The 51,190-nt window shown below is 68.7% G+C and carries 36 protein-coding genes (1 of these 36 only partly in view); 17 read left to right on the plus strand and 19 right to left on the minus strand.

Annotated features, from left to right (window positions below; all coding sequences use genetic code 11):
- From LCL61_RS29000 to LCL61_RS29055, 12 genes are all read right to left on the minus strand, one after another.
- A protein-coding gene (locus LCL61_RS29000; protein ID WP_340682684.1) for an acetyl-CoA carboxylase biotin carboxyl carrier protein crosses the window boundary here: on the minus strand, positions 1-272 show its 5' portion. The gene continues 253 nt to the left of window position 1, outside the view; the window shows 272 of its 525 coding nt (coding positions 1-272); it begins with the start codon at positions 270-272; the stop codon falls past the left edge of the window.
- Positions 269-1,984 (minus strand): acetyl-CoA carboxylase, carboxyltransferase subunit beta, encoded by a 1,716-nt coding sequence (gene accD / locus LCL61_RS29005; RefSeq protein ID WP_340682685.1) that lies wholly within the window; start codon positions 1,982-1,984, stop codon positions 269-271. The genes LCL61_RS29000 and accD overlap by 4 nt, the downstream gene beginning before the upstream one ends.
- A gap of 199 nt (positions 1,985-2,183) precedes the next feature.
- Positions 2,184-2,486 carry an antibiotic biosynthesis monooxygenase family protein gene (locus LCL61_RS29010; RefSeq protein WP_340682686.1) on the minus strand — a complete coding sequence of 101 codons (303 nt, stop codon included), beginning with the start codon at positions 2,484-2,486 and terminating at the stop codon, positions 2,184-2,186.
- Positions 2,483-2,830: an antibiotic biosynthesis monooxygenase family protein gene (locus tag LCL61_RS29015; protein WP_340682687.1), complete on the minus strand. Its 348-nt coding sequence runs from the start codon at positions 2,828-2,830 to the stop codon at positions 2,483-2,485. The genes LCL61_RS29010 and LCL61_RS29015 overlap by 4 nt, the downstream gene beginning before the upstream one ends.
- The gene (locus LCL61_RS29020; RefSeq protein ID WP_340682688.1) at positions 2,827-3,579 is read right to left on the minus strand and encodes an SDR family NAD(P)-dependent oxidoreductase; all 753 of its coding nucleotides are present in this window, start codon (positions 3,577-3,579) and stop codon (positions 2,827-2,829) included. The genes LCL61_RS29015 and LCL61_RS29020 overlap by 4 nt, the downstream gene beginning before the upstream one ends.
- 35 nt (positions 3,580-3,614) lie before the next feature.
- Entirely contained in the window at positions 3,615-4,076 is a 462-nt protein-coding gene (locus LCL61_RS29025) for a DUF1772 domain-containing protein (protein WP_340682689.1), read from the minus strand.
- A gap of 27 nt (positions 4,077-4,103) precedes the next feature.
- Positions 4,104-4,637: an SRPBCC family protein gene (locus tag LCL61_RS29030; RefSeq protein ID WP_340682690.1), complete on the minus strand. Its 534-nt coding sequence runs from the start codon at positions 4,635-4,637 to the stop codon at positions 4,104-4,106.
- 1 nt (position 4,638) lies between these two features.
- Entirely contained in the window at positions 4,639-4,902 is a 264-nt protein-coding gene (locus tag LCL61_RS29035; protein ID WP_340682691.1) for an acyl carrier protein, read from the minus strand.
- 20 nt (positions 4,903-4,922) lie between these two features.
- A complete protein-coding gene (locus LCL61_RS29040) occupies positions 4,923-6,173 on the minus strand; it encodes a ketosynthase chain-length factor (RefSeq protein ID WP_340682692.1) in 1,251 nt (416 codons plus the stop codon).
- A gap of 111 nt (positions 6,174-6,284) precedes the next feature.
- Positions 6,285-6,662 carry a SchA/CurD-like domain-containing protein gene (locus LCL61_RS29045; protein ID WP_340682693.1) on the minus strand — a complete coding sequence of 126 codons (378 nt, stop codon included), beginning with the start codon at positions 6,660-6,662 and terminating at the stop codon, positions 6,285-6,287.
- On the minus strand, positions 6,662-7,405 hold the full coding sequence (locus tag LCL61_RS29050; RefSeq protein ID WP_340682694.1) for an SDR family NAD(P)-dependent oxidoreductase: 744 nt from the start codon (positions 7,403-7,405) through the stop codon (positions 6,662-6,664). The genes LCL61_RS29045 and LCL61_RS29050 overlap by 1 nt, the downstream gene beginning before the upstream one ends.
- 50 nt (positions 7,406-7,455) lie before the next feature.
- Complete coding sequence (locus LCL61_RS29055) at positions 7,456-8,946, minus strand: oligopeptide:H+ symporter (protein ID WP_340682695.1); 1,491 nt, start codon at positions 8,944-8,946, stop codon at positions 7,456-7,458.
- A gap of 168 nt (positions 8,947-9,114) precedes the next feature.
- On the opposite strand from LCL61_RS29055, the gene LCL61_RS29060 reads away from it, so the two are divergent.
- From LCL61_RS29060 to LCL61_RS29095, 8 genes are all read left to right on the plus strand, one after another.
- The gene (locus tag LCL61_RS29060; protein WP_340682696.1) at positions 9,115-9,768 is read left to right on the plus strand and encodes an SDR family NAD(P)-dependent oxidoreductase; all 654 of its coding nucleotides are present in this window, start codon (positions 9,115-9,117) and stop codon (positions 9,766-9,768) included.
- 90 nt (positions 9,769-9,858) lie between these two features.
- Positions 9,859-10,194 carry a TcmI family type II polyketide cyclase gene (locus tag LCL61_RS29065; RefSeq protein ID WP_340682697.1) on the plus strand — a complete coding sequence of 112 codons (336 nt, stop codon included), beginning with the start codon at positions 9,859-9,861 and terminating at the stop codon, positions 10,192-10,194.
- Positions 10,191-10,619, plus strand: coding sequence for a cupin domain-containing protein (locus tag LCL61_RS29070; protein WP_340682698.1), 429 nt, complete (start codon positions 10,191-10,193; stop codon positions 10,617-10,619). The genes LCL61_RS29065 and LCL61_RS29070 overlap by 4 nt, the downstream gene beginning before the upstream one ends.
- The gene (locus LCL61_RS29075; protein ID WP_340682699.1) at positions 10,616-11,869 is read left to right on the plus strand and encodes a beta-ketoacyl-[acyl-carrier-protein] synthase family protein; all 1,254 of its coding nucleotides are present in this window, start codon (positions 10,616-10,618) and stop codon (positions 11,867-11,869) included. Before LCL61_RS29070 ends, LCL61_RS29075 begins: the two co-directional genes overlap by 4 nt.
- Before the next feature lie 604 nt (positions 11,870-12,473).
- Complete coding sequence (locus LCL61_RS29080; protein WP_340682700.1) at positions 12,474-14,447, plus strand: phosphopantetheine-binding protein; 1,974 nt, start codon at positions 12,474-12,476, stop codon at positions 14,445-14,447.
- Positions 14,444-15,517, plus strand: a complete 1,074-nt coding sequence (locus tag LCL61_RS29085) for a saccharopine dehydrogenase NADP-binding domain-containing protein (protein WP_340682701.1) — start codon at positions 14,444-14,446, stop codon at positions 15,515-15,517. Before LCL61_RS29080 ends, LCL61_RS29085 begins: the two co-directional genes overlap by 4 nt.
- The gene (locus LCL61_RS29090; protein ID WP_340682702.1) at positions 15,514-16,260 is read left to right on the plus strand and encodes a class I SAM-dependent methyltransferase; all 747 of its coding nucleotides are present in this window, start codon (positions 15,514-15,516) and stop codon (positions 16,258-16,260) included. Before LCL61_RS29085 ends, LCL61_RS29090 begins: the two co-directional genes overlap by 4 nt.
- Positions 16,260-17,189, plus strand: coding sequence for an NAD(P)/FAD-dependent oxidoreductase (locus LCL61_RS29095; RefSeq protein WP_340682703.1), 930 nt, complete (start codon positions 16,260-16,262; stop codon positions 17,187-17,189). The genes LCL61_RS29090 and LCL61_RS29095 overlap by 1 nt, the downstream gene beginning before the upstream one ends.
- Before the next feature lie 17 nt (positions 17,190-17,206).
- Here LCL61_RS29095 and LCL61_RS29100 read toward each other — a convergent pair whose 3' ends face one another.
- The 4 genes from LCL61_RS29100 to LCL61_RS29115 form a co-directional block, all read right to left on the minus strand.
- Complete coding sequence (locus LCL61_RS29100; protein ID WP_340682704.1) at positions 17,207-19,618, minus strand: class I SAM-dependent methyltransferase; 2,412 nt, start codon at positions 19,616-19,618, stop codon at positions 17,207-17,209.
- A 23-nt stretch (positions 19,619-19,641) separates the two neighbouring features.
- A complete protein-coding gene (locus LCL61_RS29105; RefSeq protein WP_340682705.1) occupies positions 19,642-25,953 on the minus strand; it encodes an SDR family NAD(P)-dependent oxidoreductase in 6,312 nt (2,103 codons plus the stop codon).
- Positions 25,950-29,759 (minus strand): amino acid adenylation domain-containing protein, encoded by a 3,810-nt coding sequence (locus LCL61_RS29110; protein ID WP_340682706.1) that lies wholly within the window; start codon positions 29,757-29,759, stop codon positions 25,950-25,952. The genes LCL61_RS29105 and LCL61_RS29110 overlap by 4 nt, the downstream gene beginning before the upstream one ends.
- A gap of 89 nt (positions 29,760-29,848) precedes the next feature.
- Positions 29,849-30,781 (minus strand): hypothetical protein, encoded by a 933-nt coding sequence (locus LCL61_RS29115; protein ID WP_340682707.1) that lies wholly within the window; start codon positions 30,779-30,781, stop codon positions 29,849-29,851.
- Between the two features lie 819 nt (positions 30,782-31,600).
- Between LCL61_RS29115 and LCL61_RS29120 the strand changes: the two genes are divergently transcribed.
- The 6 genes from LCL61_RS29120 (at position 31,601) to LCL61_RS29145 (ending at position 36,971) form a co-directional block, all read left to right on the plus strand.
- The gene (locus LCL61_RS29120) at positions 31,601-32,017 is read left to right on the plus strand and encodes an NUDIX domain-containing protein (protein ID WP_340682708.1); all 417 of its coding nucleotides are present in this window, start codon (positions 31,601-31,603) and stop codon (positions 32,015-32,017) included.
- The gene (locus tag LCL61_RS29125) at positions 32,017-33,039 is read left to right on the plus strand and encodes an NAD-dependent epimerase/dehydratase family protein (protein ID WP_340682709.1); all 1,023 of its coding nucleotides are present in this window, start codon (positions 32,017-32,019) and stop codon (positions 33,037-33,039) included. Before LCL61_RS29120 ends, LCL61_RS29125 begins: the two co-directional genes overlap by 1 nt.
- 29 nt (positions 33,040-33,068) lie before the next feature.
- A complete protein-coding gene (locus LCL61_RS29130; protein WP_340682710.1) occupies positions 33,069-34,379 on the plus strand; it encodes a D-arabinono-1,4-lactone oxidase in 1,311 nt (436 codons plus the stop codon).
- Complete coding sequence (locus tag LCL61_RS29135) at positions 34,376-35,800, plus strand: MFS transporter (protein WP_340682711.1); 1,425 nt, start codon at positions 34,376-34,378, stop codon at positions 35,798-35,800. The genes LCL61_RS29130 and LCL61_RS29135 overlap by 4 nt, the downstream gene beginning before the upstream one ends.
- Entirely contained in the window at positions 35,797-36,675 is an 879-nt protein-coding gene (locus LCL61_RS29140; RefSeq protein ID WP_340682712.1) for a sugar phosphate isomerase/epimerase family protein, read from the plus strand. The genes LCL61_RS29135 and LCL61_RS29140 overlap by 4 nt, the downstream gene beginning before the upstream one ends.
- Positions 36,676-36,779: 104 nt before the next feature.
- Positions 36,780-36,971, plus strand: coding sequence for a hypothetical protein (locus tag LCL61_RS29145; protein ID WP_340682713.1), 192 nt, complete (start codon positions 36,780-36,782; stop codon positions 36,969-36,971).
- Positions 36,972-36,984: 13 nt separating this feature from the next.
- On the opposite strand, the gene LCL61_RS29150 is transcribed toward LCL61_RS29145, so the two are convergent.
- The 3 genes from LCL61_RS29150 to LCL61_RS29160 are packed head-to-tail and all read right to left on the minus strand — an operon-like array spanning position 36,985 to position 41,100.
- The gene (locus LCL61_RS29150) at positions 36,985-38,634 is read right to left on the minus strand and encodes a methyltransferase (RefSeq protein ID WP_340682714.1); all 1,650 of its coding nucleotides are present in this window, start codon (positions 38,632-38,634) and stop codon (positions 36,985-36,987) included.
- A gap of 31 nt (positions 38,635-38,665) precedes the next feature.
- Positions 38,666-40,039 (minus strand): aldehyde dehydrogenase family protein, encoded by a 1,374-nt coding sequence (locus LCL61_RS29155; protein WP_340682715.1) that lies wholly within the window; start codon positions 40,037-40,039, stop codon positions 38,666-38,668.
- A complete protein-coding gene (locus LCL61_RS29160; RefSeq protein ID WP_321183882.1) occupies positions 40,039-41,100 on the minus strand; it encodes an AMP-binding protein in 1,062 nt (353 codons plus the stop codon). Before LCL61_RS29160 ends, LCL61_RS29155 begins: the two co-directional genes overlap by 1 nt.
- Before the next feature lie 711 nt (positions 41,101-41,811).
- Here LCL61_RS29160 and LCL61_RS29165 point away from each other — a divergent pair.
- From LCL61_RS29165 to LCL61_RS29175, 3 genes are read left to right on the plus strand one after another with little or no spacing between them, the layout of a single operon-like run.
- Positions 41,812-42,993 carry an acyltransferase domain-containing protein gene (locus LCL61_RS29165; RefSeq protein WP_340682716.1) on the plus strand — a complete coding sequence of 394 codons (1,182 nt, stop codon included), beginning with the start codon at positions 41,812-41,814 and terminating at the stop codon, positions 42,991-42,993.
- The gene (locus tag LCL61_RS29170; protein WP_340682717.1) at positions 42,990-46,019 is read left to right on the plus strand and encodes an SDR family oxidoreductase; all 3,030 of its coding nucleotides are present in this window, start codon (positions 42,990-42,992) and stop codon (positions 46,017-46,019) included. The genes LCL61_RS29165 and LCL61_RS29170 overlap by 4 nt, the downstream gene beginning before the upstream one ends.
- A gap of 22 nt (positions 46,020-46,041) precedes the next feature.
- A complete protein-coding gene (locus LCL61_RS29175; protein WP_340682718.1) occupies positions 46,042-50,985 on the plus strand; it encodes a KR domain-containing protein in 4,944 nt (1,647 codons plus the stop codon).
- Positions 50,986-51,190 lie beyond the last annotated feature (205 nt).

Genomic DNA, 51,190 nt, shown 5'->3' on the forward strand with positions numbered 1-51,190 from the left:
GTCGCAGGTGACGCCGCGGAGGGCTTCGCCGGCTCCACGTCGGAAGGTGGTCGCCCGCCTTCGACGACCGGCCATTCCACATCGATGGTCGCGCTGCCCAGCCGCACCCTCGCGCGCTTCGGCACCCGCTCGGTCGAGGTGACGACCTCGGCCAGGCTGCGGCAGAGGATCTCCATCGCGTCCTCGGCGCCGAGCTTGAGCATTTCGGTCTCGAACCCCAGCACATCCGACAGATCCCGGCTCGCAGTGAACTCGGGATGCCTTTCGATCATTTCACCGTCTCCCTGGTCTTCGGGCGGACCTCGGCCGAGCCGAATCGCCGGAACCTCGCACGCCTCGCCGCCACCAGAGCGTCGCTGTCCCGCCCGTGCAGTTCACGCAGCGCGCAGACCACTGCGTCACGTACGAGCGCGCTGGCCGCCGCCGGATCCCGGTGCGCGCCACCCTGCGGCTCGGGCACCACTCCGTCCACCACCCCCAGGGACAGCAGCGACTTCGCCCCCACCTGCAGCGCCTCGGCGGCGGCTGACACGGCAGGCGGAGCAGAGCTGCGCCAGAGGATGGCGGCACACCCCTCTGGACTGATGACCGAGTACGTGGCGTTCTCGCACAACAGGACGCGGTCCGCGACGGCCAGCGCCAGCGCGCCGCCGCTGCCGCCCTCCCCGGTGATCACGGTGACCACCGGCACCGGGAGCCCGCCCATGACCCGCAGGCATTCGGCGATCGCGTTCGACTGCCCGGTCCGCTCTGCCTCCGGCCCCGGATGTGCGCCAGGGGTGTCGACCAGGGTGACCACCGGTATCCCCAGTTTGGCGGCCAGCCGCATCAAGCGGATCGCCTTGCGGTAGCCGGCCGGGGACGGCATCCCGAAATCTCGCCGCACGAGTTCTTCGGTGGTACGGCCTTTCTGGTGGCCGATCACCATCACCGGCAGGCCGTTGAGCTCGGCCGGCCCGCCCACGATCGCCGGGCTGTCGTGCCCGGCGCGATCCCCGTGCAGTTCGACGAAACCGTCGGTCCAGTTCGCGAGATGCTCGAGAGTGGTCGGTCTGCCGAGGACGCGGGCACGCCGGACCACCTCGTCGATGGCCGGAGAAGACAGGGTTTCCGGGTCTCGCAGCACAGGGTCCGGTACACCGTCACTCCAGCCGTCCGCGGGCGGCGCCGCCGCGCCCACCAGGACCGCCAACAGCTGCGGCAGTTCCTTCCGAGGAGAGACGCCGTCGATCAGACCATGCTCGAACAGGAACTCGGCGGTCTGGAACGACTCGGGCAGGCTCTCCCGGATGGTCTGCTCGATGACCCTGCGCCCGGCGAACCCCATCCTCGCGCCTGGTTCGGCGACGATCACGTCCGACAAGGTCGCGAACGACGCCGCCACCCCGCCGAAGGTCGGGTCGGTGACAAGGGTGAGGGTCAACAGGCCCGCTTCGTCGAGGGCGGCCATGGCGTTGCTGGTTCTCGCCATCTGCATCAGGGAGAGAGCCCCCTCCTGCATTCGTGCCCCGCCTGACGCGGTGATCACGAGCAGCGGCATCCTGCCTGCCAGCGCGGCTTCCGCGGCGGTCACGATCGCCTCTCCCGCGGCCGAGCCGAGACTGCCGCCGAGGAACCGGAAGTCCATCGCCGCCACGACGAGCGGGCGACCGCTCAACGTCGCCGACACCACCTGGACCGCGTCCTCCAGACCGGTTTCCCGCCGGGCACGGTCCAGCCGCTCGGTGTAGGGCACCAGGTCTGTGAAAGCCAGGGGATCGTGAACCGCCGCCGCAGGTTTCAACGGCCTCGCCGATCCTGGATCCAGTAACGAATCGAGCCGATCACGCACGGTCAGCCTGCTGTGCCAGCCGCAGCCGGGACAGACCTTGGCCGACCGCGCGAAGCGCTTGCCGTACAACAGCATCCGGCACCGTGCGCAGGACACCCACTCGGGTTCCGGCTCCCGCTGTACGCTGTCGGCGGCATCCATGGTGGCCGTCATGAGGTCCTTCCCTCCCTTGAGACCCGGGCCGATGACGGTTGATCGCGGTCATCGGACGGGAGTACGAGTCCGCCCATGCAGCCGCCAAGGGTCCCCAGCGACCACACCAACATCCCGCCTGCCCTGCTCCACGCCCGACGGGATCGTTGTTCCCGCTCGCGGCGCTCGGGTACGGGTGACCGCATGACGGCTCTCCTGCTCAGTAGGTGGCTCGCACCTGGTAGATGTCGAACGGCCTGGACAACCGCGTGTCCCGGAACGGACGCAACGGTGCGGTCTGGGCCCGGTGCTCCGGTCCACGCTCCCACTCCTCGAAGGCGGTGACATCGCTCCACGAACTGACCACCACGAACCCGCTCGGGTCCGAAGTGGACCGCAGCAGCTCGTTGCCGAGCAGTCCGGGGACGCCGGCCAGCCGGACACTGGCCTCGTGGTAGGCGGCCTCGATCCGGTCCGGATCCTCGGTCGCGTGGTACAACAGGACCCGCACTCCGCCGCTCACCGCGCTCGTTCCCAGTCGTGATGGGACTCGGTGCTCGCCGTGCCCGGCAGGTACGCCACCACGCGCATGGTGGTCATCGAGCCGCCGGAGCGGAACGGGTGCAGTTTCCGCCGATGCTCCAGATGGCGGTCGCTGGTCTCGAACTCACGGAACAGCGCCTCGCTCACCCAATCGCTGACGATGTAGTAGACGCCTTCGTCCTCGGACCGGGACAACCACTGTCCGAGGTTGGCGGGGTGGGAGGTCACAGAATCGCCTATCTCCAGCCAAACCCGCTCGAAGTCGCCTTCGGCGCCGGGGTTGATCTGCATCCGCAGCATCACGCGGAAAGCGTCGCCCGTCACGAGATCCCTCCGTCCACCGGGATGACCCCACCGGTTACGTACCTGGCCAGATCGCTGGCCAGGAACCGCACCACGTCGCTGACCTCTTCCGGAGAACCGAGCCTGCCGAGCGAAGTCTTATCCGAGTAGCGCGTGACCATCGCGTCGCGTTGCTCGGCAGGCAGAGCCTCCAAGGCTTCCGTGTGGATCATGCCCAGCGACAGGACGTTGAACCGGATTCCCTGCGGACCGAACTCCCGCGCCAGTGTGCGGTTCAGGCCGTGCAACGCCGCCTTGGTGGCGGTGTAGTGCGCCCGTAACGGAATGCCGACCTCGATGGACTTCGAGCTGATCCCGATCACCGAGCCGCCGGCGGTGAGTAGTGGCAACGCCTGCTGGACAACCAGGTGTACCGCGGTCAAGTTGGTGTCGACGATGCGCTGCCATTCGGCGACGTCCAATTCCAGGTACGGGACGTGGCTGATCGCGGCGGCGTTGTTGACCACGATGTCCAGTCTGCCCAACCGCGACTTGCATTCGCCGAGCAGATCGGTGACCTGCGCGGGATCAGCGAGGTCCGCGGGCAACACGTGGTGCGCACCGCCGATCTCCTCGAGTGCCCGTTCGAGCGAGGCGGCCGCTTCCTTGTCCTGGCGGAAGCACGTGACGACGTCGACGCCGTCCCTCGCGAGAGCCAGCACGATGCCACGGCCCACTCCCCGGGTTCCCCCGGTGACGAGCGCCTTCTTGCCTTTCAAACCGAGATCCATCTTCCCCTCCGCGTCCTGAACGGATCGATGATCTTTCACAACAGCAGCCCCACCGCGGCGCAGTTGGCCAGCAGCGCCAACGTCGCCGACACGGTCCGGGCGCGGTTCCAGCCACCCCAATGCCGCCGCGGATCCCTTTCCGCGAAGTCGTCCGGCAGGTTCTCGGGGTCCAACGTGCGAATCCACTTGTTGACAGGGACGTTCTTCACCAGGGAGATGACGACCGTGCCCGCTGCCAGCAGGCCTGCCGCGCCGAACAGCACCTGGGCGCCTGCCCGATTCGCCGCCAGTGCGAGCACCCCATCACCGAGCACCGTGCCGAGGAAGCAGAGGGGCATGAACGGGTCATAGCGTGTCGAGAAGAACCCGTGCGCTTGCACATAGCGCGCGGCGGGCAAGGTATCGAGCAAGGGCCAGCCACCGAGCTGGGTGCCGACCAGCACTCCTGCCGCCAACCCGTTCGCGAGCAGAACCACCGGGATCACGATCTCGAGCACCGCGCACCTCCAGCCGACGTGGTCGGGTCAGCCGACGGCGGCACTGTCGCGTGCGGCCGCTTCGACCTTGTCCTTGATCAACCGCATCTGCACCGGCGTGTTGCCATCCAGTCGCTCACGCATCGCCTCGTCACCGACCGGTGCCTGCGGCTTCATCTCGAAGTCCTGCACCCAGCGCATGCGGACACCCCGCTCGGTCTGGAGGTACTCCCAGAAGATCCACATGTACTTGAATGGACCGGTTTCCACCCGCTGAGAACGCACCGTCCTGGTCGCCGCGTCCGGTGTTCTCGCCGAAACCCAGCTCCACACCTTTCCGCTCTCGTCCGGATGCAACGAAAGCCGGAAGATGACGGTCTCGCCATGTCGTTCCAGGATGGTCGCCTCCGAGTACTCACTGAAGAGCCGCGTCCANATGACGGTCTCGCCATGTCGTTCCAGGATGGTCGCCTCCGAGTACTCACTGAAGAGCCGCGTCCATGATCCGATGTCATTGGTCATTTCCCAGACGAGGTCCATGGGTGCGTCGATGACGATCTCGTTCTCGGTGTGCCCTGCCATTTCAGATCCTCGCCTCCACGAACTGGGCATTGATGAATTCGACGGCCTTCGCCGGCGTGGGCATCTCCGCGATCGCGGAGTCCGGAATCGAAAAGCCGTAGCGGCGCTCCACCTGCCTGGCGAACTCCAGTACGGCGAGCGAGTCGTAGCCGAGTTCACCGAACTCGACATCGGCGATATCACCATTCAGATCGACTTCTTCGTCGACTCCCCCGCTCGCGCGCAGGATCTCTTTCAATTCCTCGAAGGTGAACCTGTCCGTCATCTTCTCGTCCCTTTCACTGTTCACAGCGCCTTGGCCCTGGGGAGATCCGTGAGTACGAGTGCCGCGTTGAAGCCACCGTGACCGCGCGCGAGGACCAACGCGGTACGCACCCTCCCGTCCCGGGGCTGGTTGGTCACCAGATCGAGTTCGCAGCCGGGTGCCAGCCGGGCCGAGCCGACCGTGTGCGGGATGACGCCGTCCCTGATCGCGAGCAGCGCCGTGGCCACGTCCAACGATGCGCCTCCGCCGTACAGCCGTCCGGTCAGCGTCTTCGGTGCCGTCACCGGCACCCCACGCGAACCGAAGACCGCGCTGATGGCCTGGGCTTCGGAAAGATCATCTGCCCGCACGCCCGCGGCATCGGCGAAAACGACGTCCACCTCCTCCGGATTGACGCGCGCGTCCGCGAGTGCCCGCTCGATCGTGCGCCGTAGTGCCGGCGGCCGTGCCGACCCCGGAGGGGGGTCGAAACCGGCGGCGTGGCCCGCAATCGCACCGTAACCGGATCCCTTGTCACGGTCCTGAGCACTTCGCGCGCTTTCCACGATCAGGATGGCGCCGCCTTCGCCCGGCAAATAGCCGCTCGCTTCGGCATCGAATGGCAGGTAGGCGCGATTTTGATCATCCACAGTGGAGAGCTTCCCGTTCGAAAGCTGAGCGACCAGGCCGTAGGGGCAAAGAGAAGCGTCGGTGCCACCACTGAGCACCAGACGAGAACCACCGTGAACGAGTCTGCGGGCCTGGTTCAACGCGTCCAGACCACCCGCCTGTTCACAGCACAGCACGCCGCTGGGACCACGCATGCCGAAACGGATCGAGATCTGTCCCGTGGTCGCCGCGTAAAACCAGGCGATCGACTGATAGGCCCCGACACCCGACGGACCGTCGAGGTACAGGCGCTCCATCTCGTGCTGGCCGAATTCGGTGCCGCCGGACGAGCTCGCGGTGACGACGGCCATCTCGTAGTCAGGAAGCTCCGCGGGTCGCACGTCGGCGTCGGCCAGAGCCGCTTCGGCCGCGGCGAGCCCCAGATGTGTCCAGCGGTCCGTCTGCGGGATCAGCCTGCCGGGTACCCGCTCTTCGGCGAGGAAGTTCGGCAGCTGCCCGGCAAATCGGACCGGGTAGTTCGAAGGGTCGAACCGGGTGATCCTGGTGACGCCGGATTTGCCTGCCAGAACCGATTGCCAATGTTCCGCAATGCCGATACCCGTCGGCGCCACCACACCGATACCCGTTATAACCGGGCTGGTGGCCGCACCAGATGCGTTCATCGAAAGACCTTTCCGAATATCGGTCCCGCGTGTTTTCCATCGCTTCTCAAGACTGGTCGACCTGCCTGGAAACTCCCTCCAAGCCCGCTGAACGGCCGAAATCGCGAGGTCTCATCCCGCCGCGGGGTGCGACTCCACGGAGAACTGGGAGATGACCTGCATGGTGGCGTCACGGAAGTAGGCGCCGAAGGCAGCCGGGGTACTCGTGTCCCGTGGCGTCTCGAGATAGGGAGCCAGTTTCTCTTCGATCAGGTGGACACCACGCTGACCCGCCATATGCTCGGCGATCGCGGAGAAGTCACCTTCATAGTGGATCACCCGGACCATCACGTCGTCCTTGATGAACACGGCGGTCCCGAGCAGTCGCCCGGCCCGCCTGTCGTCCGCGTCCCGGAATCGGGGGTCGTCCACTCGCTGGAACGCGGCGAAGATCTCGGCGATTTCTGTCTCATGGCCCGGTTTGACCCGATAAGTGATTGCGGCGTACATCAGATCCCTCCATCCACGTTCAAAGTCGCCCCGCTGATGTAGCGGGACGTGTCTCCGCTGAGGAAGAGCACAGCGCCGGCGACGTCCTCAGGACCGCACAGCCTGCCGAGCGCGGTCATCCCGGTGATGCGGTCCATGACGGGCGCGGGCAGGCCCGCACCCGGTTCGGTCTCGGTCAGCCCCGGTGCGACCAGGTTCACGCGAATACCTTGTGGGCCAAGGTCTTTCGCGAGGGCCCTGGTGAATCCCGTCAACGCGGACTTGGAGGCGGAATAATGCACTCCGTTGATTCGGCCGCGCTGTGCCACCGAAGATCCGATGTTCACCACCGCGGCACCGGCCCCCAGCAGGCCCAGCACGGCTTGGGTGACCAGGTAGGCGGCGGTGACATTGTGCTCGAAGACACGGTGCCATTCCTGTTCCGGGAGCTCTTCGAAAGGCGCAGATCCGTCCACACCGACGTTGTTCACCAGAACGTCGAGTCCGCCGAGCGTATCCGCCGCGGCTGTTGCCAGGGCGGCCGCTCCCGCACGCGTAGTGACGTCGGCCTGGACCACTCGATGCCCGGCTCCACGCTCCTTGAGTTCCCGGGCCAGGCTCTGCGCGTCTTCGTCTTCCGTACGGTGGCCCGCGACGACCGTCGCACCGACGTCGGCGAACGCCAGCACGGTGGCCCGTCCGATTCCTTTGCTGCCTCCGGTCAGCAGCACCCGTTTTCCGGACAATCCCTGATCCACCATCATCTCCTTGACTTGGAGGAACCCAGAGGTTCACGAATTCGCGGTGAGTCGCGTCAGGACAAACCGCGTGTCAGTGCGCGGCGCCCCAACCAGAAGGCGACCCCGCAAAGGATCGCGGCCGAGCCGAGAAGCGAGTAGTAGAGCGGTTCCGGCATGACCGTGCTGAGCCGGACCACGCCACTGCCGATGCCGCCGCCCAGACCGGCGAACAGCCACAGCATGCCCAGTGTTCGCCCCAGAAATCCCGCGGGCAGTACGTCCGCCGCGGCGGAGATCGTCACCGCGGCGATGATCACTTCCCCGCACGCGTGCGTCAGATAGACGAGCACCATCCACCAGGGCGAGATCTTGGTGCCGTCGGCGCTCACCAGCGAAGTGGCCACCGACATGACCAGGAAGCCCGCGCCCACAAGAAGCAGGCCGACACTGAACTTGGTGCCGACATTGTGCCGTCCTCCCCAACGTGGCAACGCCGAGGCGATCACCGGCGCCAACAGGAGAATGAACAACGGGGTCGCCGCCTGCAACCAGCTCGCGGGCATGACGAACCCGAGCACCTCGAGGTCGACGTGATCCCTAGCGAACAAGTTCAGGAGTGACGCGGCATGGGCGACGATCATCCAGAACAGCGCGGAACCCAAGTACACGAACAGAAAGAAGGTCAGTCGCCTGCGGTCGTCCGATTCCAGCGCTGGATCGGCTCGTAGCCGGACATAGCAGATGATCGGTGTCACCACGCTGAGCAGGCCGATCAATCCGATCGCCACGACGGCGCTGAGCAGACCAGCGATCGCGAGCCCAGCCAGTACCACCACGATCGCCGGGCACAACAGGGCCAGCCGCCGTATCAGCGTTCGACGCTCCGGCGCGTCGAGCGGCCGGATCGCCGTGGCACCGACGCCGTGGAACTGGGCGGAGGTCACCCGGAGCTGAACCGTGGTGGCCAGGAGCACCAAGGCGATAGCCAAAAAGGCGAGATGCCAGCTGACCCGCTCGCCGAGGTAGCCGGCGATCAACGGTGCGAGCAGCGCCGACACCTGGGAAGCGACGTACATCAGCGAGATGCCGGCCTCCCTGCTCCGGCTGCCACCGAACATCATGTTGATCATCGCCTGGTGGTTCGGCTTGTAGACGGCGCCCCCGATCGCCAGCATGGGCAGCGCCGCGGCGGCCGTCCATCCGGCTGGAATGGACAGGAGGAGGTAGCCGACGACGTTCACCGCACAGCCCGCGAGCAGCGCGGTCCGGTTGCCGAGCCAGCGGTCACCCACCCAGCCGCCGGCAAGCGACAACATGAACATCAATCCGATCCATGCCCCGAACAAGGCCGCCGCGTCCGCCATGGCGAGGCCGAGGCCCCCACGCTCCGCCGGCGCCGACGCATACAGCACGAGAATCGCCTGCAGACCATAGAAACCGAACCGCTCCATCGCATCGCTCGTGAACAGAGTCACGTACCAGCGAGGCATTCTCCTCACGCCGACCGATCGGTCATCCCGCGTCCCGCGCTCGGCCCGTGTGGTGGGCACCGCCGCGTCGTCCACACCCTGTCCCTCCGCCGGAAGCCATGCGAAGAAAGGGATACCGACGAGGCCTGGGGAATCCCTGGGTTCCTGATCCGCCCCGGTGCCCGGCTCCACCACGGCACCAGCCGCGTCTCACACTTCCAGGCCATGGTGTTCCGGACATTCAGTCAGGTAGTGAGGAGCACCATGGCCGAACAACGCACCGCCTTGGTCACCGGAGCCAACCGAGGGCTGGGGCAAGCCGTCGCCGCCGAACTCTCCCGGCGGGGGCTGAGGGTCGTGCCCACCGCACGACAGGCCGGAGGGACGAACGGGGCCCAGGTGCTGGACGTCACCGACGCCGAGAGCGTACGAAGGGCTGCGGAGCAGGTCGGCGCGGTCGATGTACTGATCTGCAACGCGGGTGTCCTGCTCGACGGCGGCACCGATCCGCTGTCCGTGTCGCTGGATCTCGTCGAACGCACCCTGGCGGTGAACCTGCTGGGCGGCTGGCGGGTGGCTCAGATTTTCGTCCCGGGGATGATCAGCAGAGGATGGGGCCGAGTGGTCTTCGTCTCGAGCGGGACCGGAACCTTCGACGGAGGGCTCTTTACCGGCGCACCCGGCTATTCGGTGTCGAAGACAGCGGTCAACGGGCTGACCACGATGCTGGCAGCGCACACGAAGGACACCGGGGTGCTCGTGAACGCGGTGAACCCAGGGCCGACGCGGACCAGGATGATGCCGTCGGCGCGGCGATCCGTGAGGGAGTCCGCGGACGACATCGTCCATGCCGCAACGCTTTCCGACGACGGACCTTCCGGGACACTCCTCCGGAACAGACGGCCCGCCCCCTGGTAGCACCCCGCGTGTCGAGCGCGACTACAGATGTTCCCCACCGCCTCTGGGAATCATCGGCTGGTCCGCGAAATCCGATCAGAAGGGACGACCGTGCACCGCACCTTGATCGTGGCGAAGCTGCGGACCGACAATCCACAGCAGATCGCCGACGCCTTCGCCGAATCCGACGCGACCGAACTGCCACACATGATCGGTGTGTCACGACGAACGCTGTTCACCTTCCACGACCTGTACTTCCATCTCGTCGAAGCCGACAAGGACATCTCGCCCAGCCTGTACCAAGCCCGCAAACACCCGCTGTACCAGAAACTCAACACCACGCTCGCCGAACTGGTCTCGCCGTACGACCCAGGCTGGCAGGAGCCGAAGGACGCGATGGCCGACCCGATCTACGTATGGACCACCGAGAAGGGGCAGACCACGTGACGACGATCCAGCCGACGAAGGTGCGCGCCGAGGATGTCGCGTCCAATCGCAAACGCGGTGGTGACATCCGGGTCACCCTGAGTCCGAAAACCGTGGGATCCACCTCGGGTTTCGGCGGCTTGTTGTGGCTGGCCGCCGGAGAGGTGGTGACCGAGCACTACCACCCCTACTCCGAGGAGTTCCTGCACGTCATCGCCGGAGACCTCGAGATGAAGCTGGACGGCGAGGCGGTACGGCTCGCCGCGGGGGAATCACTTCTCGTGCCGATCGGCGTGCGTCATCGGCTGGTCAACCTGGGCGAGACCCCCGCAGAGGTGGTGTTCCACTTGTCACCACTGGCGCCCAGACCCGACCTCGGCCACGTGGACACCGAAGCGCCGGCACATCCGGATCAGGCGGGCCCTGACGTCGGAGCGGCCCGATGAAGAGGACGCCCGTCATCACCGGTATCGGCGTCGTGGCGCCGGGCGCGTTGGGCAGCATCGCGTACTGGGATCTCCTGTCCGGAGGACGGACCGCCACGCGCCCGATCTCCCTGTTCGACGCCGGTGGATTTCGTTCCCGGATCGCCGCGGAGGCGGACTTCGACCCGGCCGCGGCCGGACTGTCCGCCCAGGAGATCCGGAGGATGGACCGCGCCGCCCAGTTCGCGGTCGTGTCGGCCAGGGAGGCGGTGGAAGACAGCGGGTTGTCCTTGGCCGCGATCGAACCGGAACGGGTGGCTGTCGCCATCGGCAGTGCGGTCGGCTGCACGATGGGCTTGGAGGAGGAGTACGCCGTGCTGGCCGACGACGGCAGGCGGTGGCTGGTCGATCACACCTATGGCGTTCCTCATCTCTACGGCTACATGGTTCCGAGCACGCTCGCCGTCGAGGTCGCACAGGACGTGGCCGCCGAGGGACCTGTGGCACTGATCTCGACGGGGTGCACCTCGGGTCTCGACGCCGTCGGGCACGGAGCGGCGTTGATCCGGGAAGGCTCGGCGGACGTGGTGCTCGCGGGTGCCACCGACGCTCCGCTGTCACCGATCACGTCCGCTTGTTTCGACGCGATTCGTGCCACGTCGGCGAACAACGACGACCCTGCTCACGCCTCGCGCCCCTTCGACGCGCATCGGGACGGCTTCGTGCTCGGCGAGGGAGCAGCTGTACTGGTTCTTGAGGACAAGACCGAGGCCCGCCGCCGTGGAGCGCGAATCTATGCCGAGGTATCGGGTTTCGCCAGCCGCAGCAACGCTTTCCACATGACCGGGCTGAAACCCGACGGTGCCGAGATGGCTGAGGCGATCACTCATGCGCTCCGGCAGGCCGAAATCGACCCCACCGACGTCGGATATGTCAACGCGCACGGATCCGGCACGAAACAGAATGACCGCCACGAGACCGCCGCGTTCAAACGCAGTCTCGGCGCCCACGCGTATCGAGTCCCGGTGAGCTCTATCAAGTCGATGATCGGACATTCCCTCGGGGCCATCGGCTCTCTCGAATTGGCGGCATGCGCGCTGGCTTTGGACCATCAGGTCGTTCCTCCGACCGCGAACCTGCACAACGCCGACCCCGAATGCGACCTCGACTACGTGCCGAACACGGCGCGGGAGCACAAGATGGACGTGGTGCTGAGCGTGGGCAGCGGATTCGGAGGCTTCCAGAGCGCCGCCGTCCTGACCAAGGTGTGAAGGCCTCCCCTGAACGAGAACAAGTCGACACCGCGCTGCCACCGCACGGTGACTGCATCGCGGAGTGCGGCGACACTCGACTCGGTGACCGGACGCGGGCCGCGTCGACCACCACAACAGCCTTGCAGAACACCCCAATCGAAGTATCCGCGCCGCGCCATACATTGCTGCGTGAGGCTGGCTTGCCACCGCTCCCACTTTGGCAGGGCCGGCGAACATCGGCGATTAAGCCTGGATTCCAAGCCAGGCGCCTTATCGACACCAGTGTGGCGGACACGGCACACATAGCGGTCGCCCTGGGCACGCTCACGTTGAGCGACATTTTTCCAAGACCGGATGGTCACGGATCTACGCGAACCTGTGGCTCCAGCTCACCAGCGACGACACCACCGCAGGGAAAGGCAGACCGCATGGTGGCGGCGGTGCACGTCGCCTGTGGCGGTCCAGCGGAACAAGGCACATCTCACAATATCGATAACGATAGTCGTTTTCGTGTAGGTTCCGGGGTGGCCCGTCCGCCCCAGGATCCTGCCGAGCAAACTCGTGTACGCGCTCCTCGCGGGCTGGCCGCTCTCACCGACCGACCCGCGAGGAGCCGCAGACCGTGACCACGCCCACAGACGCTTCGATCGACGACGTACCGCCCGTCCTGACCCGCATCTGGGCCGAGCTTCTCGATCTCGGCGACCGGACGATCGACCCGGACACGACCTTCTTGCGGCTGGGTGGCGATTCGGTGCTCGCGGTGCGCATGGCGGCGCTCGTCCGCAAACAGCTCGGCGTGGTCCTGGCGCTGCAGGACATCGGGGTCGAGACGACGCTGAACGAGCTGGCGGAGCTGGTGCGCCGCCGGTCGGGAACCGGCGGAGCGACCCGCGCGCTGCCCGTCGAACTCCGCAAACGCGCGGATCCGCACGCCTCGTTCCCCCTGCGCCCGCTGCAACAGGGCTACTTCGTCGGTCAACAGGACGGCTGGGAGCTTTCGTACGAGTCGGCGCACTTCTACGTGGACGTCAGGCTGACCGACGTCGACGGTGACGAAGCCGAGGATTCGCTCGCCGACGCGCTACGCAGGCTGGCGGCGCACCAGTCGATGCTGCGCGCTCGTGTCACCGCGGAGGGCGAGCAGCACGTGTTGCCGCAGGAAGTTCCCGGCGCCGTGCCCGCCCCGACGGTGTACGACCTGCGCGAATCGGATCCCGGTACCGTCGAGTCCACATTGGACAAGGTGCGGGCGGAGATGCGGGCCACCGGTCCCGATCCCTTGCGTGGTCCCGGAATCGACGTCAGGCTCAGCCTGCTGCCGGACGGGGACGCGCGGTTGCACACGAGCATGAGCCTGCTCGTGTTCGACGGCTGGTCGTCCACGCTCCTCTTCCGGGAACTGGTGGCGCTGGCGGCGGACTGGAACGCCGTGCTGCCCCCGCTGGGCATGGACTTCGGCGATTACGTGGACTCCGTCGCGAACCTGCCCGACAGTGACGAGTGGAAAGCCGACCGTTCGTGGTGGTGGTCGCGACTCGACACGATGCCCGAGCCGCCCGCGCTGCCGCTGATCCGGGACCCGCGTGAAGTGCGGGCGAGCACCATGGGCACCCGGGAGGCCCATCTGCCGTCGAGCCGGTGGGTGGCGTTGCGTGATCGGTGCGCGGCACGGGACGTGACGCCGTCCACCGCCCTTTCCACCGCGTTCGCGGTGGTACTGGCCCGGTGGGCCGGACACCGGCGGATGTTGCTCAATTCCCTGCAGCTCAACCGCTTGCCGCTGCATCCCGACGTGCACCGCGTGGTGGGCGCGTTCTCCGCCACCATGCTTCTGCCCACCGAGCTCACCGCGGGAGCGACGTTCGCCGAACTCGCCTCGGCCGCGCAGAAACGGTTCGGCGAGTACTCGGCGCACAACCTCATCACCGGTGTCGAGGTGTCGCGGGAACTGGGCCGCAGGCGCGGCACCCACCGCCCCGTCGCGCCGGTGGTGTTCCAGAGCACTTTGAGCATGGACGCGGCGGTGGGCGAGGCCCACCCCGAGTCCGCGGGACCGCTCGGCGCGCTCGACTTCGGCGATTTCCACCACCAGCTGCGGACGCCTCAGGTGGCCTTGGAAGCCCGTGTCTACGAGCTTCGCTCGGAATTGGCGATCGTGTTCTCGCTCGTCGAGGAGTTGTTCGAGACCGAGCAGGTGGACGCGGCGTTCACCGAACTGGTCGAACTGGTCGGCACCTTGGCCGACGGCGACGGGTGGGACCGGGAGATGGACCTGCCTTCCCCCGCGGAGGCCACCGGTTCGGGGCTGCTGCTCGGCCGTTACGACGACACGGATCGCACTGTGGCCGAAGGACCGCTGTCGACGACGCTGGAAGAGGCCGTCGCCGAATTGTGGGAGGAGTTGCTGGGAGTGCCGGTGCTGGACCGCTCGGCCCGGTTCTTCGCACTGGGCGGGGACTCACTCCTGGCGGTGCGGGCGCTGGGACGGCTGGCCAAGAGTCTCGGGATCCCCGTGCCGGTACGGGAGTTCCTCGATGACCCGACGGTCGCCGGGCTGGCGGCGGCGCTGGCCGCGCACGGTGCGACGGCGTGAGCGGCGTGATCGGTGTCCTCGGCGGCGCGGGCACGGTGGGCCGGGTGGTCGTGGACCGGCTCTCGGCGGCCGGTCACACGGTGCGGGTCGGTGGCCGTGATCCGGACCGGGCGCGGGCCGTCCCCGGCGCCTCCGAGGCGGTCGCGGTCGATCTCGGCGAACCGGACGCCCTGACGGCCTTCAGCTCCGGGTGTTCGGTCGTCGTCAACTGCGCGGGTCCCTCGTATCGGGTGCTCGACGTCGTGGCGCGAGCGGCGCTGCGCGCGGGCGCCGGCTACGTGGACGCGGCCGGGGACGCGGTGGCTCTGGACGCGCTGATCACCGACGCGCCGCCGGAGCTTCAGGCTCTGCCCGCGGTCTTCTCGGCGGGCTTGATGCCCGGCCTGTCCGGGCTGCTGCCGAGAGTGCTGGCCGGGGCCGGACCGATCGGACGGCTGGACGTCTACGTCGGCGGTTCGGTCGAGATCAGCAGGCTTTCGGCGGTGGACACGCTGATGACCAGGGGTCCCCGGTTCGGGCAGGCGCTGGCTGTGTGGCGGGACGGAGCTGTCGTGGAGCACGCGCTGGCCCCGCTGCGGTCGGTGTCCCTGCCCGGCTTTCCAGGCCGGGTGCACGCCTGGCCGTTCCTGTCCACCGAGGCGGCCTCGCTGGCGGCCGCGCTGGACGTGGCCGAACTGCGTAACTACACCGTCTACGCGACGCAAAACCTGCCAGAGGTCCTGGCCGAGGCCTGGGCCGCGGAAGGGCCCGTGGAAGCGCAAGTGGACGCTGTCGTCGACGCGGGCCGGCGTGACGTGGCCGAATGCGGACGGCACTACGCCGTGCTGGCCCACGCGCGCCCACCGGCGGGCTCCGGCGGGATCAGCCGACGAGTGTTGTTGCGGACGACCGATTCCTACGAGCTCAGCGGTGTGGTCGCGGCATCGGCCGCCGTGGACTTGCTCGCGGGGCGGGTGCTCCCGGGCGCGCACCACGCCGCCGAAGTGCTCGACCCCCATCGAACGGCCGCCGTGCTGGCGGCCGACCCCCTGGTGACGACGCTGGAAATTCCCGAGGTGACCACCCGATGAGCCCTGAACCGATCATCACCGACGCCACCGGCGCCGAAGGGTATGCGGTCAACGCCCAGTACTACGACTTGATCTTCCCCACCGCGCAACGCGACGCCCTTCGTTCGGCCTTGACGACACTGCTCGTGGGCGTACGCCGCGTAGTGGAAATCGGCTCCGGAACGGGCCAGTTCACCGAAACCCTGCTGACGAACCTGCCCGAAGACGGCGAGGTCTACGCCGTCGAGCCGGCGGCGGTGATGCGCGCGGCCCTGACCACCAGGCTGGCGTCCCTGGACGCGCCACCGGTGACGGTGCTCCCCGAAGACGCGCTGCGAGCCGACGTCGATGGGAAAGTGGACGCGCTAATACTGCTGAACGTTCTGACGCACTTCTCCCCCTCGGATCGCCGGGCCCTGTGGGCTCGCTGGATTCCCCGGCTCTCCCCTGGTGGTCTCGTCGTGGTGGACGTGCCGATGCCGCAGGCCGCGGTGGCCGTACCCGCGAGCACGATCCCGGGCGGTGTGCTGGGGCGCCGCCGGTACGACACGGTGGCCGAAGCGACCGTGGACGGCGACGGTCTGTTGTGGACGATGACCTATCGGGTACACGAGGGTGACCGGCTGGTGTCGGAGGACGCTGTGTCGTTCCCCTCGTTCGTGGTGTCCGAAGAAATGCTGAACACCGAACTTCTCGGTGCGGGTTGCGAACCGGTGGACGGTCCGCCCGCGGGAGTACTGGCCTGGCGAAAAGGAGAACACTGATGTACGACGTGGTCGTGGTCGGTGGCGGACCGGCCGGACTCAGCGCGGCGCTGGTCTTCGGCAGGCAACGGCGCTCGGTCCTGGTGGTGGACGGCGGAAAGCCCCGCAACGAGCGGGCTTCCGAAATGCACATGTACCTCAGCCGGGACGGGTTCTCGCCTCAGCAGCTACTGGCATCGGGCCGCGAGGAACTCGCCGCCTACCCTGGCGTGGAGGTGCGGACCGACCTCGTGGTCGCCGCCCGTGGCACCAAAGAGGACTTCGAACTGGAGCTGGCCGGCCGGGGAACGGTGCGGGCCAGGCGGATCGTCCTGGCCACCGGGCAGGTCGACGAGCCCTTCGACATCCCCGGTCTCGCCGAACGGTTCGGGCGCAGCGTGTTCCACTGCCCGTTCTGCCACGGCTGGGAAGCAGGTGACAAATCACTGGCGGTGGTGGCCCACGAGCCCGCGCAGGCGATGCTCGCGCTCTACCTGGCCGACCGGTTCAGCGAGGACGTGGTGCTGTGCACCGACGGCGCCGCGCCGCTTCCCGAGCGGATCACCGTGACCGCGGCCGATCGGGGCATTCCCGTCGTGGACAAGAAGATCGCCGAGATCACCGGCACGCTCGACGACCTGACGATCCGCTTCGCCGACGGCGGCACCTTGCGCCGGGAAGCGATCTTCCACCGCGCGCCCAGCGGACGGCAGTCGACCTTGGCCGAGCAGCTGGGCTGCGAGATCCTGCCCGACGGCACGGTCAAGGTCGACGAAACCGGGCTGACGACCGTGCCGGGGGTCGCCGCGGCGGGCGACATGGCGAAGCTGCCGGGATTGCCCGACGCCACCACGCTGGTCGCGCTCGGTGCCGCCGACGGGGTCCGGGCCGCGGTGTGGATGGACGGCGATCTGTTCCGGTCCGGCCTCGGCCCCGCTTTCAGCTCCTGAGGCGTGGCGGTCCGCCCTCAGCGGGCAGGGCGGACCGCCGCGAACACCTGGACCCCGACCGCGTGCAGCGGATGCCCGGGCGCGGGCAGCGAGCCCAGCGGTTCGAATCCGGCGTCCACCAGTCGCGCGATCCATTCCGCTTCGGTGGGGAAGATCCGGTCGGTGCCGGCCCGGAAATCCCCCGAACCCGCCCGTTCCCGTCCGGGACGGGGTGACATCAGGAACTGCATCGAGGCCAGGATGTGCCGGATCTCGCGGCTCGTGTCGACGAAGACCAGCAGGCCACCGGGAACCAGCGACTCCCGGAACGACCGCAGGGTGGCGCCGAGGTCACGGGAGTTGTGCAGGACGTTCGCACCGAGCACGACGTCCAAGGTTCCCGGGGCCACGCCTTGGACGGCGGGGTCGCCGTCGATGTCGAACACGCCGAACCGCACTCCTTCCCCGTCGCCGAACCGCTCTTCGGCTTCGGCCAGGAAGAACCTGGACAGGTCGGTGAAAAGGTAGTCCTTCGGCCTGCCCGCCAAGGCGGCCAGCACGTCGGCGGTCGTTCCCCCGACACCCGCGCCGACCTCCAGCACCCGCACCGGACGGTCGGCCGCCGACGACGCGGCATGAGCCCGCACCAGATGTGCGACGGCACCGTTGGCGTAGCGGTTGACCGGGTTGTCCCGGTAGGCGCCCTCGGCCGTGTCCGTCTCTCCGTCGGCGAACAGCAGCGACTGCAACGCCACTTCGTCGCGCAGCAACTCGGGCAGATACCGGAGGGCGCTCTGATAGAACCGCGTCATCGCGGGCGGATAGCCCATCCCGTCCCGGACACGGTCGAGACCACCGATGGCTTCTTCCAGTTCCGCGCGCGTCACCGGAGCCGGCAGCCGGTAGCCGTGCTCGTCGTGGACCACCAGGCCTTCTTCGGTCAGTACGGCCAGCCACCGCCGCAGGATCCAGCGGTGCCGGGCAGCCACGCCGAGCGCGTCCGCGAACTCGTCGGCCGTTCCCTCCACTCGTGCCCTTCCCAGCGTGGCGGCCATGGCTTGCGACGCGATCCGGTCCAGCTCGCCCAGGAACGCCGGGACATTCGTGGCATCAGCGGAGTCGACGGCGGCGTCGGCCGCACGCGCCGCCGCGGCGAGCGGGCCGAGGTCGACGACGACAGCGGGCGCCGGAGTCTTCCGCCTGCGTGCGGCGCTTCGCACCAGTTCCCCGAGACGACGGGTCAGAAACCGGGTGAACGGTTCGTGCGCGGTGGCTCCCGCGGCCACTTCTTCCACCTGGACCGGTGCGGCGGAGGCCGGCGCGACGACCTCCAGCCGCGCCGGGTCCCGCGTGTCGAACAGCACCACGGCGTCCCGGTTCGCGAGCACGTCGGCCAGATCGCGGGCGGTGACACCGCCGGAGTCGTCGGAGAGCAACCGATTGGGGATGCCCGTCACGCGGACCGCGCGACCCGAGCCGACCACGGTCAGGAGATCGGCGATGCCCTGCCACGGGACGGATTCGGGGCGGGCGGGGGCCGCGGTACTCACCGAAAGGACCGCGTCGAAGCGGTACCGCGCCAGCTCGGTGTCTTCGGTCAGCTGTTTGGGGTGGACGGTGAGGCACACCGGGCGTCCCGCCTTCGCCGCGGCCTCGGCGAGGGTGGCCGGATCGAAGTTGAGCTCGTCGTCCCGCCGCGCACGGGCCGCGGCGCGCTCCGCCAGGGTGGCGGGGTCCGGATCGGCCAAGGCCTCGATCCGCCCGCAGTGCGCCTCCAGCAAGCGGGCGTCCCGGACGTCGCCCACCACGAGGATCCCGCCGGGAGACAGCAGCCGTAACGCGTCCACCACCACCGCGGTCAGGTAATCGACGTTGGGGAAATGCTGGGTCACCGAATTGAGCAGCACGCAATCCGGGCCTGTGGCGGGAAAGCCGGCGCGAGCCATCGCCGCGCGCACGGCCGGGGCGGCGACCTCGTGGGCCGCCGCCCGGATGTGGACGTGGCCTGGTCCCGCTTCCGCCGCCAACCGGTCGACGGCCGCCTGGGCGACATCGGTTCCGACATATCCTTCGATGTGCGGCCCCAGCTTCCGGGCCAGCAATCCGGTTCCACAGCCCAGTTCCAGCACGAAACGGGGACGGGCCGCCAGCACCAGATCCACGGTCCGGTCCACCCAGTCGGTCATGTGCTCGGTGGAGAAGGGTTCGCCGGTTTCCGAGGAGCTCCACCCGGAGAAGTCCGGTTCGTCGCTTCGCGGTCCCGAACCGGCCGTGTAGGTGAAGTCGTAGACCTCCCCCCAATGCTCCAGGTACTCCGAGATCAGCGGTCCCGGTTCGGGACGGACCGCCGTGGCGGCGCGGGCGGGCCGCAGCCGCACGGTGTCGCCCTCGGCCTCGGCGGCGTCGATCCAAGGGTGTTCGGCCAGCGAGGCGATCAGCTCGGCGGACATGGTGACTCCGTTCTCGATGTCGGTCACAGGAAGGGCTTGAGGGCGTCGTCGAGCAGACGCGCGACGACGTCCGCGCCCTGACCCCGCATGAGTGAGTAGTGGTCGGCGTCGATCCCCGTGACCACCGGAGGTGCCGCCAGATGTGCCGACCAGCCCAGGTCGCTCAGCCCGGCGGGGGTGTCATCGACCCCCATGCCGATGCCGCTGTTGCGCGTCGACCGCCGATCGGCGCGCACCAGGACGGTGCGGGTCGCGGGATCGCCGAGCGGGCGGGGGCGGTGGGCGGCCAGCCCCGCCAGATGACGTTCGAAGACCGCCACCCGGTCACCCAGGGCTTCGCGAGCGCCGAGGATCCGGCGTGCTCGCAACCATTCGGTGGCCTCCCGCAGACGGCTTTCCTGATCGAGGGCGAGGAACGCGTCCCGCCGTCCGGGGTCGCCGAAACCGAGATCGATGTCCAGGAACGCCTCCAGCGCACCGAGATGCCGGACGAGCACCTCACCTTCGACGTCACCGGTGACCGGGGTGATGTAGGTCGGGTCGTTGGAGTCGAGCATCACCAGCAGTTCGACATGGGCGCCCTGCTCGTGCAGGACGCGAGCCACTTCGTGGCCGAGACTGCCGCCCATGGACCAGCCACCGAGCAGATACGGCCCGGTGGGCTGGACCCGGCACAGCACCTCGGCGTAGCGGCGCGCCAGGACGGTGAGATCGGTGGGCGCGGTGTGCCCCATCAGGCCAGGGTCCATGATCCCCACGACCGTCAGCCGCTCGTCCAAGGCACGGGACAGTCCGCCGTAACACAGCACGTCCCCACCGGAAGGGTGGAGCAGGAACAGGGTTCTGCCGCCCGTTCCCTCCCGGAGCGTGATCGCCACGTCTTCCGTCGGCCACCCGTGCCAGGCGGCCGCATCGGTCAGTTCACGCAGGCGCCCGGTGTAAGCGGCGAACGCCCTGTCGACCTCGTCGGGCGGGAGCACCGGTTCCAGTGCGTCCCACTGGACGAGCAGTTCACCTCGCTGTTCGAGGACCTGGTGATCCAGCCACGTCTGCGGTGTCTGGCTCAGCGCGCCGACCTGCTCCCCCGCCCACTGCAGGTCTCGATTCCCGACGACGTCGGCCAGGCCGACCGCGCTGGTGAAGACCACCGGCACCGACGCGAGCGCCCCGGTCCGGGCGGCGCGTTCGGACAGGACCTCCAGCGCGGAGAACTCGCGATGATCGAGATCCGCGAACAGCGTGTCCTGCGTCCGGCGGGCGTGGGCGGCGAAATCGGCGCCCGGACGCTCGGACTCGTGCAGCAGCAAGGAAGTGAAGTCCCCGACCACGGAATCGACGGCCGGGTGGACGGCGGGCCGGTCGAACAGCGTGAGGGTCACCGCGAACCGGTCCTGGCCCGCCCAGTCACCGAGGGCTTCGGTGTAGGCGGCCAGCAGGGCCGCGGTGGGAGTGACGCCGTGCCGGGCGGCGGCGGCTTTGAACGCGGTCCACTCGGAACGGTCGAGACGGGCCGCCCGGCGGACGAACCGTGCCTGTCCGGCGACAGTGGTGTCCGCCGGCAAGGCCGGTGCCTCCGGGAGGGTGTCCAGCCGGGCCCGCCAGTAGTCCGCGGCGCGCTGCCCTTCACCCGTGTCCCGGCGGGCTTCCAGCGCGGCCACGCATTCGGCGAACGTGACGCCCACTTCCGGGAGTTCTGCGCCGGGATTCTCGTAGAAGTGCTGGAGTTCCCGGTCGATGATCCAGTAGCTGCCGGCGTCGCAGATCAAGACGTCGAAGCCGAGGAACAGCCGGGTCCGGCCGTCGGCCAGCTTGGCGGCGCGGACCTGGACCAGGGGCCAGCGGTCGGACGGACCCGGCTGCCGGAACACCTGCTCGCGCAACCGGGCCAGGCGCTCCTCACGTTTGCCGGGATCGACGGCGGTGAGATCGAGCGTCCGGACGCGGTAGCGCGGCACGTGGTCGAGCACCCGCATCCGGCCGTGGCGCGTGGTGATCGCCCGCAGCAGAGGATGCCGGTCGATGACCCGGTTCCACGCCGTCTCGTAGCGGTCCAGGTCGAGGTCCGGGCAGTCGTACTCCAGCGCGAAGTGACAGGCAGTCCCGCCGAGGGAGTAGCCGCCCTCACGCCCGACCCAGTAGGCGTGCTGCACCCGCGTCATGCCGAACGTGCCGTCGGCGTCGATACCGGCCCCCGCCGAGGTCGCGCAGAGGCTCGCGGCCGTACCGGCGTGCGCGGCGATCCGCGTCGCCAGGCCCTCCACGGTCGGCTCGGCCAGCAGGTCGCGCAGACCGAGCCGGACACCGTAGCGCTCACCCAACGCCGCCAGCATTCGTGTCGCCACCAGGGAGTGCCCGCCCAGCGCGAAGAAGTCCGCGTCCTTGGCTTCGACCGCTGATCCGAACAACTCCGACCACAGCTGGGCGACAACGGATTCGATCTGCTCCAGCCCACCGGCCTCCGCCTTGCCGTGGTGCGCGGCGGAGACGGCCGCACGACGCATCCGGCCCCGGAGGTCGGTGGTGGACACCGCGATCACCGGAGGGGCGTGACCCGCGCGGCAGGCGGTGAGAACACCGTCGAGGCCGGCCATGCCCGTCGTGGCGTCGAGGGCGAAGCCGAGGTTGACTTCGCGTTCCGTCCCCAGTGGACCGACCTTCCACGCGTCCCAGACCACGCTGACCCAACGGGGAACCTCGGCCTGGCGCGCTTCGGCCACGGCGTCGAGGAAACCGTTGCTCGCCGCATAAGGTCCCGTACCGATCCCGCCGACGAGCGTTCCGGCCGACGACATCAGGAGAACCGTCTGCGGCCTCGCTTCCACCGGGAGCGCGTCGATCGCGGCGCGCAGGGCGAGCACCCCCGCCACCTTGGCGTGCAGGTGGCCGTCCAGGTGTTCCGGTCCGATCGCGCGCAAGGGGCGGAGGTCGGCCGAGGCCACGACACCGGCGGCGAACACCACCAGGTTGGGGCGGATCTCGGCCAGCAGCGCCCGGGTCGCCCGTTCGTCGGCGGCGTCGGCCACCCGCACGGAGACGTCGTGGCCGCCGGCGATCAAGCTCCGCACCGGGGCGAGGCGGTCCGGATCGTCTCCGGACCGTGAGGTGAGCACGACGCGGGACCCGTGCCGGGCGAAATGCTGCGCGATCGTGGTTCCCACATCCCCGAGGCCGCCGATGATGAGGACGGTTTCGGCCGACGGCGCTTCGGGAGTCACCGGGAACGGCGCGAAGGTCCGCAGGAAGCGCCTTCCGGTCCGCAGGGCCACTTCAGCACCGGGTCGCGCGTCCGGGGTGAGCAGGTCGGCCAGTTCCGCGACCACGCCGGACGCGTCGGCGGCGCTGTCCGCGACGTCCACCGTGCGCCAGCGCAAGCCTGGTGTTTCCTGGGCCATCACCCGGGGAAGGGTTCGGGCGGCGGAGCTCGCGGGAGCGGGCCGGTCCGCCTCGCCGATCCGGCAGGCTCCGGTGGTGACCTGCAGGAAGACCTCGGGGCGCGGCTCCATCGCGGCGACCGCGGCGTGCTCGAAGACGGCTGCCCGGAGGTCTTCGGGCTCGTGGCCCGCCGGAACCAGGTTGACGACTCCGCGCAGGGGCCCGCCGTCGGCCTCGGTCACCACGCGCGCACCAGCGTGAGTGAGTGCTTCGGTGACGGGCTCGTGGCCGTCGCCGGTGACCAGCCAGGTGCCGTCCACCCGTCCGGACGCGAGCGGGGCTTGCTGATGCCACACGGGTACCTGGAGGAGCTCTCCGGCGGATTCATCGGCACCCGGCCTGGCGGGCTCGATCCAGTGCCTGCGCCGCTGGAAGGCGTATCCGGGCGCGACGACCCGGCGGCGCCCCGGCCGGTGCATGGCCGCGAAGTCGACGTCCCCTCCGTGAGCCCACAGCTCGCCCAGCGCCGATCGGCACGCGACGAGGTCCGCACCGCCGTTGTCGGCGTCGAACGTGGTCAGTGTGGCGGTCAGCTGCGCGGCACCGCGTCCGCGAGCCAGCGCGGCGAGTGTGGCACCGGGACCGACCTGGACGAGGACCGTGCGCCGGGAATCGGCCAGGACGGTGCCGAGGGCCGCGGAAAACCGCACCGGCTCGCGCAGCTGCCGCACCCAGTGCTCCGGATCGGCGAACTCCCCGTCGACGGGGGCCGCGGTGAGCGAACTGACCACCGGCAGCCGGGGAACGTCCGCCGTCAAACCCCGCACCGCGTCACGCATCGCGCCGAGCGCGGGTTCGATGAGCCTGGAATGGGCCGCGGAATCCAGCCGAAGCCGCGTCGGCCTGATCCCTTCAGCGGACAGCGAAGAAGCCAGGGCGTCGACGGCGGTGGCCGGGCCGGAGACCACACACGCCTCGGGAGCGTTGACGACGGCGAGATCGACTTCAGGGTGCCGCGAGAGGATTCCGGTGAGCCGTTCCTCGCCCAGCGGGACGGCCAGCATCGCCCCGCCGCCCGCCGCCCGGGCCATGGCGGTGGAGCGCGCCGCGACCAGCCGTGCCGCCTCGGGCAAGGCCAGCGCACCGGACACGACGGCCGCCGCGTACTCGCCGAGGCTGTGCCCGAGCACCGTGTCGGGCCGGACTCCCCAGGATTCGAGCAGGCGCGCGGTCGCCACGGAGACGGCGAACAGCGCGGGCAACCCGGTCGCGGCGGCCACCGCGGCCGTCTGGTCACCGCCGAGCACCACCGAACGGATGTCGGTACCCGGATGTCCGGAGAAGAGCGCGGCGCACTCGTCCACGCAGCGGGCGAAAACGGGTTCCGCGGCGTAGATGTCCGCCCCCATGCCCGCGCGCTGACTCCCTCCACCGGGGAAGGCGAACACCACCCGAGGTGGCCCGTCGGCGACGGCGGGGGCACCGAACCGGACGGCGCCGTCGTCGAGCGTCACGGCGGCCACCCGGTGCTTCAGCCGGGGCCTGCCCGCCTGGAGCGTGTGCGCGACGTCCGCCCACTCCTTTTCCTGGTCCACGCTCGTGGGAAGAGCGGCCTTCTCGTGTGCGGAGAACACCAGTACCTGGGGACGCGGATCCGGTTCGGGAGCGGGACGATCGGGCGCGGGACCGAGCAGGACATGGGCGTTCGTGCCGCCGATGCCGAACGAGCTGACCCCCGCGTACGGCGGGGTGTCCCACGGCCGGGTCTCGGTGACGACGTCGAACGGCGATCCGGCCAGGTCCAGCCGGTCGTTGAGCGGCCGCGCGTGAAGCGTGGCGGGCAGGGTGCGTTCCTGGAGCGCGAGCACGGTCTTGATGAAGGACGCGATCCCGGCGGCCGAGTTGGCGTGGCCGATGTTGCTCTTCACCGAGCCGAGGCCGCACCACGCGGGTCCCTGGTGACCGAAAGCCTTGCGCAGGGCGGTGATCTCGATCGGATCGCCGAGCCGGGTGGCGGTGCCGTGCGCCTCCACGTGACCGACCTCGTGCGGGTCGATGCCCGAAACCGCGAGCGCCTCGGCGATCACCCTCGCCTGGCCGCGCACGGAAGGCGCGGCGAACCCGGCTTTGCCCGCCCCGTCGTTGTTGACCGCGCTGCCGTGCACCACCGCCGCGATCGGGTCGCCGTCGGCGAGGGCGTCCTCCAGTCTGCGCAGGACCACCGCACCGACGCCTTGGGAATAGACGATTCCGGTGCCCTCGGCGGAGAAAGCCCGCACCCGCCCGTCGGCGGAGAAGATCCCTTCCGGCACGTACCGATAACCGTGCCCCTGCGGCACGATCAGCGACACACCGCCCGCCACCGCCATGTCGCACTCCCCCGCCTGGAGCGCCTGTGCGGCCAGGTGCACGGCGACCAAGGACGTCGAACAGGTGGTGTTGACGCTGATCGCCGGCCCGGTGAGGTCGAGCCGATAGGCCGTCTGCAACGGCAGGTAGTCCGTCTGCGTGGCCATCGCGGTCTGGAAACTGCCGAGAGGATCGGCCCCGCCGCCCGTGGGATCCCAGCGTCCCGCGAGATTCGCTGTCAGATACGCGCTGTGCGCCGCTCCGGCGAAGACGCCGACCGAACCCACGCCTGTCCCGCCGCCGTGCCCGGACCGCTCCAGCGCCTGCCACACGCATTCCAGGAACAGCCGTTGCTGCGGGTCCATCAGGGCCGCTTCGGCGTCGGTGAGGCCGAAGGGCAGCGGGTCGAACAACTCCTGTCCCTCGATGATCCCGCCGACGGGGACGTAGTCGGGGTGGCGTCGCAGTGCGGCCGGAACGCCCCGGGCGTCGAGCTCGTCCTCGGTGAACCGGCGAAGTCCCTCGCGACCGTCGCGCAGCAACTCCCAGAACCGCGTCGTGTCGGGCGCGCCGGGGAAACGGCACGCGACGGCGGTGACGGCGATGAGGCTCATCGGACCACCTCGGCGGCGAGCGCCCGCGCGGCCCGCCTGCGAGACGCGGCGTCGCCCTCGTTCCCTGTGCCGACCGCGGGAGGAGCATCAGGCGCCGTGTCACCCTGCCGACGGCGGCTGATGAACAGGGCCAGATCGTGCACGGTCGGATGGGCGAACAGGTCGACCACCGTCAATCCGGGCGCCAGGTCCGCGGCGATGCGACGATGTGCCAGCACCAGGGTCAGCGAGGTCGCGCCGAGCTCGAGGAAGGGAACACGACTGTCCACAGTGGTCTTGAGCAGATCTTCGAGCACCTCGGTCACCGCTCGCTCGACGGCGGGATCCGGCGAGTCCGCAACGGTCTCGACGAGTGCGGCGCGCGGTTCCGCGGCGATCCAGGACCGGCCGAGGTCGATCGCCAGCACACCGGATTCCGGCAGCCGCTCGACCAGCTCGAAACCCCTCCCGGCGGCCCGCTCGCGCGCCTCCGAAGCCCAGTCCGCCGCGGCCGCGAGTGCCTCGGCCGGGCTCAGCCTGCCGGCGTCGACCGTGATCGTCACCCCGAGGCCGCGCTCGCCCGCCGATTCCACCAGTGCACCGAGACCGCCGGCTGTCGCTTCGGCACGCGACAGCGAGATCTCCGACGGTGGTTCCACCACCGGGGCCGCGGGCACGGGGACCACCGCACGACGGTACGGATTGCCCAACGCGGCGTAGTCCACCTTTCCGTTGCCGGTGACCGGGAATTCGGCGAGGTGCACGAAACGGCCCGGCACCATGAACTCCGGCACCGAGGTGCGCAGCAGCGCGATCAGGTCCTCGTCGGCCGGCGGGGAGGCCGGGTCGGCGGGAGCGACGAAGGCGACCAGGCGTGGCCGGCCATCCGGTCCGGGCACGGCCTTCGCGACCGACTTGCGCACCCCGGGAGTGCGGTCGAGGACGGATTCGACCTCGCCGAGTTCGATCCGGTGCCCACGGATCTTGACCTGCCGGTCGACCCGGCCCAGGAACTCGATCGTGCCGTCGGGACGCCAGCGGCCGAGGTCGCCGGTGCGATAGAGCCTCCGTCCGAGGATGTCGTGATGCGCGAAGCGCTGCGAGGTCTGCACAGGATCACCGATGTACTCCCTGGCCAGCCCGCCGCCGCCGATGTTCAGCTCACCTTCGATCCCGACGGGACACGGCAGGCCCGCCGAGTCGAGGATGTGGAAGGACTGGCCGGTCAGTGCCCGTCCGTAGGGAATGCTCGGCCAGGCGGGGTCGACGTCGCCGATCGGATGACAGATCGACCAGATGGAGCCCTCAGTCGCTCCCCCGAGCGAGACGACTTGCGCTTCGGGCGCAAGTGCGCGCAACCGGTCCGGCAAGGTGACGGGAATCCAGTCTCCGGAAAGGAACACCAGGCGCAGGCTCGCGACCGCGGACCTGGCCGCCTCCGGATCGATTTCGGCGTACTCGACGAGCATCTCCAGCAAGGCGGGGGCGGTATTCCACACCGTCACCCGATGTTCGGCCATGAGCTCCAGCCAGTGGCCCGGGTCGCGCTGACGTCCGAGGTCGGGCAGGACCACCGCACCGCCGGCGCCCAGGACCGAGAAGACGTCGTAAACGGAGAGATCGAAGCTGAAGGCGGACAAGCCGAGCACCCGGTCGTCGGAGCGCAGGGGGAACCGCTCGGCGAGGTCGTCGAGGGTGGTGCGCACGGCACGGTGTTCGATCGCGACGCCCTTGGGAGTCCCGGTCGATCCGGACGTGAAGATGGCGTACGCCAGATCAGACGGCTCGGCGACGCGAGGCTCACCGTACGGGCCGGACAGGACGCCCTCCCCCGTGAGCCGGTGCACGGTCGTCCCTTCGGGCCACCGCGTTCCGGTTCCCGGAGTGACCACGGCGTGCCCGATAGAAGCGCGCTCGCACACCGCGGCGACCCGGGCGTCGGGCCAGCCTGGCTCGACGGGAACGTAACCGGCGCCGCTGCGGTCGACCCCGAGCATCGCCACGATCTGATCGACGCCTTTGTCGGCCGCGACGGCGACGAGAGCACCGGGTCCCAGCCCGGCTCCTGCCAGCGCCGCGCCGACACGCTCGGCACGATCGGCCAGTTCGCGGTGGGACAGGGTCCGGCCAGGGGCGAGGATCGCAGGCGCGTCGGCATGCCGCAGGGCGACCGCTCGGACGGGATCGCCCAGCAGGGGGCCCGCGTCGGGATACGGGACCGCGGTGAGCGGCGGCGAGGGCAGGAAAGCGGGGTCCCAGCCGAGGGCGCGATCGGTCCACGCGTCGTCGTCCCTGGCCAGCAGGCGCAGCAGCCGTACATGGGCGTCGCGCATCCCGTCCGCGACGTCCGGAGCCAGTGCCCCGTCCACGATGTCCCAGGCGATCTTCAGTCGTCCCGCCTCGTCGTAGACGATGTGATCCACCAGGATCTGCGGTGTCTGGGAGACTCCGAACACCTCGCGCCCCAGCCAGTCCGCGGGTGCCGGTCCCTCGCCCGACAAGCCGACGCCGCTTGTGAAGACCACGGGATGACGGGGTGCGGCGGTCAGCTCGTCCGGCTGGTGCGCGAGCTCCGGAGCGGACACCGATCGATGCTCCAGATCGGACCAGAACCGCCGGTTGACCGCGGCCGCGTAACCCGCGAATCCCTGCCACGAAGCCAGATTCGGCACTGCCGTCTCGACAAGGACGGTGGTGGTGAAGTCTCCGATGACGTCTTCGGATCCGGGAGTGTCGTCGGCGGCGAACGAATCGAAGAGCGTGGTGTTCAGGCTGAACGGCTCAGTGGCGCCCCACCGGTCGAGGACCAGGGCGAAGGCGGCCAGGAGCACACCGGTCGGGCTCATGCCGCGGGAGGCGGCACGTTCGCGCAGCGCCGCCCACTCGGTCTCGTCGAGCCATCCCTGTCTGCGCGTGAATCGCGGGACGCCGAGTTCGGCCGCCGAAGCCAGCCACGGCAAGGCCGGGCCGGGTGGCAGCGCGCGTTCCGTCCAATAGCGACGGTCGGCCTCGGACCGCTCCCGTTCGGCGGGATCCTCGGCACGCCGTCGCAGGAGCTCGGCGAAAGTCGTCGTCTGCGCGGGCAAGACGGCGTCCGGGTCGGTGACGAAGGCACCCCACTCGCGCATGAGCCGGAACCAGCCTCCCAGGTCCGCGGTGAGGACGTCGATGCCGACGTGGAGCCGGGTGCGGCCACCGGGCAGCAAAGTCGCGCGGATGTCGAACAGCGGCCACCGGTCCGCCGGGCGCACCTGATGCGAATGTTCGGTGCGCAGCTCGATCAGCGCGGCCTCCGGGTCGGCCGAGGTGCGCAGATCGACCAGTTCGAACCGGTACTCGGGTACCTCGGACAGCACGCGCTGCCGCCCGTCGGGCGTGACGACCATGCGCAGCATGGGATGCCGGGCCACCACCCGGTTCCACGCCGTCTCCAGCGCGGCCAAGTCGGCCTCCGGTGCTTCGGCCACCCGGTCGTATTCGTGGTAGAAGAACGTCGCCACCCCGCCGAGCGGGAACAGCGGTTCGCGTCCCACCAGATAGGCGGACTGGATGGGGGTGAGCGGAAAGGCTTCGTCCGCGCTCTGGCCGGGGTCTCGATCGCCTCGCGCCACGCTGCGCACGGTCGCCCTTCCCAGGAACGCGGTCAGCGGCAGATCGAGCTCCAGCTCCGTGAGCAGCCTGCGGCGCAGACGCACGGCCGTGAAGGACTCCAGCCCGAGCTCGCTGAGCAGCGCGTCGGCGTCCACTTCGTCGTCGGACAGACCGAGCACTTCCGCCACGTGCTCGGCAACGGCGGCGAGGTTCGCGGACACGGGCGTGGAACTCATTCGTTTCCTCCGAGGCGGTGACTTTAAGGCGGTATCCCCGGTTCTAACAGAGAACGATAATCATTTCCATAAATTGTGAAGGTTGCTACTCACGCAGCGAACGCCTCCAGGGCAAGGAACGGGCTTCGCGAGGCGACATTGCTCCCCGTGTTCGGAACATCACTAATCGCGACTGTTCTCCCCATCGCAGTCGGTGCGGCACTCACCAGGACGATTTGTCCAACGGCGACCTTGGCCGCCACACCAAGCCCGGAGACCGCAAGTGCTTGAACACCACATCGCCCGCGACGCGCTTCGCACCACGTGGTCAGACTGATCGGCTGTGGCCGAGATGTGTATCTTCCAGCCCTGCTCCGGAATGACCCCGTCGACCGACGACATCCCGCGCCCCGGGTCCACGAGCGCCAGCCCTCCGGTACCGGCACCGCGAACTCATCGTCGACACGCGTTCCGCCGTCGATCTGGTCCGCCGCGTCGAGACAACGATGGATACCGTGACCGAAGGCGATGGTCCCCGTCGTGTCCCGGCCGGGCACGAGCCGGTCCGGATCCCGGTTGGCGGCGCCGACCGAGAGCGTGACCGAGTCGCCCCGCGTGATCCGGGTGCCACCGATTTCGAGATCTTCGGTCGCGAACCGCAGTGAGGCGTTGAGGGCGGGCGACGGACATGACCACGATCCCCGGCCGCGCTCGTTACTGAAGATACTGCTGGACGTCGTCCTGACTCGCCCCCGACGCTCGGTGGCCCGCGACCGCGGCACCACCATGGTCGAGGTCACCCAAGCCCTCGGTGACACCGACCGGCGCATACCACCGGTGGTGCGGCCGGACTCCCGGAACTTTTCGAACCGGCGCTTGATCCGCCGCGAGGTGTCCGCGACCTCGCTCCGCAGAATAAACAGATCGTCGGGGTTGGAGATGTCCCGCGTGCCGTGCGCGGACATGATCTTGAACCCGTCCATGGCGAGCTCGACCGGCTTTTCCAGGTCCTTGGGTTCGCGGAAAGCCGGTCGAGGTGCCACACGCACAGACCGTCCACCGCTTCGGTCCGGATGCACTCTAGGAGCTTTCCCACCCCCGGGCGGCGGACGCCTTCCTTCCACGCGAAAAGCCCGTCATCCAGGGTTCACCCACCACCGCACCGCGACGCCTGATGGCAGCGGCGTTATCTTCGTGCTGGATTTCGATCTTCTCTAGCTCGTCCGTCTCCGGTACCCGCGACAAACGCGCGTAGGAGTTCCAGAACGGGGCCCTTCCGTTGCGAGAGGTGGGCGTGGCGTCATCAAGGGTAGCCATGACCTGGCGGTATGCCTAGAAAACCCGACTCCCCATATTGGGCGCGCTCAACTCGACAACACGGCGTCACCAGCAGGACGCAAAGGGGCCCATCACCGTGTCAGACGCAGCGAAAGTTCCCTTCAGGCCAGTCGACGAACACGTCACCTTTGCCTACCTCTCAATAAGTCGACTGCGGACGGTGAACAGGCTTGCGCCTGACAGAAAGTTCCTGGGATGTCAACCAGGCCTGTCGACAGAAGGGAAAAAAGGGCAACTGCCCCCATCGAACGCCTCGGTTTCAACTCTGCCCTATTGTGCATTTCCCCTTGAAAAATCACGTTATGGGGGTCTTGAACGAGTTCCTGGTCACACAAGCCAAGGGGTTGATCACTGTGGACAGCACGACGACAACCCCTTCACCGACTCGATCACTGTCACCGGTCCCATCCGCATCGACGGAGGGGCCGGGTTCGGAGCGGATCACCCTTGACTGGCGACTTGGAAACGTCCCTGTCACCGGCGAGTGGATCCCGGCCGAGTCCTACCGGGACATCGTGGAGCGGATGCCGCTGGTCTGTGTCGACACCCTCGTCGTCCGGGGCGGCTTCGCCCTGCTGACCCGGCGTCGCCAGGAGCCGCAGGCCGGTTCGCTGTGGCTGCAGGGCGGACGAATGCGGAAGGGCGAGACCCTGGAGAGCGCGGCGCTGCGGACGGCGGAGCAGGAATGCGGTCTGCGGTTGACGTTGTCCGTACCGCTGGGCACCTTTTCCACCGTGTTCGACGCTTCCGCCCACGGCGGCGCGACGACGCACACGGTCAACATGACCTTTCTCGCCCACGCATGGTCAGGCGACGACCCCAGTATCGACGCCGCACACGAGGACTTCACCTGGTGGTCTCTCCGACGAGCCACTGGGAACGCCTATCTCGACCAGGTTTTCAAGCTCGCCCGTACTCACCTCAAGATCGGGGAAAGCTGATGCGACAGGCCTTTTGGGACGGTAAGAGGGTTTTGGTCACCGGTGGTTGTTCCTTCATCGGCTCTCATCTGGTGGAGTACCTGATCGACGCCGGCGCGACGGTACGGGTCGTGGACGACCTCAGTTCTGGCAAACTGTCCAACCTGGACGACGCGCCCGCGGGCTGGGAGTTCGTTCACGCGGATCTCCGTGATCCTCAGGTCGCGGCCGCGGCGATGGACGGTATCGAGATCGTCTTCCATCTCGCCGCGGTCCACGGTGGGCGTGGCTTCATCGATCTGCATCAGACAGCCTGCTCCAGCAACTTCGTCCTGGACGGAGTCGTCTCGCAGGCCGCGATGGTGGCCGGCGTGGACAACTTCGTCTACGCGTCGTCCGGCTGTGTCTATCCGGTCGAGCTTCAAGGCGACGTCACCGAGGACGTGCGGCTCACCGAGCCGCAGGTCGGTCCGCCCTACGAAGCCGACGGTCTGTACGGGTGGGCCAAGCTCATGATGGAACTGCGGCTCGCGGCGATGCACGCCGAAGCAGGATTCCCCTCCGTTTCCTGCCGCTTGTTCACGGTCTACGGGGAACGCTGCCCGGAAAGCCACGCCCTGACCGCGATGGTCGGCCGTGCCTTTCTGCGGCAGGCGCCGTTCGAAATCTGGGGCGACGGCACGCAAGTGCGAAACTGGACCTACGTCACCGACATCGTCCGCGGACTGGTGCTGGCCGCCGAGCATGTTCGTGACGGCAGCGCGATCAACCTCGGCACCGAGGAAGGCATCCAGGTCCGCGAGGCGGCACAGCTCATCCTCGACATCACCGGCCTCGACTCGCGGATCAAGCCGCTTCCCGACATGCCTACCGGGCCGTACAACCGGGTCGCGTCCGCCGCCATGGCGCGGGAGAGGCTCGGCTGGGTGCCGGAGATGCCTTTTCACACCGGGTTGAAGCGACTCGCGAACTGGTACTTCGAGACGCGGTCCAAGGATTCGATGTCCTCGTCGGAGTTCGCCGACAAACTGATCACGAGGTAGTCCGCAGAACCCGGCTGGAGGCGTAGGCCATGGCTGTTCCACGTACCACCTCGGCAGGCCGTCGGCAGACCTCATGGGAGAACTGGAGCGGAACGGTCCGAGGTATCCCGGAGCGGCTCGAGATCGTCGACGGCGAGGATGAGATCTGCGAAATCGTGCGCGACCGCGGGAATCGGGCCCAGGGGATCGGTGTCGCCGGAGCCGGGCATTCGTACGCCGGTCTGGTCTCGCCTGCCGGTCGTACCCTGCTCGATCTGATACGCCACAAGGGAATCGTCTCCATCGACCGGGCACGGATGACGGTCACCGTGAAGGCCGGGACCTCGCTGCGGGCGTTGAACCGGCACCTGGCGGCCGAAGGGCTCGCGCTGCCGAACCAGAGTGCGATCGACGAACAGACCGTCGCGGGCGCGGTCGCCACCGCGACCCACGGTAGTGGCCCCGCGATGGGGACCCTTTCCAGCCATCTCCGGTCCGTCCGGCTGGTGACGGCGGACGGCGCCGTCCGCACCGTCACGGACGACGAACCCGAGTTCGACGCCGTTCGCGTGCATCTCGGCTGTCTTGGCGTGGTCACCGCACTGACCCTCGACGTCGTCCCCGCGCACACACTGCGCAAGACGATCGCCCGGACGCCGCTGAAGGAGATCCTGGGTGATTTGGACGAACTCCGCACGGCCCGGTACGGCGGGTTCTGGTGGTATCCGCACACTTCGCAGGCGGTGGTTTGGCGGGCCGATCCGACCGGCGAGACCATGCCCCCGGTCCTTTCCGGTTCCCGCGGGCTGCCCCTGGACTTCACCAACAACCGGCTCAGTCCGGCCGCGGCTCGACTGGTTCACTCCTTGGCCGCCCGCATCGAAGGCCGAGCCCGGTCCAGTGTCTTGCGTTGCGACGAGGCCCTGCTCGGTTCGGTGCCATCCCGTCTGCAAGGGTTCGAGTACGGAATTCCGGTAGCCAGGGCCGCGGAAGCCATCACCGAACTCGCCGACACCGTGACCCGGCACGGGCTGCGGATCAACGCACCGGTGGACGTCCGGTTCACCGGTGCCGACAGCGCGTGGCTGAGTCCGAGCTACCAGCGGGACACCTGTTACCTCGGGGTGACGTGCGCCTTGCCTGCCCGCCGGATGTCCGACACCTGGTCCCAGCCGTTCTCCGTCATCGACAACCTGCTGGCACGCCACGAAGGACGACCGCACTGGGCGAAGGTACATTTCCGCGAACCCGCCGACCTGGCCGCACGATACCCGCGCTGGCGCGACTTCATCGAACTCCGCCGACGCTGGGATCCGGACGGTGTGTTCCTCGGCGACTACCTCCGGGCTGCTTTCCAGTGATCCCACCGGCCGAACCCTGCCGCACGAACGTCCGGCCGTTGGCCGTCCTCGTCGCCGGCGCGTTCTTCATGGAGATGTTCGATGGCACCGCCATCATCCCCGCCCTGCCCGCGATCGCCGAATCGTTCGGCGTCAGCCCCGTCGACGCCGGTCTCGGTGTCACGGCCTACCTGCTGACGGCCACCGCGATGATCCCGCTCAGCGGGTGGCTGGCAGACCGCTACGGGGTCCGGAAGGTGTTCTGTGCCGCGATCGCCGGATTCGTCCTCGCCTCGGTGCTCTGTGTGGTGGCGCTGACGTTATGGCAGTTCGTCGCGTCCCGGGTCGTACAGGGCTTCGCCGGGGCGATGATGGTGCCGGTGGGCCGCACGCTGGTCCTGCGGATCGCGCCGAAGGCGGATCTGATGGCGGCCACCGCCATCTTCACCTGGCCGGGACTGGTGGCGCCCGTTCTCGGCCCGCCGATCGGCGGTTTGGTGACCACCTATGCGTCGTGGCGGTGGGTCTTCCTGATCAACGTGCCGCTCGGGCTGGTCGCCTTCGTGTTCGCACTGCGCATGGTCGAAGAGTCGCCAACCGAGCGCCGACCGTTCGACGGCACGGGTTTCGCGCTCGGCACCGTCGCGATCGCCACTCTGATGTACGGCCTCGAGTCCACCAGCGGCGGGCACGCCCAGTGGTCCCTCGCCGGCGGGCTGATCGTGACCGGACTGGCGATCGGCGCGCTCGCCGTGCGACACGCTCGCCGCCACCCGACACCGTTGATCGACCTCTCACCGCTACGGATCGCCACCTATGCCGCGTGCACCTGGCAGGGAGGCCTGCTGCGACTGGCGATCAACATGGTGCCGTTCTTGCTGCCCTTGCTGTTCCAGGTCGTATTCGGGATGAGCGCGGCCGTGTCCGGCCTGCTCGTGCTGACCGTCTTCGCCGGCAATCTCCTGGCGAAGACCGTCACGACACCGATCATGCGGCGTTTCGGGTTCCGTCCGATCCTCGTTGTCGCCGGCCTGCTCTCCGCGGTCTCGCTGGCCGCCTGTGCGCTGTTCGACCCATCGACGCCGGACGCGACGATCGCGGCCATCTGTTTCCTGGGCGGTGTCTTCCGATCACTGGCCTTCACCGCGACCAACACTCTCGCCTTCGCGGATGTGCCACCGGCGACGATGAACGCGGCAAGCACCCTGTACGCCACCACCACGCAACTTTCCATCGGTTTGGGCGTCGCCGTGGCCGCGACCACGGTACGCCTGGCCGCGGACGGCTCGGCACCGACCGCGGCCGACTTCCGCGCCGGGTTTCTCGCCGGTGCGGTGATCGCGCTGGCCGGCGCCTTGCTCTTCCTTCGTATCGCTCCCTCCGCCGGTGCCGAGGTCAGCGCCGGACGGAATCCCACTCGCCAAAGGAGAGCCGCATCATGACGATCAAGTTCGGTTACCACACGTGGTCCTACTCCGGCTTCGGTGCCTGGGTTCCCTCCTACACCTTGGACGAGACGATCAAACGTCTCGGGAAGATCGGGTTCGACGGGATCGAGATCGGCGCGGCCGCCCCGCACGCTTACCCGCCGGATCTCACCTCCGCGCGGCGCCGGGAGATCCGTTGCCTGCTCGACGACCACGGCTTGGAGCTGGCGGGAATCGGAGCGGCCCCCGGAGGCGGGCCCGGCTACAACCCGGCTTCCCCCAGCCTTGAGGAGCGGCGGGCGACCGCGGAGCATTACAAGGAGCTTTCCGAACTGTGCGCCGAATGGGGCGGCCGGACGGTACTCTACGTACCTGGCTGGACCGTCTTCGGCACTCGGCGGAGGCAAGCCAGGGCTTGGTCGCTCGAGTGTCTGACGGAGATCGCCGTCGACGCCGCGCAATACGACGTGACGGTCGTCATCGAACCCCTCGCGCAGCATTCGAACCTGATCGACGACGGCGAGGACGCCATGGAGCTCCTTGAGGATGTCGGGCTGCCGAACGTCAAGGTCATGTTCGACTGCAACCACGTGTCGCATCGGCAGGAGTTGTTCGGCGACTATGTCCACCTCATGGGTGGGCAACTGCATCAAGTACACATCTCCGATTCGACCGCGACGGAGGTCCGGTTGCCGGCGGGCAAGGGCGACGGTGACTGGGAAGGACTCGTCGACGCGCTGATCGAGACCGGGTTCGACGGCTATCTCACGGCGGAGACCGGATTCCTCCGCCGCGGGATCAGCCCGGACCAGGATGCTCGCGACGGTCTCCGCTTCCTCAAAACCTTGGTCGAGCGGAAGCTGGCCGAACATACGTGCCCATCGAGCTGATTGCCGATTGCGTTGGAGTGCACTCCAGCGCCTAAGCCGGTAGAGGTGCGCCCAGCGACCCGGCCGAGGGCAGCCAGAAAGTCGGCAGTGAACTCTCGATACTGATGGAGGCGTGGCTGGCGGCACCGGCCTACGTGATCAACCGCACCATGGACGTCCTCGCCGAGCAGGGTGACCTTCCTCGACCCCGCAGTACGCGGTTTCTACGTGGACTGGGAACGAACAGCGCACTCGCGATCTCCTTCGTCGTAGTGGATCTTCTGTCCACTACGACGACGCAGTCCCGCGAAATGTGAGCTTTGTGACGGGTCAGACCGCGGTGGCGATGAGAAGGTTCAGGTCCACCGGCATCGCGATGACCTGATCGACACGGAAACCCGATCCGTACAGGAGTTTTTCGTACTCCGTCCGCTCGCGCTCGCGGCCACCGGTGACCGCGAGCATCTGCAGATCCCAGGGTTCGGCGAGATCGACCGGCCGGCTCGACGAGCCGCCCGGAAGCAGGCGCTCCACCACGAGAAGCCTGGCGCCGGCATCGCAAGCACGGCGACAGTTGTGCAGGATGCGGTCGCAATCCTCGTCGTCCCAGTCGTGCAGCACCCGGGACAGCAGATACGTCTGCGCACCCGCGGGTACTTCCTCGAAGAAGTCGCCTGCCTCGAAGCGCACCCTACCGCCAGGTTCGGCCACCGCCGATCCGATGACGTGCGCTCGATCGAACACCACGCCCGACACGCCGGGATGCTCGTCCACGATCGTGCGTAGCAGTGTGCCATTGCCACCCCCGATGTCGACCACGGTCGTTTCGGCGGGGAAAGGACAGGAGTGACTGAGCTCCTCCGCGACGAGGCGGGTGACGGCCTGCATGGCGCGGTCGAAGGTCCGGGACGATTCCGGGGCGGTGGCGAAATAGTCGAAATGCTCCACCCCATAGTGATGGCTGAAGGCCGTACGGCCCGTTCGCAGGGCCGCGGCGAGATCGTTCCAGGCGTCGTAGAACTCGTTACCGTAGAGCCGGGTCAAGTCGCTGAAGGGGTTGTCCGCACGGAGAAGCCTTCCCCTCTCCGTCGTCTCGTAGCAACCGTTCGCTCGCTGCCGGACCACGCCCACCCGCACGAGGAATCGCAGAAAACGTGCGGTGGCGCGGGCATCACATCCGATACGGCGTGCCACTTCAGCTGGCTCGAGCGCTTCGTCGCCGACCGCGTCCGGGATCCCCAGCTCGACGGACACGTGGAGAGCACGTGCCGACCAGTGGCCGGCAAGGAGCGACAGGAGAGCGGTGTGCTCGTCGGGCATCGACACCGGTTCCCCCACGTGCGCGGCGAGAACCTCCGCGTGGTGTCCTCGCGCGGTCAGTTCGAACCGGGGGCGGTACTCCTTGTCGCCTGCCGGAGCCTTGAAGTACACCACCGACCGGCCGCCCGTACCGGTGTCTTCATGGGGATTGTGGCCACCACCATCGGGTTCCATCCCGAGGGCGTCCCGGCAGGTCCGCCGGGTTCGCTCGAGTTGCCCCTCCGCGACCAGCCAACCGGTGTGGGACTCTTCCTCCCTCGCGCGCTCACGCTCGATGAGCCCCGGCGCGACCCTCTCGGCCGAGCCGCGTGGGAGGACGAAGATCTCCAGGTCGCCACCTAGGCCCGTGATCGGCGACGCGTGGACGATGGTGACGTCCAGATCATCCTCGGCGACACGATGGCGCTCGGCGAGCCTGGACCGGACCACCCGGCTCGGCACGGAAGGCCCCGTCTCGAAGCCTGCCTCGGCGAGGAAATCGCGGACGTCCGTCTCGGAATCCGGAAAGACGAGGACCGCGACGTGATCGAACTCGACTCGATCGTCGATGTCAGCGGCGGCAGGATTCCCGAGAAGGCGGGCCAGGGCACCTGGGGCGGTCGACCGGGCGGCCAGCGAGGCCGCCCTGTACAACCGGAGTTCGTCTTGACTGCTCAGCACTTTCGGTCCTTCCGATTCGACCAAAGCCGTCTCAGTGGTGGGCGAAGTCGCCCCGGATCACGGTCTTGCTTCGCATCAGGAACTCCGCCAGGTGCCCGTCGTGCGGCAGGCCAGGTCGCATCTCGTGGGTCGGCCGGTCACCGATGTGAAGGTTGCCGATGGTGGTTTCCTCGATCAACGACGCCAACAGTTCTTCGTCGCCGGTGATGGCGGTGACGGTCAGGCTGTGGCGAAGTGGCGTGATCCCGTCCGCGGGCGACCACGGGGCGACCCATACGCACGGGAACGGAAGCTCGATACCGAGCCGCGACGGATCCGGACGGTCGAGCAGGACGACAGCCGGTCGCAGGACCGCACCGCCACCGGGCAACGGTTCGAGAAGCTCACCGCCGGACAGCAGCTCGCCACCGTCCAGCTCGCTCCGCAGGTAGGTCTCGAGTTCCCGTGCGCGTTCCAACGGGAACGCGGGGAGAACAGCCGCTTCGCTCGCCGGTGGCACCACGGCGACTGCGGCCAGCCGGCGGGCGAGCTCTTTCGCGAAAGCGGCCGCTTCGCCGTCGACCAGGACCGCGGAGGCGTTCACGCAGGCGGTGCCACCGAAGCCGGCCACGGAGGACACCACGGTGTCGACATGCTCGGCCCAGTCGCCGTCGGCGATCAAGACCTTGGAGCGGCCCGGTCCCTGCACGAGTACATCCCCCCGGTCCCGATACCTGGCCACGGCGTCGCTTCCGCCATAGACCAAGGCCAGATCCGCGGTATCGACGAACTCCCGGGCCACGGTGTGGTCCGTGGGCAGGAAAGTCACCTGCTCAGCGCCGAATCCGCTCATTCGGAGAGCCTGGACCAGGCGATACGGGGTGAACGGTTCCCGTCGCGACGGCCGTACGGCGACCCGGTATCCCAACGCGAGCGCCTCGAGCCAAGCGGCGTGGGTCGCGGGATGATTTCCCGGTGCCTGCACCGCGAGCACGTCACCTCGGCGCGTCCAGACCGCTCCCGTCGAAGACACCTCGTGCCAATCGTCACCGGTTCCGAGCGGGCGCGCGCGCCGCACCGACTCCCCCACCGCCGCGGCGCTGCGCACGATGGCCTGGGATGCCTCTCTGACCACGGACAACGCCACGCCGGACGCTTGCGACACCTGTCGCTCGTGTTCGTCCAGCGAGACCCCGTCGACCGTTCGCAAGAACCGTGCCCCAGCGGCCGCGATCCGGTCGATCCGTACCGACAAGGGCATCGGACGCGCCTTCCGCATCTTCGCGATACTGCGCTTCACGTAGAGACCGGGCGCCAAGCTGAGCTCCGCAAGCGCGGTCCCGTCCACACCGGTCACCTCGTCGACACGGTGTGACCGGAAGGTGTTCGAAGGGCCGAGCGTGTCCAGGCGCGGAATGACGGCCATCAGTAGACACCTTCGATGACCTGAGCCTCTTCGAAGACGGCGACGGGTGTGACGTCGGCGACCGAGACACCCAAGGCTCCGGCCGGCGCGGCGACCCTGGTGGCGAGGTCCCGCTCCAGGTTGTTCGGCAGCAACAAGGACTTGCTGACGTGATGCATGACGACCTGCCCACGCTCGCCCTCGGCGACCTCCTTCAACGAGTCGGGATCGACGACCGAAAACGTCGTGTAGGGCGAGAAAGAATCGAACACGCATTGTCCCGCCGGCTTACCGGAACCTGCGCGCTCCATGCTCCCGCCCAAGATCATGGTGCTCCCGTACTGGCCGCAAAGCCGTACCTTCGGGAAGACCTCTCCCTGCAGGACCGCGCGAGTGTCGGCGTCCAGATGCGCCCCGCCCCACATGATCACCGACACCTTTTCGTTGACGAGGTCGACCAGGCGGTCGGACTCGGCCATCCGGACGAGCAAGGGCGGCGTCACCACGAGAACGCCGATGTCCTGTTGTTCGAGGATCGAGTGCGCCTGGTCCACCACATGGTCGGCGTACCTGCTCGCCTCTTCGGTGCGTCCCAGCGCCAGCGATTTGCGTACCCAACGCGGATCGAGGTCGATCGTGAAACAGATGCCGCCTCGCATCCGGGTCACTTCGGCCATCAACCTGCCGAAGATATGCGGTCCGCTCGGCGCGATCGTCAGCCAGTTGGCGTCGAACGGGAATCCCAGGTCGTCCATGCGCAGCGACTTCCACGTCAAGGAATGCCGCATCCAGTCCGACATCAGCAGGACGCGCTTCGGCGCGCCTGTGGTGCCACCGCTGTCGAAGGCGCCGATCACATCCGGTCGGTCACCGTATCCCCGCGGTATCAGGGCTTCGACCGGAACGTTCCGCAGTTCGCCGACCACATTCGGGAACCGGCGCAGATCGGCGTGGGTACGGACGTCCCGGCGCGGATCGAACCCGAGGGAGTCCGCCTTGGACAGCCAGAACGGCGACCCTGTCTCCGGACCGAAGTGCCATTCCATCGCCGCCGAATAGAAGTCACCCTCGGCAGCCGCCAATTCATGGTCCCACTCGAGAAAAGAAAGACTAACGGACATCGACCTTTACCTGCCGATCCAGAAATCGCCTCAGACGGGAAACTCTCCAGTGTCCGAGGTCATCGGAGCGCAACACCGAAAGATGTACCCAGTCACGTACCGTTACGGCAACAATGCAACCCTTGATACACTCCAAAAGACCATCACGCGAGGACTTTCGGACAGCGGGTCTGCCCCAAGAACCTGCGCGCGGGGTGACGGTGACCGGCGGCCGCGGCAGGCAACCGGGAAATCCGCGACGACATCCACAAAGGCTTCCTCACCCTCGGCCGCGCCATCACCTGCCGGGGTCGCCCATCCCGTAGTCAACGGGGTCTCCGCGAACCGGATGATCGGTCGTCCAACGCCCCTGCCCGAAAGGGCAACCCGCCCCGATCATGAGCCGGTCGACCGCAGGTGAACTTCACGCGCACCCCGGTACCGGTGACAAAAGGGCTACCCCGCGCACTGTTCGGGCACTTTTCGCCTTCTGTCGTGAGGTCGGCCGATACCGTCCGGAAATCGAAAGCTTCCGCACATTTCCTGGCGCGACAGAAAACAGAAGCCGGACAGAAGGTGAGCCGAACGATGGACCTCGGACAGACTGAAGTCGGACTGGTTCCCGGGCAAGGAGCGTACCGGCCAGGCACGTTGGCCGTTCCCTGGGCACGCGGTGACGAATCGGTGCACGAAGTGTTCGAAACCATCGACGAGGTGTATCGCGCCCGGACCGGCCGCACCGTCAGTTCGGTGGTGTTCGCGGCCGAGGCACCCTCGCTCGAAGAAATGCTCACCCGGCATCCGGACGAACTCCAGCTGGCGATCTACGGCGCCTCCGTCACCGCGTACCGGATTCTCGCCGCCCGCGGCACAATCCTCGATCTGGTGGTGGGGCACAGCTTCGGGGAGATCGCGGCCCTGGTGATCGGCGGGGCGTTCTCCATCGCGGACGGTGCTTCCCTCGTCTGTGACCGCAACGAAGTCCTGCGTGCCCACGCTCCCGAGGGCGGCCTGCTCGCACTGCGGTGCGGCCGGGCCCGCAGCGAGCTTCTGCTCTCGCTCGCGGAACTGCCCGGCCTGGCCTTCGCGGTCGACAACGCCGACGAACAAAGCGTGCTGTCGGGTCCCGCGGCGCAGTTGGCCACGGTACGCACGGTGGCGGAAACGCTCGGAATCGGCACTGGCGCGGTCTCTTCGCCTTACGGGTTCCACAATCACGCTCTCGTTCCGGCGGGGCGGGAACTGGCCGCGAAGGCCGCCGAGTACAAAGCGGGCGGCTTCGCCGTCCCGGTGTACTCCCCGATCCTCGGGCGCCGGTATCACGATGGCGACGACTTGGCCGCCCTGCTGGGCCTTCATCTGTCCCAGCCGGTTCAGTTCCGGGAAACGCTTTCCGGCCTCTACGCCGAAGGAAGGCGGTCGTTCACCGAGCTGGGTGCGGGTGAGACGCTCACCAAACTCGTCCGTGCCGCCTTCCCGCTCGCCTCCGCGGTGGGCGCCCTCACGCAGACCGGGCAACCCACACCTGCCCCCCGAACACGGCAGGCGGTCGCCGTCCCGGCTCCCGCCGCGCCCCCGGTACAGGAGACGGTGCCGGCTCCGGCCCTGGTCGCCGCCGGCTCGATTCCGGCGCGGGGGGAAGTGTTCTCCCAGTTGCGGGAACTGTACGCCGAAGCGCTGGAATACCCGGTCGAGGTGCTGACCGAGGACGCGGCGCTGGAGGCGGACCTCGGCGTCGACTCGATGCGCCAGACGGAACTGCTGACGAAGGCCCGGCAGATCTTCGATCTTCCCGCGCCCGCGCCGGGTTTCCGCAGTACCGACCTGGACACGCTCGCCAAGGTCACCGACTATGTGATCGGCAGTCGCGGGTGAACCCGGCGACCGGGGAACTGGAAGGCCGTGTCGCGCTGGTGACCGGTGGCGCGGGCGGCGTCGGTTCCGCGGTGGTGGAACTGCTCGCCCGCCGCGGGGCGGTCGTCTACCTCAACTGCTTCCACTCCTTCCAGCGAGGCAAGGAGATCGCCGGGCGCTTGTCCGCCGAAGGGCTGGACGTCCGGCTCGCGCGCGGTTCGGTCGCCAAGGACGAGCACGTCGAACGGATCATGGGGCAGATCGGGGAGGCCGAGGGCAGACTGGACATCCTGGTCAACAACGCCGCACTCGGGATCTTCGGCACCGCCGCCGGGATCAGCGAGGACGAGCTCGACCGGGCGCTGGCGACGAACCTCAAGGCACCGTTGCGCTGCGTGCAACGGGCCCGGCCGCTGCTGGCCGCGAGCGGTCAGGCCAGTGTGGTCAACGTGTCCTCGGTGGGGGCGCGCTCGGTGCTGAAGGACTACCTTGCCATCGGCGTCACCAAGGCGGCGCTCGAGGCGATGACGCGGTATCTCGCGGTGGAGCTGGGCCCGGCGGGGATCCGGGTCAACACCGCCTCCGGCGGGCTGCTGGACACCGCGGGCGGTCGCATGTTCCCCGGTTACGCCGACTTCGCCTCGATGATGCGGGACCGGACGCCATTGGGTCGCAGGCTGGGCGAGGTCGACGAGTTCGCCGAGCTGGTCGCTTTCCTCGCCTCGTCCCGCTCCCGCTGGATCACCGGGCAGACGGTCAGCGCGGACGGCGGTGTCGACCTGATGTGCGGGAATCTTCCCGAGCAGGAAACGAAGTCCGCCCCCGAACCCGTGGTTGCGACGCGCCGGATCGAGAACCCCCGCGCGGTGCGGGAAGTCGCTCCACCACCGGCACCCGAGTCCACTCCGCCCGCGGAGCCCGACACCGAAGATCCGATCGTCGTCGTGGGGATGGGCATGGCGGTTCCCGGCGCGTCCAGCCCGGAAGAGTTCTGGGACGTGCTGGTCGACGGACCGAACCTGTTCACCGAGGCCACCCCCGATCGTTGGGTGACCGCCGCGTTCACCCCGAACCGCACCGACGTGCCGGACAAGGGATCGCAGCCGGTTTCCGGCCTCATCACCGGTTTCCGTCCGCATCCCCGGCTCGCGGCGGAAGCACCGGCGGACGTCGACTTCAGCACCCTGTGGCTGCGGCACAGCCTGTATCAGGCGCTCGAGAACACCAGTGTGGGCGCGCGCGACCGGGTCGCCTTCTGCGTCGGGCTCACCGCCGACGGCAGCCAGCACCTTTCCGAGGCCCAGGTGGTGGCCGCGGTACGCGAAGCGCTCGACGGACCACACGCGCAGGGCATGAGCGGTGAGGAGAAACATCAGGTCGAGCAGCGCGTCCTGGCCCGTTTCCCGCGCGGCACGGGCGATACCGCCCGGTCGTTGCCGCACGCGATCGCGTCGGACGCCATCGCGGGGATCCTCCCCGGTGATTCCGCCGTGCACGTGGTGGACACGGCTTGTTCGTCCTCGCTGTACGCACTGGACCGGGGCATCCGCGAACTGAATTCCGGCCGCTGCGACGTCGCCGTATGCGGTGGCTCGGCGGTCATGCAGGTCACCTACATGGTGGCGTTCGCCAAAATGGGCGGCCTGTCCCCCACCGGCGAAGTCCGATCGCTGGACGAGGGCGCCAACGGCGTGCTGTTCGCCGACGGCGCGGGACTCGTGGTGCTGAAGAAGCTGTCCCGGGCGCTGGCGGACGGCGACACCGTGCTCGGCATCGTCCGTGGAGTCGGTCTGTCGGCGGACGGTAAGGGCAAGGCCATCAACGCGCCCGCCACCACCGGCCAGGTGATGGCGGCGCGACGGGCGCTGGCCAAGGCCGGAACCAGCCCGCGGGACATCGACCTCGTCATCGCGCACGCGACCGGCACCCCCACGGGCGACACCGCCGAACTGCTCGGTATCGCCGAGGTCTACGCGCCGGACCGCCCGGTCACCGTGGTGTCCAACAAATCCGTCATCGGGCACACCGGGTGGCCGGCGGGAGTGGTGTCCCTGATCCACCTCCTGCTGTGTCTGCGCCACGACCGGATCCCGCCCCAGCACCGGTTCGCACGCCTGCCCGCGCGGGTCACGGAGCAGACCACGAACATCGAGGTGCCACGCCGGACCACGGACTGGCGGCGAAGTGCCCGTGATCGAGCGCGGACCGGCGCGGTGGCCGCGTTCGGCTTCGGCGGCACGAACGCGACAGCCGTGGTGTCGGAGTATCTTCCCGAGCTGCATCCGAGGACGTCCGAGGAGCCGCGTGGGGCCGCCCCGGTCGCCGTCCGGTCCCGGCCGCTGGTGATCGTCGGCTGGTCGGCCTGCGAGCCGGACGACGGCGCGGCATCCTTCGGTGCGGTCTACCCGGTCCACCGGATCGACGGGGTCGCTTTGCCACCGCCGATGATGCGCCGGATCGACAGGGCACAGCTACTGGCCCTCGAATGCATGGCGCGGCTTCCCGCCCCGGTGCGGAAACAGTGCGAGACCCACCGCGACACCACGGGCGTCCTGTTCGGGGTGACCGGCCAGACCGGCGCGATGCACGGCGCCCAGCTGCGGGTGCATTTCGACGACATCCGGGCCGCGGTGGGCGGGAATCCCACCCCCGCCGTGGCGGACTTCCTCGACCGGCTGTGGTCCGAGGTGGCAGGCACCTGGCCCGCGATCAACCCGGACACCCAGCCCGGGGTGATGCCGAACGTCATCGCCTCCAGGATCGCCAACCACTTCGACCTCCGAGGGCTGAACTTGGTGGTGGACGCCGGGAACGCGGCTCTGCTCGAATCCTTCGAGACCGCGGCCCGTTTCCTCGAAGAAGGCGATCTCGACCTGGCCCTGGTGGGCGGGATGAGCGCCAACCCGTACCCCGCCTGGGTCCGGTCGCTACGGGAGAAACCGTCCGGTGACTCCGTCGACGCCGAAGGCGCTTACCTCTTCGCGGTCACTTCGGCGGAGAAGGCCGAGGAATGGTCCCTACCCGTGCTCGCGCACATCGAACCCTGACGCACACTGCTTTGGAGTTGTCATGAGCATTCCGGATGGCGTCGATTCACCGCATCTCTTCGGCGCCGAGGGAGCGCGGGAACTGCTGGAAGTGCTGACCGGCAAGGTGCCCGATCAGGTCGTGGCCCGCGAGTCGAACGGCCGGACGGCCCGGTTGCGGGTCAAGACCCCGGCCTCGCCCACGACCGTGCTGCAACGGTACGAACTGTCCTGGCAGCGGGAAAAGCGCGTCCCTGTGCTCCCTGCCGCACCGCTGTTCCCAGCCGACACGTTGGTGGTGCTCGCTGATGGCGCTTCGGTGCCGGAGGGGCTGTCGGACGACGCGACCGTCCTTCGGTTCGATGACGCGGGCTGGCGGCTCGGCGGCCGGCGGGTGAGCGACGACGAGGAACTGCTCGCGATGCTGGCCGAACGGCCCTACCGGCATATACGCGTGCTCGCGACCCTTGATCCTTGGCACGACTGGCTGGACCGCGTTTCGGCCCCGGCCGACGTACTCCGGCTGCATGACGCCTGTTTTCTCGTCGCGAAGGCCGCCAGGGAGCTGGAAACCTACGGAATCGCCCTTTCCGGCGGCGCACGCGAAGACGGAGCGGTCCACCCCTACGCGGGATTGTTCACCGGACTGGTCAAGGTGCTGGAGCTGGAACCGGTGGTCGCCAACGCCCGGTTCTGCGTGGTCCTGACCGCTGCGGACGATCAAGCGGCTCCCGCGCAGCTCACCGAAGAGATGCGGGTCCGGCACGCCCTGCCGGGAGTCGTACTGGGAGGCGGTGAGCGCTGGGTACGGCGCGCGCGGCCCGCCCCCGTGCCGCCGGCGCGGGGACCGGTACTGGCCGAGGGCTCCGTCGTCCTCGGTGCGGGCACGAGCCGGGGCATCGGAATGCTCACCCTGCTCGGCTTGGCGGAGAACTGCCGTCCCGTCGTCCACATCCTCGGCACCAACGACCTTTCCGCCTACGACCACGAAGAACTGGTCGAGGACGAGGAAGCCCATCGGCTTCGTCGCCGGACGGCCCTGGTGGCGGCCGCCCGTGAAGCCGGCGGTGTACCGATGGCCAACGCCAGGCTGCGAAAACTCGCCCAAGCCCGGGAAGTGCACGCCGATCTCGCCCGGCTCACCGCGCTTTGCGGCGAGGGCAAGGTGCACTACCACGTGTGTGACACGCGTGATCCGGACGAGGTCCGGCGGGTGTGCGCGGAGGTGGTGGCGGCGCACGACGGGAGGCCCGTAGATCTGTTGCTGAACTTCTCCGGGCTGACCCGCTCCGCGGAACTGCCCGCGAAACCGCTGAAGAACTTCCGCGCCGTGCGTGACATCAAGGTCGACACCTATCACGCGCTCAAACACGCCTTCGCCGCAAACCCGCCGCGGCGCTGGGTCAACGCGGGTTCGCTGGCCGGGCTCTTCGGTATCCAAGGCGAGACCGACTATGCCGCGGCCAACGACTTCCTGTACACCGCCGCGGACGCGGCGACGGATTCGACCGAAACCACCTTCGGCTGGGGACTGTGGGACGGCACGACCCGCTCCACCGAGCCACTGGTGGCCGAGGTGCTGGACCGGCATCTGTCGCGGATGCCCGCCGCCGAGGGCATCGCGCACTTCCTCGCCGAGCTGAGCAGGCCGGGCGCTGCTCCCACCCTCGGCTATTTCGGCGCGGTCGAACGGCGCATCATGAGCGAGCGGCATCCGCAGCGGACCGCGGTCTGGACCCCCGGCCCCGAGCCGAAGGCGGAACCGCTGCTCGGCGAAGTCACCGAAGCGGGTGCGGGCAGGTTGGTCGCCCACCGGGAATTCAGCGTCGACCGTGACGGCTACCTGCGGCACCATCTCGTCGGCGGGCATCCCACCGTCCCCGGGATGCTCGTCGTCGAGATCGCCGCACAGGCGGCGAAAGCGCTGGTGCCCGGCCGGGTGCCGGTCGGCGTACGCGACCTCTCCCTCGACCGCTTCGTCCGCGTCTTCCGGGAATCCGCCCGGCCCCAGCGGAAGAAGATCGTGGCGGAGGTCGTCGAAGACACGCCTGGCGAGTACGGCGAAACCGTGGTGCGAGTGCGGATCCTGACCGATGTGGTCGCGCCGGACGGGACGGTGCTGGCCACCGACCGGGAGCACGGCCGGATGTCGGTGGTCCTGCGTGACCGGCAGGTCGAGTGCCCGCGGCCGCGACCGGATCGGCTTCCCGTCACCGCCGGCTCCGTGGAGCTGGCGAACCCTTATCAACTGCCGAACCCGTTCGTCGCGCTGTCCGGGATCTTCGCGGCGGCAGAACGGGTCCACTTCGGTCACGAGGGCAAACTGGCCACGCTGACACTCGACCGCGTCGAGGTGACGCGCTGGTTCGAGGACGCGGTGTTCCCCGCCGTCGTCTGTGACGCGCTGGCGCAAGTGATGGCGGTGGCCGCCGAAGACGGGTGGAGCCCGATCGCGGTGCCGCGGACGGTACGCAGGATCGACTTCTACGGCGGACTCGACGACGTCGCGCTGGCCGGGGAGGAACTGACGCTGAGGGCCACCTCCGGACCGGAGACCGGTGACTGGGGCGGGGTCTTCACCTCGGACGGACGGCTCGTGCTGCGGATGACCGGCGCGACCGGCGAACCGCTGGGTTACGTCCATCAGGAAAGCGGACAGGTGCGGACGGTCGACGAGCAGCGTGCGGCACATCCTCTGACGGTCTCCCCGCCGGCGGTGCGGGCACCCGCGGACGGCGCGGAAAACGAACCGGCCGTGCGCCCGCAGCTTCTCGCCTACGACAGTTCCTCCTTCTCGAGGCCGGTGCAGCGTTGGGTGGCCGAGCCGGTGCCGCGTCCGGCGGAGCCCGCTCCGGGTGGGCTCCTGGACCGGCGGGTGCTGGTGCTGGGCGCGCACGGACCCACCACGGAAGCGGTGGCGGAACAGCTCGCCGCACGAGGCGCTGTCGTCGTCACGGCGGATTCCCCGGCGCGTGTCGCGGAACTGACGGCCGAGTGGGATGTCATCGCGGATCTCACGCTCACCGGTCTCACCGACTACGAGCTGGGTGATCAGGCCTGGCGTGAAGCTCTCCAGACCACCACCGCGGCACTCCAGGCGGTGTACGACCACTGGCTCGAATCGGCGGAAGCGGACCGCTTCCAGTATCTGACGGTCGGCCATGGCGACGGGCTGTTCGGTCGCTCCGGTGGTCCCGTCCCCCAACCGTTGAGCGGGGCCTGGGTCGCACTGGCGAAGAACCTGATGGTCGAACTTCCCGGGGTCCGCACCAGGAGCATCGACCTCGACCGCGGTGATGCCGCCACGATCGCCAGGGTGCTCGACACCGAAGCCGGACTGCCCGGCGATCAGGAGGTCGGCTACCGCGACGGGGTACGCCACGTTCAGCGTGTCCGGATCACCTCCGCACCATCGGACCCGGCCTCGGCATCGCCGGTGGGCCCCGAAGACTGCGTACTCGTCTCCGGTGGCGGGCGGGGAGTCGGTTTCGCCCTCGCGCGGCGACTCGCCGCCCTCGGCGCGGAGGTGGTGGTCACCGGAAGACGCCCTCTGACCGGACCCGGTGCGGAGCCGGACGACGCCACCTTCACCGACTGGCGCAAGAGGCGGCTCATCGACGCGGCCGGTGAACCCGGCGGAGTCGCCGAAGGCCGTCGCGCCGTCGAGGACGCCGAATTCGTACGAACCGCGCTGGCCAACCTCGCCGCCGCGGCCGATAACGGCCTGCGGATCCGTTACGAGCCTTGCGATGTCACCGACCGGGCTCAGGTCGAACGACTTCTGTCCTCTCTGGACGCCGGCCCGACCGTGCTGGTGCACAACGCCGCCACTTACCGCGGTGTCCGGTTCTCCCGGCTGACGCCGGAGGAAGTGGTGCGGGCGGTCGACGTGAAGGTCACCGGCTTCGCGACCCTGTTCGACGCGGTCTCCGCGCGGGCGTCGGTGGACCGGCCCTTGCGCTTCGTCTCCTGCGCGGGGTCCATGTCCGCGAGCGGCGGGATGGTCGGTCACACCGCCTACGCGGCGGGCAGCGGCGCGCTGAGCAGGCTCGGACTGTGGACAGCGCGGCGTAGTGGCGTGCCTGTGCACACGATCAACTGGCCGACTTGGGAACGCACCGGCAACATCGTGCACTACGTCGGTGCCGCCCGTTACGGTTCCACGATGTCACCCGCGGACGGCGTCGCGAACTGGCTCTCGGAAATGGCCGCACTGACCGCGAACCCAGACCATAGCGGGGAATCCGGCTACTTCGGCAGGCTCGGCGTGATGGCCCGGCCGCATCATCTGCGCAGCACGGCGTGGCCCGCCGGGAGCCCGGACCGGAGACGAGTGGACACCGGCCGGCTGTTCCTCGGCGAGGTCAGCCGGTTCTTCGAGCACGAGCGATTCCGCACTCGGCACCGATGGACCCTCGCCGAGGACCCCCACCTGCGCGAATCCACCGGCGTGCTCTCCGTGCCGATGTTGCTCGAATACGTCCTCGCCGCCGGTGACTGGGTACGCCCGGAAGGACATCCGCGCCAGCACCTGGAGTCGATCTCCGAGGTGGACATCCACCTCGACAGGCTTCGGCATGACGGGAACTCTCTCGCTCTGGAGTTCGACGCGGCCGGCGGCTGGAACGGTGAGGTCTGGCGAGTACGGGTGACGGTGAACGACGACACCGGCACGGTGGCGACGGCGGTGGTGAACTACGGCGAGCACCCGCCCGAGGCGCCCGAGGCCCCGGTCGGCGGGCTCGTCGGGGTGCGCGCCCACGCGGACGAGGACCTCTGGTGCGGTACGCCGACGCCTGCCGCCTGCCTGCCGCATCCGGCGCTGGCCGCCATCCTGGCGCCGGCGGAGTCCGCCGGGGGGCAGATGAAGATCGCGCGGATCGTCGCCCTTCCAGGGGCCAGGGGCGCCACGGCCGTGCACATCGAGCCGGGCGGAGGACTCGCGATGGCGGACGGACGTGTGGTACTGCGGGTCGACGGCGGGTGAGGCGAATGCGGCGTAGCCGAGCCGCTGTCGTGAGTGGCGATTCGGGTTCTATTCAGGAGTAAGGCAAACGTGTCGTGCTCGTGGGCGGGGCGGGCGGCGGGGTGAAGGCTCCCTTCGTCGCGTCTGATGCGGTGATGGGAGCCTTCGGCCCTGGTCGTGCGCTGGTCGTGAGTGGCGTTTCGGCTTAGAACCCGAAACGCCAGAT

Source organism: Amycolatopsis coloradensis (assembly GCF_037997115.1).
Taxonomy (GTDB): domain Bacteria; phylum Actinomycetota; class Actinomycetes; order Mycobacteriales; family Pseudonocardiaceae; genus Amycolatopsis; species Amycolatopsis coloradensis_A.

Excerpts from the sequence above, each read along its gene's own strand:
- accD (WP_340682685.1), bottom strand. The coding sequence starts at position 1,984 with ATGACGGCCACCATGGATGCCGCCGACAGCGTACAGCGGGAGCCGGAA.
- LCL61_RS29020 (WP_340682688.1), bottom strand. The coding sequence starts at position 3,579 with ATGGATCTCGGTTTGAAAGGCAAGAAGGCGCTCGTCACCGGGGGAACC.
- LCL61_RS29035 (WP_340682691.1), bottom strand. The coding sequence starts at position 4,902 with ATGACGGACAGGTTCACCTTCGAGGAATTGAAAGAGATCCTGCGCGCG.
- LCL61_RS29040 (WP_340682692.1), bottom strand. The coding sequence starts at position 6,173 with ATGAACGCATCTGGTGCGGCCACCAGCCCGGTTATAACGGGTATCGGT.
- LCL61_RS29045 (WP_340682693.1), bottom strand. The coding sequence starts at position 6,662 with ATGTACGCCGCAATCACTTATCGGGTCAAACCGGGCCATGAGACAGAA.
- LCL61_RS29050 (WP_340682694.1), bottom strand. The coding sequence starts at position 7,405 with ATGATGGTGGATCAGGGATTGTCCGGAAAACGGGTGCTGCTGACCGGA.
- LCL61_RS29060 (WP_340682696.1), top strand. The coding sequence starts at position 9,115 with ATGGCCGAACAACGCACCGCCTTGGTCACCGGAGCCAACCGAGGGCTG.
- LCL61_RS29075 (WP_340682699.1), top strand. The coding sequence starts at position 10,616 with ATGAAGAGGACGCCCGTCATCACCGGTATCGGCGTCGTGGCGCCGGGC.
- LCL61_RS29090 (WP_340682702.1), top strand. The coding sequence starts at position 15,514 with ATGAGCCCTGAACCGATCATCACCGACGCCACCGGCGCCGAAGGGTAT.
- LCL61_RS29095 (WP_340682703.1), top strand. The coding sequence starts at position 16,260 with ATGTACGACGTGGTCGTGGTCGGTGGCGGACCGGCCGGACTCAGCGCG.
- LCL61_RS29100 (WP_340682704.1), bottom strand. The coding sequence starts at position 19,618 with ATGTCCGCCGAGCTGATCGCCTCGCTGGCCGAACACCCTTGGATCGAC.
- LCL61_RS29105 (WP_340682705.1), bottom strand. The coding sequence starts at position 25,953 with ATGAGCCTCATCGCCGTCACCGCCGTCGCGTGCCGTTTCCCCGGCGCG.
- LCL61_RS29110 (WP_340682706.1), bottom strand. The coding sequence starts at position 29,759 with ATGAGTTCCACGCCCGTGTCCGCGAACCTCGCCGCCGTTGCCGAGCAC.
- LCL61_RS29120 (WP_340682708.1), top strand. The coding sequence starts at position 31,601 with ATGCCGCTGGTCTGTGTCGACACCCTCGTCGTCCGGGGCGGCTTCGCC.
- LCL61_RS29125 (WP_340682709.1), top strand. The coding sequence starts at position 32,017 with ATGCGACAGGCCTTTTGGGACGGTAAGAGGGTTTTGGTCACCGGTGGT.
- LCL61_RS29130 (WP_340682710.1), top strand. The coding sequence starts at position 33,069 with ATGGCTGTTCCACGTACCACCTCGGCAGGCCGTCGGCAGACCTCATGG.
- LCL61_RS29140 (WP_340682712.1), top strand. The coding sequence starts at position 35,797 with ATGACGATCAAGTTCGGTTACCACACGTGGTCCTACTCCGGCTTCGGT.
- LCL61_RS29145 (WP_340682713.1), top strand. The coding sequence starts at position 36,780 with ATGGAGGCGTGGCTGGCGGCACCGGCCTACGTGATCAACCGCACCATG.
- LCL61_RS29155 (WP_340682715.1), bottom strand. The coding sequence starts at position 40,039 with ATGGCCGTCATTCCGCGCCTGGACACGCTCGGCCCTTCGAACACCTTC.
- LCL61_RS29175 (WP_340682718.1), top strand. The coding sequence starts at position 46,042 with ATGAGCATTCCGGATGGCGTCGATTCACCGCATCTCTTCGGCGCCGAG.